Here is a 57,671-nt window from a genome sequence, read left to right as displayed (position 1 = left end):
CAAACGACCCGACCGGGTGCCGCTGTCGTTCGCGCAGCAGCGGCTGTGGTTCCTGCATCAGTACGAGGGCACCGGATCCGCGTACCACGTCCCGTTGGTGTGGCACGTGTCCGGCGACATCGAATCGTCCGCATTGGCACTGGCGCTACAAGATGTGGTCACCCGGCATGAGGTCCTTCGGACGATTCTGCCCGAAGTAGACGGTGAGCCACACCAGCGGGTGATCGACGTGGACGCCCTCGGACCGTTGCTGACCACCTCGCGGATCGACGCGGGCGACGACGTGGACGCACGTGTTCGTGAGATCGCGGACCGCGCCTTCGACCTGCGAACCGACATCCCGCTGCGTGCCGCGCTGCTGACGACCGGTGACAGCGAGGGAATCCTCGTCATCGTGGCACACCACATCGCCAGCGATGGATGGTCGATGGGACCGCTGCTGAACGACCTGTCCGAGGCCTACGAGGCCCGGCGGCGCGGTGACGTCCCGGCATGGCAGCCGCTGCCCGTGCAGTACGCCGATTTCGGGCTCTGGCAACGCGACATGCTCGGCGATGAAAGCGATCCGGACAGCCGCCTGGCCGAACAGATCGAGTACTGGCGGCAGAAGCTGCACGGGATCCCGGACAAGGTCGACCTGCCGGTGGACCGTCCCCGCCCCGCGGTGGCGAGCTATCGCGGGGCCACCGTCGACTTCATGATCCCGGCTGAGCTCCACGACCGGGTCATGCGCCTCGCGGCTTCGCAGGACTGCACGCTCGTCATGGTCCTGCAGGCTGCTTTCGCTGTCGTGCTCACGGTTTCCGGCGCGGGCGAGGACGTGCCGATCGGCACGCTCGTTACCGGGCGGACCGACGAGGCACTCGATGAACTGGTCGGTTTCTTCGTCAATACCGTCGTGCTCAGGACGGACACGTCCGGCGACCCGACCTTCCGTGAACTGCTGGACCGCGTGCGCACGACGAGCCTGGAAGCGTACGCACACCAGGACATCCCGTTCGAGCGACTCGTCGAGGTCCTCAACCCGCAGCGGTCGATGAGCTATCACCCGCTGTTCCAGGTGCTGATCGCGCTGGACGACGGCTTCCATGCCGAACGGCTGCGGCTGAGCGGCGTCCGCTGTGAAGCGCGGCCGGATCCGGTCGACACCGCCAAGTTCGACCTCTCGGTGGACTTCGAGGCCCGACGCGACGACAACGGCAAGCCCGCAGGGCTGTGGACTGTCCTTGAGTACGCCACCGACCTGTTCGACCGCGGCGCTGTGGCGGCGATCGGTGACCGGCTGGTGCGGCTGCTTGAGATCGTGACGAACGATCCGGAACACCGCGTGGCGCGAGCCGACCTGCTCGCCGCGGACGAACGCCGTCGCCAGCTGGTGGAGTGGAACGGGCGGGAAGTCGCCGAAGAGCCCCTGAACGTTCCCGCACAGGTGCGCCGCGTGGCCGAAGAGCGGCCGGACATGATTGCCGTGTCCGATGTTCGTGGGGACGTCACGTATCGAGACCTTGCCGGGCAGGCCAATCACGTTTCCCGGATGCTGGCCGCGGCCGGTGCCGGTCCTGACGATGCCGTGGCGATCCTGTCCGATCGCAGCCCGTGGTACGTGGCGGCCGTGCTGGGCGTGCTCGGCGCTGGAAGCGGCTACATGCCGCTGGACGCGGGCACTCCGATACCGAGGGCCGCGCAGATGTTGCAGGCCAGCGGGGTACGGCAGCTCATCGCCGCGCCGGATCTGCTGGACCGTGCGAAGCAGATCGCGGCCGAGGGTGACGTCGAAGTGCTCAGCTTGCACAGCACGAAGGATTTCGACCGGCCGACGACGGGTGCCGAGGAGCACCGGGACCAGCTGGCGTACGTGGTGTTCACGTCCGGATCCACCGGCCGCCCCAAGGGCGTTCTCGTGCCACACCGCGGTCTGGCCAACCATCTGCACGCGGTGATCGACCTGTACGGGCTGGACGAACGCGACACGATGGCCTTCAACGCGCCGCTGACGTTCGACGTGTCGATCTGGCAGACCCTCACGATGCTCGCGGCCGGCGGCCGGGTCCACATCATCGACGAGGACAAGTCCCGCGACCCGGTGGCGATGCTCGACAGTGTGGCGCACAACGGCATCACGATTCTGCAGATCGTCCCGACCCTGCTGCGCGCGATTCTCGACCTGCTCGACACCGAACGTCATCGGACCGACCAGCTCAAGGGCCTGCGATGGATGCTCGTCCACGGCGAGGAGCTCCCGCCCGAGCTGCTCACCCGCTGGCTGGCGAAGATGCCGGGTGTCCCGCTGGTCAATGTGTACGGTCCGGCGGAGTGTTCCGACGACGTGTCGATCTCAGTGATCCGCCGCGAGGACGTCGCGCGCGGCGGACACGCACCGATCGGCGATCCGCTGGTGAACACCCAGGTCTACGTCCTGGACAACTGGCTGCGCGTGGTTCCGACGGGGGTGGCGGGCGAACTGTACGTCGCGGGCGCGGGACTCGCGCGAGGATACGCGGATCGGCCGGACCTGACCGCCGAACGATTCGTGGCGAATCCTTTTGGTGGCCCGGGTGAGCGGATGTACCGGACCGGTGACCTGGGCCGCTGGAACACCGGTGGTGAGCTGGAGTTCCTGGGCAGGGCGGACAACCAGGTCAAGATCCGGGGCTTCCGGATCGAACCGGGGGAGATCGAGCAGGTCGTCGCAACGGCGCCCGGCGTCGGTCAGGTCGTGGTGATCGTGCGGGAGGACCGGCCCGGTGACAAGCGACTGGTGGCGTACTACGTCGCCACGGAGCCGATTGACGAGGCGCAACTGCGGGCCGTCGCGGCGAAGAGCCTGCCGGGGTACATGGTTCCGTCCGCTTTCGTGCGGCTCGATGCGTTTGCATTGACAGCCAACGAGAAAGTCGATCGCTCGGCGTTGCCTGCGCCGGAGTTCACCGTGCGGGTGGGACGTACGCCCAGAACACCACGCGAGGAACAGTTGTGCGGGTTGTTCGCCGAGGTGCTCGGTGTGGACAGTGTCGGCATCGACGACGGTTTCTTCGAACTGGGTGGGCATTCCCTGCTGGCGACCAAGCTGCTGAGCAAGATCCGGTCGGTGCTGGGCGCCGAGGCGTCGATGCGTGACCTGTTCGACACACCGACCGTCGCCGAACTGCTGGTGTCCCTTGACGCTTCCGCACGTCCAGCCCGGCCGTTGCTGCGTCGCAGGACATCCGAAGGAGAACTCGTATGATTCCGTTGTCGTTCGCACAACGTGGACTGTGGTTTCTCCACCAGGTGGACCGCGACGACTCCGCGTACCATATACCCTTGGTGTGGCACATTTCCGGTGACCTCGCCGGCCAAGCCCTGGCGGACGCGACCTGTGACCTGGTTGTCCGGCACGAGAGCCTGCGGACGGTCTTCCCCGAGACCGATGGGCAACCGCACCAGAAGGTGATCCGTGCGGCCGATTTGGGTCCCGTGCTGACGACCTCACACGTCGACGCCGCCGAGATGCACAGCAGGGTTCAGGACATCGTGATGCGGCCGTTCGATCTTCGCACGGATATCCCGATCCGAGCCGAGCTGCTGACCTCCGACGCCGGTGACCAGGTCCTGGTCCTCGTGGTGCATCACATCGCCGGTGACGGCTGGTCGGAGGAGGTCCTGTGCCGTGACCTGAGCCGTGCGTACGCGGCCAGGGCCGGCGGCACCGTGCCTGACTGGCCAGAACTGCCGGTGCAGTACGCGGACTACACGTTGTGGCAGCGAGAGCTGTTGGGCGAAGAGTCCGATCCGGACAGTGTGATCTCCCGGCAGCTCGCGTACTGGCGCACACAGCTGGCCGACCTGCCCAGCGATCTGGGGCTGCCCACGGACCACACGGCAGCGGCCGGTGCGGCTGACACCAGCGACTGCGTGACCTTCTCCCTCGACGCCGAGGTCCATCGCCGGCTGTCGGAGCTGGCCCAGCGCAGCGGGGCCACGATGTTCATGATCGTCCAAGCCGCGCTCGCGGCGCTCGCGACCCGCCTCGGCGGCGGAACAGATCTACCGCTGGGCACCGTGGTATCCGGCCGTACCGACGAAGCCCTCGACGATCTGGCGGGGTACTTCACCAACACACTGGTACTGCGTACCAGCACGGCCGGTGATCCGACATTCGCCGAACTCGTCCGGCGGGCACGCGAGGTGACGCTCGCCGGGTTCGCCCATCAGGACGTCCCGTTCGAGAAGGTCGTCGAAGCGGTCAACCCGGCTCGGACACGGATGGGATCACCCCTGTTCCAGATCGTGTTCTCGTACTCGGAGGAGGCACCGGCGGAGCTCGAACTGGCCGGTGCCAAAGTCGTCCCCAAGGCGTACGCGACCGGGATGGCCAAGTTCGACCTGGACTTCGACCTCCAGGAACGCCAGTCCGCCGGGATTGCCGGCCGACTGGACTACCGCACCACCCTGTTCGACCGCACGACGATCGACACCATGGCGGCCGCGTTGGTGCGGCTGCTGACCGCGGCGGCGAACAACCCGGAGGCGACACTCTCCGAGCTGGACATCCTGGACGACACCGAACTGCGTCGCATCGTGGTGGAGTGGAACGACACCGCTACGGGAACACCGGTCACAGGCAGCATTCAAGAGCGCTTTGCCGAACAGGCGACGCGTACGCCCGACGCCGTCGCTTTGCGTGCGCAGGGGTCCGAGCTGAGCTATCGCGAGCTGGACGACAGGTCCAACCGGATGGCCCATCGGTTGCTGGGCCTCGGCGTTGCGCGTGAGCAACCCGTGGCTGTCCTCATGCGACGGTCAGCTGACCTGATCGTGGTGCTGCTCGCGATCATCAAGGCCGGTGGCGCTTATCTTCCCTTGCACGATACGGATCCACTGCCACGCAAGCAGTTCGCTGTCGATGACGCGGGCGCACGGATCCTGCTCACCGACGAGGCGACGTCGGATCGGCCTCGCTGCGACACCGTGCTGGTCGTCGACGCGGACCCGGAACTGGCTGCCCAGCCGACGACAGCGCCTGATGTCGCCGGGTATCCGGATCAACTGGCCTATGTCATGTACACCTCTGGCTCCACAGGCCGCCCCAAGGGGGTGACCATCACGCATCGGGCGATCCTCGATCTCGTCCGCGACCGGAGCTGGGACGGCGACGCGCATCAGCGGGTGCTCATGGTGGCGCCGTACGCGTTCGATGTGTCGACGTACGAGATCTGGGTGCCCTTGTTGCGCGGGGGCCGGACCGTGGTGGCGCCGGAGTCGAAGCTCGAGATCGACACGCTGGCACGGCTGATCGCTGATGAGGGCATCACCGCGGTCTCCTTGTCAGCCGGGCTCTTTCACGTGGTCGCCGAGGAGGCGCCGGCGTGCCTTGGCCCGTTGCGCCTGGTCATGACCGGTGGCGATGTGGTGGCGTCGAGCGCGGTGGACCGCGTGCTGACGCACAATCCGGGAATCACCGTGCGATATGCCTACGGTCCGACCGAGACGACTGTCCAAGTGACACAGTCCGACATCACCACGCCCTACGGCGGATCGGTGCGTGTGCCGGTCGGTGCGCCGATGGACAACGTCAAGGTTTACGTCCTGGACGCCAGGTTGCAGGTGCTTCCGGCCGGGGTGGCCGGCGAACTCTATGTCTCCGGCCGCTTGGCCCGCGGGTACCTGGGGCGTGCCGCGTTGTCGGCGGAACGGTTCGTGCCGAATCCGTTCGGCGATCCCGGCGAGCGGATGTACCGGACAGGTGACCTCGCCCGATGGACCCCGGACGGTCGGTTGGAGTTCGTGGGCCGGGCCGACGCGCAGGTCAAGGTCCGTGGCTTCCGGGTCGAACTCGGTGAGATCGAGACCGCCTTGGCGCGGCATGCCGGCGTCGCCCGCGCGGCAGTGCTGGCGCGGGCAGACCGCACTGGCGTCAAGCAGTTGGTCGGTTACGTGCAACCGGACCCCGGCCTGCACCTGGAACCAGCAGATCTGCGGACGTTCATCGCTGCCGCAGTTCCGGCCTACATGGTCCCCTCGCAGATCGTGGTTCTCGACCAGTTCCCCCTGACACGCAACGGGAAGCTGGACCGTGCGGCGCTGCCCTCGCCTGAGTCCACAGTGGATGTTGGAAGACGCCCGCGAAACCCGCGTGAGGAGATCCTGTGCGGCTTGTTCGCCGGGCTGCTCGGCTGCGACGAGGTCAGCATCGATGACGACTTCTTCGCGCGGGGCGGGCATTCCCTGCTCGCCACGCGGTTGATCAGCCGGGTGCGCTCGGCGCTCGGCGTGGAACTGACCATTCGCAGCCTGTTCGAGACGCCGACCGTCGCCGGTCTGGCGCAGCAGCTGAAGGAAACCGACCGTCCAGTGCTTCGGGCACGGGACTTGCCGGACCGTGTTCCGTTGTCCTTCGCGCAGCAGCGGTTGTGGTTCCTGTCCGAATTCGAGGGGCCGAGCGCGAGCTACAACATTCCCATCGCGGTACGGCTTTCCGGCGAGCTCGACGTTCAGGCGCTGCGCAGCGCGATGGCCGATGTGGTCGAGCGGCAGGAGGCGTTGCGAACCGTCTTCCCGGCGATGGACGGTGTTCCGGGACAGCAGCTCGTCGACGTGGACGCGGCGATGGCACAGTGGGGCGAAGTCGCCTGCGAGCCCAGCGGGCTGTCTGATGCGCTGGCACAGGAAGCGAGGTACGCCTTCGACCTCGCCAACGAAGTTCCCCTATGGATGCGGCTGTTCTCCGTGGCGCCTGACGAGTACGTGCTCCTGGTGCTCGTGCACCACATCGCGGGCGATGAGTGGTCGTTCGGCGTGCTGTGGCGTGATCTCGCGAAGGCCTACACAGCAAGGCTTTCCGGACGCGCGCCCGAGTGGACGCCGCTACCGGTTCGCTATTCGGATTACACGATCTGGCAGCGGGAGATGCTGGACGGCAACGCCGAACCACTGCGGTTCTGGCAGTCTGCCCTGGCCGGCCTGCCCGATCAGCTCGAACTGCCCACCGACCGGCGGCGACCGGCGGTGGCCTCCGGCCGAGCTGCCGAGGTTGCCTTCCGGATCCCGCCGGAGGAGCACAGGCGACTGGCAGATTTGGCCCTGGAGCTGAATTCCACGCTGTTCATGGTGGTGCAGGCGGGCTGGGCGGCGCTGTTGACCCGGCTGGGTGCGGGAACCGACATCCCCATCGGCACCCCGGTTTCCGGGCGCACCGAGCACGCGGTGGAGGACATCGTCGGGTTCTTCGTGAACACCCTTGTGTTGCGGACCGACACGTCGATGGATCCGACGTTCCGCGAGCTGGTCGAACGCGTCCGGGACACCGACCTCGCGGCGTTCGCCAACCAGGATGCGCCTTTCGAGCGTGTCGTCGAGCAGCTCAATCCGGTGCGTTCGACGTCAAGGCATCCACTGTTCCAGGTGATGCTTTCGTTCCACACCGACGACCGGGACATCCCGCGATTTCCTGGCCTGGAGGTCACCTACGAGGACTTGGAGACCGGCGACGCCAAGTTCGACCTGCTGCTGGACCTGACCGAACAGCGGTCGGCATCCGGTGCTCCCGACGGGATCCTGGGGACGCTGGAGTACGCCGTCGATCTGTTCGACGAGCCGACGGCAGAACTGATGGCTCGGCGGCTGGTCCAGATGCTGGCGCAGGTCGTGGCCGATCCGGACCGCACGATCGGTGCGGTGCCGATCCTGTCGCCGGACGAGGAACACCGGCTGCTCACCGAGTGGAGCGGTTGCGCGGGCGGGATGTCCGGCAGGACGTTCGTGGGGATGTTCACCGAACAGGCCCAGCGGACCAGTGACGCCGTCGCTGTGGTGGCGCCGGACCGGGAATTGACCTACGCGGAACTCGATGTCTGGTCCGACCGCCTGGCACAGCGGCTCATCAATGACGGAGCTGGGCCGGAGCGGTTGATCGCGGTCCTTCTGCCCCGCAGTGCCGCACTGATCGCGGCGATTCTCGCGGTGATGAAGACGGGCGCGGCGTTCCTGCCGATCGACCCCCATCTGCCCGCTGAACGAATCGAGTTCATGCTGGGCCGTGCGTCAGCGTTGGCGGTGTTGACGACACCGGAGCTGGCCGGCTCTCTGGATGTGCCTGTGGTCCTCGTCGGCGAGCAGTCCGCGGCGCCATTCGTGCGGAAGGCTGCTTTTCCCGGTGCGGCAGCCGCATATGTTGTCTACACGTCTGGATCCACTGGCCGGCCCAAGGGCGTGGTGGTCTCGCATGACGCCTTCGCCGACTTCGTAGTGCGGTTCCGCGAAACGCTCTCGCTGACCGCGGCCGACCGGGTACTGGCGATCACCACCGCGGCGTTCGACATGTCCTTCACCGAACTGCTCAGCCCATTGGCGGACGGCGCCACGGTCGTGCTAGCCGACCGTGAGACAGTCGTCGACCCCCGGGAACTGGCCAACCTGTTGCGTACCACCTCAGCCACTGTGCTGCAGGCAACGCCGACTTCGCTGCAGTCGGTGGTCGCCGAGGCACCCGAGGCGCTGGCAGGTGTACGGGTCTTTGTCGGTGCCGAACCGTTGTCCGCCGATCTCGCTGCCAGCCTGTGCGCGAACGCGCTGTCGGTGACCAACCTCTATGGACCCACAGAAGCACTGGTGTGGTCGACCGCGGCCGCCATAACGGCCGGCGACGGTGAACAGCCCACTATCGGGCGGCCCCTGCCTGGTGTTCAAGCCCTTGTACTTGACACGCGACTGCGACCGGTCCCAGTCGGAGTTCCAGGGGAGCTGTACATCTCGCGGGAGGGATTGGCGCGCGGATACGCGGGTCGCCCCGGCCTCACGGCCGAGCGTTTTGTGGCAAACCCCTTCGGGGCCCCGGGAACGCGGATGTATCGAACGGGTGACCTGGTCCGCTGGAGCCGCACAGGTGAACTGGATTTCATCGGCCGGGCCGACACCCAGGTGAAGATCCGTGGTTTCCGGGTGGAACTCGGTGAGATCGAACAAGTTCTGACTGCCGTGCCGGACGTGCGCAGGGTGACCGTGTTGCTGCGAGAGGACCGTCCAGGAGACAAGCGGTTGGTTGCCTACTACACCACGGACGGCCAGGTGGATGTCGACGCGTTGCGGGACGCGGCGATGCGGAGCCTGCCGGGCTACATGGTGCCGTCGGCGTTCGTCCACCTTGACTTGTTCCCTGCGACACCCAACGGAAAGCTCGACCGCGCGGCGCTGCCCGCCGCGGAGGTCACCGGTGGCAGGGGACGGCGCCCGCGATCGGTTCGCGAAGAGGTGCTGTGCGGCCTGTTCGCCGAGGTGCTCGGGATCGACCAGGTCGGTGTGGACGACGGGTTCTTCGAACTCGGCGGACACTCGTTGCTCGCGACGACATTGCTGAGCCGGATCCGGTCCGCGCTCGGCGTCACCGTTTCAGTCCGGGACCTGTTCGCCACGCCGACGGTGGCTGGGCTGGCCGCTGGACTGGGTACCGCGACTGTGCGGACATTCGATCCCGTTCTCGCACTGCGGTCGGGCGGAACACGGGCCCCGCTGTTCTGCGTACCGCCTGCGAACGGTATGAGCTGGTGCTATTCGGCACTTGTTCGTTATCTGCCCAACGACCTGCCGATCTACGGTCTGCAGGCCATCGGGCTCGGCTCGGCCGGCTCGTTGCCCGCCGGCATCGATGAGATCGCCGACGACTATCGGGCGCGGATCAGCCGCGTCCAGCCGGCTGGGCCGTACACGCTGCTGGGGTGGTCGTTCGGCGGCAACGTCGCCTATGAGATCGCCGCCCGGCTGCGACGATCGGGCCACCAGGTCGACCGGTTGATCATGCTCGACTCGTTCCCGGGCAAGAGCGCCGCCGATCGTCCGGAGTGGACGCAACGGGACTTCCTCGAGCTGGCCTGTGACGGGATCGGCGCGTTCGACGCCGAACCCGGCGCCGGCCCGCTGCCCATGTCGCGTGTGCGGGAACTGCTGCATGAGCACGGAAGTCTGCTCGCCGAGCTCGATGCGGCCGAGCTGGCGTCGGTCGTGCGAGTGACCGAGAACAACGTACGGCTGCTTGAAATGTCCACTCCGACAGTGTTCGACGGTGACGTGCATTTCGTCGAGGCGACCGGGGACGAGAAACCTGATGGACGCTTCGCCGATCGGTGGACGCCCTACGTGGGTGGCCGGATGGTGACTGCCGAGGTCCCCGCCCGGCACCTGGACATGCTGGGGCGACAGTCGATTGCGGTACTAGGGCCGTTGGTGGCTCGGCTACTGGCGGTGAACGAGTGATGGGAGGCGATGTGGCGGTTCAGCGATCCGCTGGGGAGACCGTGCCGGTGCCTGTGTGCAAGCTCGGCGGTGAGGATGCGTCCAGCATCGCCGCGTCCGCGCACGGGTTGACGCGGGTCGAACAGGGCCTCGTCGACCACCCGGGCTGGGTGGCGGCGGCTCGCTCGCAATGGGAGGAGCTGCCCGGCGGCATCCGCCGGAGCATCCGGGACTTCCGCCGTGACTCCGGCCGCAGTGGTGCGCTCGTGGTGCGTGGGATGCCCATCGAGTCGGTGACACTGGCTGCGACTCCACAGGCCGAGGGCTCGGTCCAACGGCATGCCACGCTGGCCGCGGCCGGGCTGCTGCTCGTCGCATGCGGCCTGGGGGAGCCCGGTGCGTTCCAGGCGGAGAAATCCGGTGCACTGGTGCAGGACGTCGTACCTGTTCGTGGCCATGAGGAATTCCAGGGCAACGCCGGTTCCGCGACGCTGACCTTCCACAGCGAGAACGCGTTTCATGAGCATCGGCCTGACTACGTGCTGTTGCTGTGCCTGCGTTCGGACCACGAGGCCGTAGCGGGACTGCGGTTGTCCTGCATTCGCACGATCTTGCCGCGGCTGTCCAGCCGGACCAGGGAAGCCTTGTTCCGTGCCGAGTTCGCGACACATGCCCCACCGTCGTTCGGCGCGACGCAAGCCGGCGCTCCCGAACATGCTGTGCTCACGGGCGCGCCGGACGATCCCGATTTCCGGGTGGATTTCGCCGCGACCCAAGGACTGTCGGCCGATGCCGCGCAGGCACTGGCCGAGTTGAGCGACGCTGTCGACGAAGCCGCGCACACCCTCGTGCTCTCACCGGGCGACTTGGCGATCGTTGACAATCGCGTGACAGTGCACGGCAGAACCGCGTTCCGGCCGCGCTACGACGGAAAGGACCGTTGGCTGCAGCGGTCGTTCTCGTTCATAGACCTCCGGCGATCCCGCGACCATCGACCCAGCGACGGATATGTCCTTGTCAAGTAACACAGTGCCGGGCAAGCAGAAGACCCGGCTCGGCCGGACTTTTCACCGGTTGCTGGCCGCGACTGCGATCTCCACCCTCGGCGACGGTATGTACCTGGCGGCATTGCCCTTGCTCGCCGTGTCCGTCACCGACAGTCCACTGGTTCTCGGATTTGTCGGGGCCGCGGGGGAGATCCCGTGGTTGTTGTTCGGCTTGCACGCGGGTGCGCTGGTCGACCGGTGGGACCGACGGAAAGTCATGTGGTGGGTGGATGCTGGACGATGCGCGGTCGTCGCGCTGTTGTGCGTCCTCGTCATCACCTCGCAGGTGACCGCGGCCTGGATCGTGCTGACCGCGTTCATCCTTGGCTGCGGCCAGGTTTTCTTCGATGTCGCGGCCCAGTCGGTGATCCCGGATGTGGTCTCCCGTGACGAACGGACGCTCACGATCGCCAATGGCCGCATGTCCGCGGCGCAGACCAACGGCGAGGACTTCGTCGGGCCGCCGTTGGGATCGGCGCTGTTCAGCATCGCCCAGGTGATTCCCTTTCTTGGCAACGCGGTGTCCTTCGCGGTCAGTTCCGTGCTGGTCGGCCGGTTGAAGGACGGAATCCCGCCGCGTAAACCCGGGAGACCGGAAACGACGCTGCGCGCCGAGATCGGTGAAGGCCTGCGCTGGATGATCCGCAACCGGATCCTGCGCGTGCTGGCCATCACGGCGTGCTTGGGCAACGTGGTCTTCGCCGCCAAGGCGGCCATGCTGGTCCTGCTCGCCAAGGAAGTACTCGGTCTGGCCGACCTCGGATACGGGTTGCTGCTGACGGCGGCGGCCGTGGGCGCGTTCGGCGGCAGCGCGATCGCGCCCTTCCTGACCGGCTGGCTGGGCCCAGGCAGGGTCCGGTGCTTCGGCGCGATGGCTGAGGGTCTGGCGATCCTGGCCATGGGACTGACCCGGGATCCGTGGATCGCGGGCGCGTTGATGATCATCACTGGTGGTCTGATGGCCATCCAGAACATCGTCGCAGGCACACTGCGCCAGCGAATCACTCCGGCCAGGCTGTTCGGCCGAGTTCTGTCCTCCGGCAGGCTCGTGGCCTACTCCGGCGCGCCCGTCGGCGCATTGCTCGGCAGCCTGATCGCAGCTTCCTACGGGGTACAGGCCCCCTACATCATCGGCGGCGCCTTCCTGGTGGTCGTCGGTCTGTTGTCCCTTCCGGCGCTGGGCACCCGCGCAGTCGCCGAACTGACCAAGAGTGAGGTGGCGGATGACGAACCCGTTCGAGAATGAGGATGGCACGTACCTGGTGCTGGTCAACGACGAAGGGCAGCACTCGTTGTGGCCCGAGTTCGCACCGGTTCCCGCGGGCTGGACGACGGCGCACGGTCCAGCCGCACGTCCGGCGTGCCTGGAGTACGTCGAACAGCATTGGACCGACATGCGTCCGAAATCCCTCATCGCGCACATGGAAGGGTGAACCGGTCCGCCCACGCACTGTCGCATGTGGAAGCATCAGCAAGTGCGACCAGAGTTGACTGCCGAGATGGTCGTGGACGGGCTCCTTCCGTCTGCGCCGGCAATGTCCCCGGACGGTCGATGGGTGGTGTACGTCCTCACCGCGATGGGGCAGGCCGGCGACCACCCGTCGAGCCGGCTGTGGTGCACCTCCGTCGATGGCGGCACAGCGCCGTGGCGCCTGGATGTCCCACCTGCACACGTGTCGTCCCCGCAGTGGTCGGCCGATTCCGGATCGGTCTACTTTCTGTCTGATCAAGCCTCGCCGGGCACCGCGCAGCTGCATGTGATCGGGCGCGCTGCGGGTCGCGCACGAGCCCTGACCAGCTGGGCCAGCGGAATCCTCGCCTACCGGCCATTGGTCGATACCGCGCTGGTCGCGATCGTGGCCACCGACGAGCCGACTGAAGAAGAGCGCCGGCGGCAGCGTGCTCGCGACGATGCCAAGGTGCGTGGTCGCGCCAATCCAGCACGCCTGCGACTCCTGGACCAGCGGACAGGGCAGATCCGCACCCCGGCAGGACTGCACGACCGACACGTGACTGACGTGGTCCAGCGTCCTGACGGTGGACCGTTGGCGGTGCTGACCTGGTCGACGCCCGAGCTGGATCCCGGTCTGCTCGAACCCGCCCTGCACTTGGTGGACCCGCACTCATGGCAGGTCAGCGACGTCGGCCCGGTTCCGGCCGACGCGCATTCCCTGGTCTGGTGGCGTGACGCCGACTGGCACCTGACCTATCTGGCGCTCACTCCACCGCACCTGCAAGCGGGAACCGCCGTGTTCGACCTCGTCCTGCCCGATACCGGACCTGCCCGGCCGCACGTCAATCTGACTGAGGGCTTGGCCGCGTGCCCAGCCGAGCTGGTCCAGGTCGATCAGGGCACTCCGCTTGTCCTGCTTGCCGACGGACTCGACACCGCGATTCACCGCCTCGTACCTGACAGCCTCACACTGACTGAGCTTTCCCGCACCGGCGGCCTGATGACGCACCTCAGCACGAATCGCGACGGTGCGGTCGTCGCGGCGATCGTGAGCGGAGCCACCCAGCCGCACGACATACACGCGGGCCAGGCTTGCGGGCCGCTGCTTCGCCGCACCGACACACGGCCTGAACTGCGTGACATCCGCTGGGGAACACAGGAACGCTTGGCCTACCAAGCATTCGACGGGTTGGCACTCGATGGGTTGCTTGTTCTGCCGCCAGGCCGGTCCCGGCGCGACGGTCCTTTCCCGATGGTGACGATCGTGCATGGCGGCCCGTACCACCGGTATGCCGACGAGTTCATGCTGAACTGGTCACCGTCAGGACAGTGGCTGGCACACGCCGGGTACGCGGTGTTCCTGCCGAATCCGCGTGGTGGGCAGGGGCATGGACACGAGTTCGCGGCCGCGGTTGCCGGTGCGGTGGGCCAGGAGGAGTGGCTCGACATCCTGACCGGGATCGACCTGCTGATCGAGGAAGGCGTCGCCGACCCCGGCCGGTTGGGCATCGCAGGGTGGAGCCACGGTGGTTTCATGGCGGCTTGGGCGATCGGGCAGACCGACCGGTTCTCCGCCGCGCTGATGGGGGCGGGGATCAGCGACTGGGGAATGCTGGCCGCCACCGGTGAATGGGGTGTCCTGGAAGCCGCACTGGGGGGAAGTGTCGGCTGGGAGGGCATCGGTCCGTACCTGCACGACAAACTCAGCCCGGTTTCCTACGCGTCTTCGATCCGCACCCCAGTGCTGATCGTCCATGGAGCCGACGACACCAACGTTCCACTGTCCCAATCGGAGTACTTCCACCGGGCACTGCGCAAGTTCGGCGTCGAGCACGAGTTCGTCGTGTACCCAAGGGAAAACCATCGGTTCAGGGAACGAAACCATCAAGTCGACCTGCTGCGCCGCATCCGTGCTTGGTTCGACCGCTGGCTCGTGGCATCCACGCACTCGTCCTGAGCAGGCTGGCGATGGTCAAGGTCGGGGTGTGTACCGGCGTGATGGCGTTGTCGGCCGCAGGTTTCACCCGGGGACGGCCTGCCACGACCCACACGATCGCCAAAGCCGCTCTCGCCGCTCAAGGCGCAACTCTCGTCAATGCGCGTGTGGTCGACGACGGTGACCTCGTCACGTGCGGCGGTATCACCTCCGGCCTGGACGCCGCGCTGTGGCTGGTCGAACGCTACTGCGGCGCACACAGGTGAGCATCGAAGTGGAGACCATGCTGGAATACGAACGCCGAGGCACCGTCTGGCGAGCCTAGTAGCGCGCACAGAGCGTGTGGAAGACGACCCGACCGGGAGTGGGTGGCGCCGGAGATTGTCTGCGAGGATGGGCCGGAGGGAGGCGATGGTGCGGACGCTGATGAGTGGCGAAGCGTTGATCGACTATGCGCAGATTTACGTCTATGCGGAGGACCGGCCGGACTTGCCCGAGCCGCATGAGTGTTTCGCTGGTCAGGTGAATGGGTTGTGCGGTGCGGCGGCGCCGGGATTCCTCTTTTTGGTCACCGGACTGCGCACGGGTGACGTTGGTTTCGTTGTGGAGTTGCACGACGAGTCCCCGCCGTTGGATGACGGCTGGGAGGAGATCGTCGAGGTTTCCTTTCGTCCGGAGGGCCGGACAGCACTCGTCGCTTGGGGCGAGGAGTGGTCAGCACCGCTTGATCTGGCAGAGGTCGACTATCGGGTCCGCTATTGCGGCGCCGGGATGGATGAGGCGCGCGACCAGACCCGGATGGATGACGATGCCGAGCTTGACCGTTACCTCCTCCAATTCTGGCCGGCGCCGGCGCTACCGGACCGGATAATCAAACAGACCAGCGCGAACGCCGCCTACTGGCACGCGACCATCAAGGACTACCCCGTCCACTTCGGGTCCTGACGGAACCCGGTCAGGGATTTGTCGTCATCAGGTCGATATCGATTTCGGAGGTACAGGCCTTGTGCATTGCCATAACGGCCTCGTAGACGACCCGTGCCTTCGCCATGTTGTGGCCCAGTGCTTCGGCGAATTCGGGCACGGTGAACTGGTTTGGTGCGAAGGTGGGCTCGCCCTTGCGAGGGAGGTCATGGTGCACCCGCCGCGCCGGTTCCTGCGCGAGGGCCTGATTCCGGCCTGTCTCGTGTGGACAGGATCAGCACGGACCTGCCTCGCCCGGCGATCATCTCTTCTCTGAAACCGGTTTCACAACCGCTTTCATAGCTCGGAGCGTCTCGCGAAGTGCATGTGTTGTAAGGACTTCTACCCACATTCGGTGCGTTCAGCGGTACTCAAGTGCGACTTTTTCGCGGTTCACCAGGCGTGTCAACGCTACTACGTTCCGGGTTGGAAACCGGTTTCATCATCTGGAGGAGGGGATATGCGCAGACTTGTCACCGCGACCGTCGTGGCCATGATGTTTTCGGCAGGTGCGGTCGCCGCGTCGGCGAGCGTGCAAGCCACACCCGCGCCAGGGGACGCGTGCACGTCGGCCGACCTCGGCAAGAGGTTCCACTGGATCGACACTGCCGAGATCACGCCCACGCTCACGCACTACACCGCGGTCAACGTGACTGAGGGAACGACCGGATTACGCGAGTACGAGCTGACACAGCAGACTGTGGTCACGACGGAGGTCAACAAGAGCGCGGACATCAGCACCGGCGCGGAGGCGCTGCTCAAGCTGGTCTCGATCAGGGTCGGGTTCAGCACCAAGACGACGAAGGCGACCACGGCGACCGAGCGGCTGAAGATCGTCTGGAACTTCAACCAGGCCGGGTACTACGGCCTGTACAAGGGAACCCGCGTGGTCCAGGGCACCCATGTATCGCTGAACTGCTCGGCGGTGTCCCGGGCGGGCCAGCCCGCACGCACCGAGTGGGTGCGCAGGCCGGGCGGCACCTACACAACCTTCTCGTTCATCGAGGAAGGGTCGATCAGCTGCGGTGACACCGTCCCGCCTGGCACGCTCCGCGCCTTGGCCAGGGCACAGCTGGGCTGTGAGGGTGCGAAGCCCAAGCCGCGGATCGCTCCGGCGGGTACCGGCGCGGAGCCCGACGTGGGAGTGCAAGGTCTGCCAGCGGGTTTCGTGTGCGAACCGGGCTACTACCGGATCAGCACGGGCAACCAGGACGCGCTGAGCGGTTCGAGCCGGGAGGTCATGCTGCTGCCTTGGACCAATGGGACGCATCAGCACTGGCGGGTGTGCCACAGCCCGTTGACGGCTGAGTTCCCGGAATACGCCTTCTTGGCGAGGAAGACGGATCGGTGCCTTGAGGTGCCGAACAGGCAGACGGCCGACGGGGCGGTGCTGCAGGTGGACGGGTGCAACGGCGGAGTCAACGACAAGCACCACCGGTTCTACGTCTACAAGGACGTGGCGCCGTCCAACGCGATCGGCATCCAGAACATGCACTCGATGTCGATGATCGCGCCGGTGAACGGCGAACCCGGGACCGAAGTCCGGCTGGCCCAGTACGCCGCGGGACAGGAGAACGGATCGGGCACCTTCCAGCTGGAGAAACTGCCCTAGCACCGCAGGGCGTCGATGAGCCGCTGGGTGGCGTCAGGCGGAAGTCTGCCGCCACCCAGCGGCATCGGCCGGACGTGGCACGGCGTCTTTGATCTCGGTGAAACCGTTCGCGGCACTGTGGCGTCGAACCAGGCGGCATGTCGGTCGGTTGCTGAGGGATGGGGGCGCCATATGTCGTCGATCAGACGTGGTGGCAGGCGGTTGTTGATCGTGCTCACGGCTGGGTTCGCGGCGGCGTGCACGGGTGATCACGCGCCGGTACCAGTGGCTGGCGGAGCATCGGCCGGGGAAAGCTCCCCGGCGGGGACGTCGTCACCGGCGGCGCGTTACGACGGCCCGGAACTGCCGGGCTTGGCCAGGCAACCCGCCTGGTCGCTGGCGGGTGACCACGCGGGTTGGAAGATCTTTGCGTTGGGTGACGCCGCCGCGTTGGTCTACCGGCCGGACGCGAGCTCGACGCCGACTGGACCGTCCTCAGTGGACAAGCCGGGTGGCGATGGTCCGGACGTGATCGAGTTTCGTGACAGCAAGTCCGGTGAGGTTCGGAAGTCGGTTCGGACGACGGTCAAGGAAGCACGGCAGGGAATCTACAACGGTAAACCGGTCCTGTACGTGTACTACCAGAAGGTGACGCCGTCCGACGGTCTGTCCGCGGAGAAACGGACAGATGTGCGCGAGGCGTACGACGCGAATGGCACCAAGGTCATGTCGGTGGCCAAGCCGGTCGACGAACAGACGTTCGCCGTTGCCGACGGCTGGGTCGTGTCGTCCAAGAAGGGCGACCCGGCTTTGACGATCAGTGACGTGCAGGACAAGGTACGGCACCGGGTCGATTGCGGCGGCGACAGTCTCTGCGCGGTCCAGACCCCGTATGTCGTGTTCGGCAGTACGAAACTGCCGGCGGTAGTGGGCAACCTCGGGTTTCAGGCGCAACCGATCGTCGGCTCCAGCGGAGTGCACGCGCTGCGGGTGGTCGCCACGAACCTGGAGACCGGGCAACAGGCGTGGTCGACGGCCACGATGGACAAGCCGTCCGGTGCGGCGGCGGAAACGAAGGTCACGGGGGCGCACGCGACCCCGATTCGCATGATCGGTGGCAAGCTTCTGCTGGCGTGGTACACCGAACGCTCCGACGGGTTCGGTGAGCGGGGCGAGATCCTCGCCCTGCACGATCCGGCGACCGGCAAGCTGTTGATCACCGGCCCGGAACTCGGCAACGGCTACGGCTCCATGGTGATCGACGATGGTGAACAGACCGCTGTGGTGACCGACGCGGCCCATGACGCGCGCAGCCTGGCGTGGGAACTCGGCACCGGACGCACGCTGTGGCGCCAGGAGAAGAGTGAACGAGGCCTGCAGCCGCAGGTCATCGCCGGGGACGTGCTCTACGGTCTGGTCGAACCACAGCCAGGGACTTCCACCAGAAGCCTGATCGCGGTCGACCTCAAGACCAAGACCGTGCGCGAGAACAACCTGAAGGGCACACCTGTTCCGGTATCGGCCGGGAAGGGCTACGTCGCGGTGTCCGGGCCAAGCGGACTTTTCGCCTTCCCAACCGCGTCGTAGCGGGCCGGGCCAGTCCTCTGTGGTCACCCACATCGCCGCGAACTCCGCGCTGTGGGTGACCAGTTCACCAACGAGGGTACTGAGTTCGCAGTCGTCCGGATGCCGGCCCGCCACCTGTTTCCGGTGGCCCGGAGCGGTGGGGTTCCGGCGGTCCATCGCGCAGCGTGTCGCGGACGTGGGCGGTACGGCGATGATCACAGGCGCTAGAGGCGTCGGGATGACAGTAACGCTGCAATGGGTGCCTGCATCAGTGGACCCACCTGACCTGCTTGCCCTTGCCAAGTAGGTCCAGACGCTCGGACTGCTCTTTGCACCGAGCGGAATCTGTGCGATGAAAGGGAGATGACGAACACATCAGAGGATGCGTATCGGCACATCATCACCGAGTCCGTCGCCTTCCTGTATCCCGCCGCGTTGCGGGCGGCCGTGCTGCTGGAGGTAGCCGAACATCTGGCCGACGAGCCGCGAGACGTGGCCGAACTGGCCAAGCTGACCGGGGCGAACGGCCCGTACCTGCGGCGCCTGCTGCGTTTTCTGGCCTCCCACGGCACCTTCCTTGAGGACGAGGACGGCCGGTTCCACCTGACGCCCCAAGCGGATCTGCTGCGGGCCGACGCTCCCCGGTCGATGCGGGCCGGGGTGCTCCTGGTGACCGAGGACGGCTGGTGGCAGTCCGCCGCCGGCCTCACCGAGGCGGTCCGCAGCGGCGAACCGGCGTTCGAACGCCGCTTCGGCCAGCCCATCTTCGCCTATCTGGCCGAGCATCCGGAGCACGGCCCGCTGTTCAACGCGGGCATGGCGGCCTACTCGGCCGGCGACATCGGCTACATCATCGACGGCTACGACTTCCCGAACGACGGGGTCATGGTGGATGTCGGCGGTGGGCGGGGAGGCCTGCTGCTCGCGGCGCTGCGTGCCCGTCCCGGCCTGTGCGGCATCCTTCTCGACCACGAGAAAGTATTGGCGGGCAACCTACTCCCCGAGCTCGGCGCGGACGACCGGTGGACACTGCACCCGGGCGATTTCTTCTCCTCGGTGCCCGCCGGCGACTTCTACACGGTCAAGAACGTCCTGCATGACTGGGACGACGACCAGTGCGTGCAAATCCTGGAGAACTGCCGTCGCGCGATGAACCCAGGCGCCCGCGTGCTCGTCGTCGAAGCGGTTATCCCACCCGGCAACGACCCGCACTTCGGCAAGACACTCGACATCATGATGCTGACGCTCCTCCCGGGCCAGGAACGCACCCAGCTGGAGTTCGAGCGGATCTTCGAACGGGCCGGATTCCGGATCACGCAGGTGATCCCCACTCCTGGCAACCTGTCCCTGATCGAGGCGGTGCCGGCCTGACCGGCAACGTCCAGCACGGCCGGTTCTGACGGGGCGGGGACGCAGCAATGCGTCCCCGCTACCCGACTCATGCGCTGAGAAGGCGCTCATCCCGTCATCGTTCGAGCGTGCGCGCGCACCCGCCAGGCGAGTGGAAGTGCGATCAGCGCCACTGCCTGGATCGCGAGCAACGCCGCAACGATGCCCCAACGGTCTGCCACCAGGCCGGCTCCCAGGGCGACGAGCGCGTAGAGCGCGCTGCCGAGCAGTGACGCAAGCGAACCCATCGTTGCGCGTTCCCGGTCGGTGAACTCGCGTTGCAGCAACGTCTGCTGGGCGATTGTCGACGTGCCGTAGGCCGGTGACCCGAGCAGCACGGGCGAAAATATCGTCGGCTTGACCAGCGCCACGACGTTGGCCACGGTGTCGAACAGCTCACCGAACAGCAGAGTGCGGGCCGCGCCCATCCGGCCGATCACCCAGCCACTGACGCGGAAGCCGACGAAGGCCACGCCATGGCCGAAGGTGCGCCACAGGCCCAGCGCCCAGAGCGGCCACAGCCCTGCCACGAAGGCAGGCGACAACTGGGCCGCGCTTTCGCTGCTGTAGCGAAGCGCCGACACCAGCGTCATCCGGCGGAGCGCGGGATTGCGGCGGATGCCGCGCAGGGCCGATCCGAGATGCACCAGCATGTTCGATTCCAATGGGCCGCGCACCCGTGGTTCCCGGATCCGTAAGGCGACGAGCACGCACAGCACCTGTGGCACGACCGACAGCGCGACCACCGCATGCAGCGACCACGCGCTGGCGAGCACGCCACCTATGGGTGCCGCCAGTGCGAGCGCGATCTGGAACATCGAGTTCACCCGGCCCGAGTGCCGGGGGAACTCCTGCTCCCGGCCGGCTTCGAGCAACGTGTCGTAGAGCAGAGACTCGTTGTTGCCGCTCCACAGTGCGCTCGCCAATCCTTCCAGCACAACAGCTGCCAGCAGGAGGCCGTAGCCGGAAGCGCCGGCGTACCCGAGATGGGCGGCCATCATGACGACGGCACCGGCGATCATCGTGCCGCGTCGGCTGAGCCGGTCGGAGAGCACCCCGGTAGGGACTTCGAACGCTGCCGACGACAGCATCTTCACCGCCAGGAGGCTGGCGGCAGCGGTGTACGAGCCGGTGACGTGTGCGAAGTAGACGACCATGATGGGCCCGTACATGCGGAAGTCGCCGAAGAAGTTGAACCAGCTCAGCAGGCGGACATTCCGGTTGACAGTCTGATCAGCGCAGTTCGGAGCTGACTTCGACCGTCGAGGTTTCCTGCCGAACCGAGCAGCGACCAGGACACGTACACAGAGCAGTGAAAAATGACGAGCGGACACAGCAGAACTCCCGGAAAGGCGGACGGAGACGTGTCACCTCGCCCCGGCGACCGGGATGTGTGCTGACTTTGCTGCTACACGCGCGGCGTTACAAGCCTGCGACCGCGGTCACCAAGGGACGAACGGAAGCTCCGGTCATCGTTGTGGACATCAGTGCTCCTCAATTCCCCAGGCGGACGGGATTCCGCAACAATGTCAACTCTACTGCTGTGACCAAACAGGTTTGCCGAGGTGCCGGTCACGACAAGTCGGTCTGGAGCTCTTGGTGGCGAAACTGCACTGCGGTGCCGTTTCGCCGCCGTGCGCCGCTGGTTATCGGGTGGATCACCACCGCGGTTGCGGCCGTCATGACCGTCGTGGAGCTGGCGGCGCCGGGCACTGTGGTCCGCACCGATCTGGACACAGGCGGTATCACCCAGCTGCGCCGGTGCCCGAACTGGCCGCGCTGATCGCTGAGTCGGAATCCACTGAGCTCATCGAGCACGGCGACCCCATCCCGCTGTCGCCGGTCGTCGGCCGAACGGCACATCGGATCGTCCAGGAGTCGCTGACCAACATCCGCAAACACGCGCCCGGCGCCGATGTCCTGGTGCACGTGCGCTACAGCGCCGACGGTGTGCAGCTGATTCGCCGACGACATCGAGGTCGTCGACGAGGCCTACGACGGCGCCGCCGCGCCGACCATTACATCCTGCGCGCGCTCCGCGACGGCGCGGTGGGCTTTCTGCTCAAGTCCACCCCGCCCGAAGATCTGATCAGTCTGGTCCGCGTCGCAGCCAACGGCCACACCGTGCTCTCACCGGCCGCGTCCCGCCGCTTGGTGGCCACCGCCACCGACCGGCACACCACAAGCAACCACACGCAAGCCCTGCTCGCCCGGTTGACCCGGCGGGAAACCGAGATCCTCGCGTGCCTCGGCGACGGCCTGGCCAACGCCCAGATCGCCGCACGCATGCACCTGACCGAAGGCACCGTCAAGAACTACCTCACCCAGATCCTGGCCAAGCTGCATTGCGCCAACCGCACCCAGGCCGGACTACTCGCACACGAAGCCGGACTACGCCATCGCTGAGACCTCCTAACGTCTGCCGTGGGACCGCCAATCGTGAGTGGGCGGCGTCGACGTCATCATGCGCAGCGCCTGACCAGCGGGTTCTCTCCGTCCACGGGATGCTTCCCATAGCCGACTCCCTTGGTCAGCTCTCTGTATCAACGATCTCGGTGAAGCTCGGGCGTGGCGAGACCGCCTGTCGCGTGACCGGAATTTTCCGGTTTTCCGGCCGGTGTTCCGTGCGAGATGATCCGGCTGGTCACACCCCGAAACCGGTGTTCGTTGGTCACAGAGCGAGGTATCCGATGAAGGTCCGCTACAGCCCGGTTGTCGCCGGGGTATTCCTGACACTGGGGATCATCTGTCTGGTACTGGGTCTGTGGCTGCTCGGGCTGGGTCAGTTCGCGCCCGGGCTGATCATCGGTGCCATGCTCACCCTGATCGGCGTGCTGTACCTGGTGCGGCCGTACTTCGAGGTGGACACGACCTCGATCACCGTGCCGGCGCTACTCGGTCCGAAACAACGGAGCTTCACCTTCGAGACCCTCGAGATCGACGGCGGCCGGCTGGTGGCCGTCAGCCGTGACGGCGCCCGCAAGAAGGTGCCGGTGTACCGCTGGACCTCGCACCCCGCCGATTGGAAGGCCCTGGTGGCGGCGAAGTCCTGACTCCCGGCTTGTCGAAACGCACACCCCTTCATCACGCCGCTTGACCTGCACGGATGACATTTTCGGCAAGCGCAGCGTCAGTGCCCCGGCGAACCGGTGACGCCGGGAACGGCCGGGCAGCCCGGAACCACGCATCTTGTCCATTGCTTCGTCCTCCGATTTCCAGCTCGGCCGTTCGGCCTGGCTGTTGACGGCGGCGAAGCTATCGGGAACAGGACGCGGATGCGTCGCCCCATGGGGAGCAGATCGGGTAGCTCGCTTGGGGGACACGACGTCGTGTGGCGCCTGCCCGGTGAACTCGGTCATGGCATGCGAGTACCGGGCGTCACCTGGTTTCCTGCTGGGTGGCCGCGCTGACGATCAGTTCGGCCACCTTGTCCGGGCGGGTCCGGGTGAAGTAGTGCCCGCCGCCCTCGATGTCACGCAGGAGGGGGTGTTGGACGTACAGTTCCCACTCGCGGTACCTGGTCTGGTAGCCGGTGGTCAGTTTGTCGTCCGAGGCCATCACGACCGTGCACGGTGTGGTCAATGGCCGCCAGTCGCCGGACTCCCGTCCTGCGAGCAGGAACTCGTTGGCGCAGAGAGCATCGTGCCGGAACGCCCGGGTCACCAGGTCCTCATAGCCGCTGCCGATGCCGTCCAGGTCGGCGTTTCCGGTCCACTCGGCCAGATACTGCCGGATGCCGTCGAAAGTCAATGTCTCGGTTTCGCGGAGCGTTTCCTTGATCTCCTCGGTTGTGCCGACCAGCATGGCCGCGAGGAACAGGTGGCGTACAACGTGTTCGCGTTCGGTGAGCAGCCGCGCGATCTCGAGGGCCAGGGGAGAGCCGTTGCAGTGCCCCCATAGTACGACCGGGCCGGTCACCGTGCGAGCGATCTCCGCGGCGATCTCCTCAGCGGTTTCGGTGAGGTTTCGCAGATCATCCATAGTGGATCCGGGAGTGTGGCCCGGTAGTTCCGCTGCGGCCACCGCCAATCTGCTGTCCAGCCGCGCAATGGCGTCCGAGACTGGCTTGAAGTGCACAGCGTTGCCGCCAGCGTAGGGCAGGAGCACCACAGTCGCGACCGGATCGGCTATCTCGTCGGTCAGTGGGACGAGCACCCTACTGTCCTGTGTAGACGTTCCTTGCTCCGCTACCGCTGTCAGCTGGGCCAACCGTGAACACCGCATCACGTCCCGCAGCGTGACCAGGTCGCTCAATGCCACCGCCACTCGCATGGCGGCGAGCGAAGTGCCGCCGATCTCGTAGAGATCTTGGTCGAGCCCGATCTCCTCCGCGCGTACGCCGAGTGCGTCGGCCCACGCCGCACGCACGCGGCCGCCGATCTCGGACTGCGCCGGCACTGCGAGCAGCTTGCTCACCTCGGCGGGTGTCGAGTGCACGTACAGTTCGCGCAGCGACACCGCGGGCAGCCCGGCACGCCGCAACGCCCCGGAGAGCCGTACTGCGAGCAGTGAGTTGCCGCCGGAGGAGAAGAAGTCGTCGTGCGGGCCGACGTGCTCGCCGAGAATCTCCCGCCAAACGCGCAGCACCGGGTCGCTCGGCGGCGCCGCCGTCGTCCTGGGCATCCTGGCGGCCGTCTTCAGCCTGGCCACATCGACCTTGCCGTTGACGGTCAACGGCAGTTCCGCCACCAGCGTGAACGTGGCCGGCACCATGTGGTCCGGCAGATACCTCGCCACCCGCCGTCGAATGTCCGCTATGGACGCTGAAGGGCTGTTCGGCACCAAGTACGCGTCCAATCGGACATCCGCGGCATCGCCGTCGTCGGCGAGCACGACCACCGCGGCGATCACGTTCTCGTCCGTCAGCATGACCGACCGGATCTCGTCCAGTTCGATGCGGAACCCGCGTACCTTGACCTGACTGTCGATCCGGCCCAGATGGTCGAGACTCCCCTCCTGATGCAGCCTGCCCAGATCGCCGCTGCGGTAGACCCGTTCTCCGGTGACCGAGTCGTGCACGAAGCGGCTGGCGGTCAGTTCCGCGGAGTTGAGGTAGTGGCTGGCGACACCGGCGCCGCCGACATAGATTTCGCCTGGCACACCGAACGGCTGAACCCGGCCCCTGGCGTCCCGCACGGACACCGACCAGCCGGGCAGCGCACGGCCGACCGACCGTGAACCCGTGCTGGCGTCCACTGGCGTCACCGTCCGGCTGGTCACGTGCACAGTGGTCTCGGTGATGCCGAACATGTTGACCACCCGGCACCGAGTGTGCGGATGCCTGCGGAACCAGTCCCGCAGGACACGCGTGTCCAGCGACTCGCCGCCGAAGACCACCAGGCGCACCGCGAGACCGGCAGGGCTGCGCGAATCGACATCCTTGAACGCGGCGAACGCCGACGGCGTCTGGCTCAGCACAGTGACCCGTTGGCGCACCAGCAGGTTGTGGAACTCCTCCGGGTCGCGTGCGGAGAAGTACGGTACGACGATCAGGCGTCCACCGGTCAGCAGCGCGCCCCAGATCTCCCAGACGGAGAAGTCGAAAGCGCTGGAGTGAAACAGTGTCCAGGTGTCCGACGGGCCGAGCTTCATCTCGTCGGTGGTTGCGGCGAGCAACATGCCGACGTTGCGGTGCGGCACAGCGACGCCCTTGGGGCGCCCGGTCGATCCGGACGTGTAGATCACGTACGCGAGATCGTCCGCATCAGCCGTGACAGGTTCGCCGGGCTCGCTGGTGTCCACAGTAGACAACATGTCCGGGTGTAGCACGGTCACTCCGTCCACCGCGGGGAACTCCGTCGAGGTGGAGATCACCAGCCGGACGCCGGCGTCAGTCACCGTGTAGGCCAGCCGTTCCGCTGGATACCCGGCGTCCATCGGGACGTAGGCGGCACCGGTCTTGAGCACGCCAAGCAGGACGATCACCAGGCCGGCGTCACGGCCGAGGCACACGCCCACCCGGTCTCCGGGCGCCACACCGCGGCTGCGCAGTGCATTGGCCACTGCATCGGACTGCTGGTCCAGCTCGGCATAGGTCAGGATTCGGTCCGAATCCGACAGTGCCGGAGCGTCCGGCTGCGCGGCCGCCAGGGATCGGAACACTTCGTGAATGGGCCTGACCGTGACGTCCTGCTTGGCCGGCGTGCGTCCGGCGGCGACGATCGTGGCGGCCTCGGCGGAGTCCACCAGCTCGATGTCACCGACGACACCGGCGACCGGCGTGCGGCCCAGCACGTCCACGACGCGGCCGATGTGCCGGGCGAACTGGTCTGCGATCACCGGATGTACCGCACCCTCGTCGTAGTGCAGGACACCGCTCAGCGTGCCGTCGCCACTGCACTCCCACACCAGCATGACCGGAAAGATCGGCGCCAGGGCAGGCTGGTACGTGTCGCCGGTCCGGCTCGTGGTCACCACCAGCCCGACTGCGGCCGTACTGGAGAGGGCGTCGCCTGCGCCGACCGCGGCTTTGATCAGGTCGACGACCGGCAGGGAATCCTCGACCTGGAGCGCGACAGATCTTTTCCTCGACGCGGTCGCCGGATCGGCGGTGATCAAAGCGAACTCTGGCCTCTCGGTCGCGCCGTAGCGGGCGAGCACGACCGCGGTCGACGCGACCAGCAGCGGCACCGCGTCCGCCGTGGCCGCGGTGGTGGTCACGGCGACGGTGCCGGTCCGGCCTGCCCTGGCCGGATTGCCCAGACCCCAGGGCACGGCCGGCAGCCGATCGTCCACATCGGACTCAGGTTCGGCCGGATCCACCGGATGTGCCGGGTCGAGCAGCGCGGTGGCCAGCTGGTCGAGCGCACGCCGATCCACGAACCGGCGGTGCGCCACGATCACCAGATCGGCAGCACCATCGGCATAGCCAAGCGCGACGATCCGAGCGACGACCGACGTGCCGTTGACCGCACGGCGCGCCTCTCGGGCGCGGCGGGCGCCCGCGATGGCGTCCGCCGACTGGACGTTCAGTGTTTCGCCGAAGAGTTGCGCGCGGCCCAGCACGGGGTACCGCTTGGCGAGGGTGTCGAGGTTCGTGCGCAGTGTCGTGACGTCGAGGCCGCTGGGTAGCGGCCGGATCAGGCTGTGGCAGGCGCGGGCCTGCTCAGCGGCGGGTTCAGCGCTGAAAACGGGCATCAGTCACTCCTTGCAGGGTGAGATCAGCGGGCCGAGAAACCGGCGTCGACAGTGATCACCGTGCCGGTGACCTTGCGGGACTCGTCCCCGGCGAGCCAGATCGCCGCCTCGGCGACGTCGACGGGGTCGACGAGCGAGTCCGTCGCCACCGATTCCAGGTAGACGGCCTGCTGCTCCTCGTAACTGATGCCGAGCGCGTCGGCGACAACCGCGGTCATCTGACCGTCCACGGCCGGGTCGTCGTGCACCGGTCCCGGGCACAGCGCGTTGACCCGGATCCGCATGGGCGCGTAGTCCAGCGCGGCCGCCTTCGTCAGGCCGACGACTCCGTGTTTGGACGCGACGTATGCGGCGAAGTGGCGGTAGCCGACGAGACCAGCCGTCGACGACACGTTGACGATGCTGCCGGACCGTTGGGCGACCATGACCGGAGCGACCGCCTTGATCAGGCGCCACGGTCCGGAGAGGTTCACGTCCAGGACGACCTGCCACTCCTGCTCGGTGAAGTCATGGGCGGCCTTGCCCGCCGGCGCCCCGACTCCGGCATTGTTGATCAGTGCGTCGATCCGCCCGAACCGGTCCACCGCAGCCTCGATGGCCGGTCGCACGGCGGCCTGCGAACGCACGTCCGCCGCGGCGACGAGCACGGACGCGCCGTTCTTGCGGCACAACTGCGCGGTCAGCTCCAGCTGATCGGCGCAACCGAGCGGATAGGGGATCTCCGGCAGGTCATCGGCGATGTCGATGAGGACGAGGTCCGCGCCCTCCTCAGCGGCTCGCACGGCGCAGGCGCGGCCGATACCCCTGGCCGCACCCGTGATCACGACAGTCTTGTCGTGCAGTCGCATTCGTGGTGCCTTTCGCGAGTCGAGCTCAGCCGGCGGCGATGGTCGTGGAGATCAGGTCCAGCAACGGCCGGGGATCGACGGCCGGATACATATGCCCGCCAGGCAGCCCGACCAGCGAGAATTCCGCGGAGGTGACCTTTTGCCAGCCGTCCACGTCATGCCGGGAAACGAATGTGTCGCCGGTGGCGAAAATCGCCGTCACCGGAACGTCGAGCGGTTCGGTGTTCCCCGACGTGTACGTCTCGTCCATCTCGAAGTCGGCGCGCAGACTCGGTAGCAGCAGTTCACGTAATTCCGGGAAATCGAACGCCTCATGCCGGAAGCCGGTCGTCTTCTCGACATGCGCCAGGAACTCGTCGTCGGTGAGCCCGGCCACGTCGCTGACTCGGCCTGCGCAGGGCGGCCGGGCTGCGCTGACGAACAGGTGCACCACCTTGTTGTGCCCGGCGCCGACGATCCGCCTGGTGAGCTCGTAAGCCAGTGCCGCACCCAGAAAACAATGCCCGAACAGGGCGACCGGCCCGGCGCCTGCGGCCCTCAGGGCGTCCGGGAGCAGGCCGTCAGCGGCTGCGTGCAGGTCACGGTACGGCTGCTCGTCCAGCCGTCGCTCGCGGCCAGGCAGCTGCAACGGCGCCGCCGTGACTCCCACGAGTCCCATGCCATTCCACGGGTGAAAGAAACTCGCACCACCTCCGGCGAACGGAAGACAAAGAAGCGGCACACTGCTGTGCTCGATACGCATATCCGCAGTGACTCCTGGCGATGAATCGGATCGGCGTGAGCCGGGCCGGTCTGACCAATCGAGAGCATGGCGTGATCCACTCCGGCGACATCGGGCATTTTCTTGCCGTCCAGGCGGATCCGCCGTTGGTCAAACTACGGTCGATCGGCGGGGCTAACCACGTACTGTCGATCAGTGGCTATCGCGATCACGGGAGGAGTTCAATGAGCCTGGCCAGCCGCTGCTGGGTAGGCGTGCCGGAAACCGCGTGGAGCGTGTGCAGACGCTGACGTGACTGTGAACTCACCATCACCGCGAAGTCGAAGTCGAGGCGGCCGACGCGTTCGTCCAGCACACTCACCGTCGAGCTGTACGACGCGGAAACCTGGTGTTCCTCCCACAGAAGGGAGAACTCCGCGCTTTTCGCACGGAGATCCGTGACAAGCGCCACCGCGTCCGCGTCGTAGTTGCGCTGGGCGACGATGATGCGCAGATATGCGACGTAGGAGCGGCCGATGGCCTCCTGTCGCTCCGGAGAGTCCATAATGGATCGCCATCGGCCGGAGACGAACCAGGACCAGAACATGTTCCCCTCCCAGCCAGGCAGGCCGGCGAAGCGGCCGAACAGGCTGACGTGCAACTCGTTCTGTGCCATGACGGTGGCCAGTTCGTCCGCGACGAACGCCGGTGAGGTCGCGGCCAGCGTCCGCATGACCGAGAGCAGCTTGGGATCGATGAAGTCGTCCGGTTTCCGCACCGCGGGAGCGACGTGCCCCGCCAGTTCGTACAGGTACGCGCTCTCCTTCGAGTCCAGCCGCAAGGCCTTGGCCAGACCGGCAAGGATGGCGGTCGAGGGCTGTGGGCCACGGCCTTGCTCCAGCCGTTCGTAGTAGTTCGTGGACATGTTCGCCATGCGCGCCACCTCGTCCCGGCGCAGTCCCGGTGTCCGGCGGCGTGTACCGCCGCGCAGCCCGGCCATCGCCGGTGACAACGCCTCACGCCGCCGTCGCAGGAAATCGGCGAGCTCATACCGCATGGTCGTTTCACTGCCCGGGTTACCGTGCACGCACCGTGGCCAATCTCGTCGACACGATCTCGCACCGTAGCGAACGGTGCGGGAGTGTGACGTCCCGAAGCAGGCGCTTGGCAGGTCTACGCCTCGTTCCGTCGGGTGACTGGTCGGACCCTCATGGTCCTCGTTTTCGCCGCTGACGCTGTGCCGGCCACGAACACCATTCCAGTCAGCGCGAGCAGGAAGGCCGTTGCGAGTAACCCGGCGCGTCTCAACGATTGACGCATGTCTCTCCTCTTCGAGAAGGGGGCTGTGTTGCCGGGGCAAGTATCGGCAGCCGCCTTCATCGAATCGGCATCGTCGCGTTCATCGCGCCGGGCTGTCCTGGCCGAAATCCCGGTTACCCGGTTCGTTCGTGGTTGAGGGCACCAGAGTGGAACACCGCGAGTTCGACGCCGTCGAACCCGGCCTCCCGGACGATCCCGGTCAATGCGGGCCCGATCTCCGGCCGGCGGAGCAGGTCCGGGTCGAGTTCGACCCTGCCGGTGCCACCGAGGTCGCGTACTCGCAGGTCCCGGCTCGGTGTGCCGTTACCCGCGAGCCAGGCTCGGACGGCGACCTCAGCGCGTTCAACCCTGGCCTCTCCGGGCTCGAACAGCACCGCCCGCTCATCGCGGCCGGGGCCGTCGACATCGTCCAGACGGCCGGGGGCTGGGGTATCACCCACTTCCTGCGGGTTGCCGCCTTCGCGCTGGCCCACGACCTGCCCGTCAGCCCCATCGGCACCTCACCGATCGGTCTGCTGCACGCGGCGACCTCGGTGCCCAACCACCTGGTCAGCGAACTTCAGGACCTCGTGCCACCGTTGGGCGTCTGCGTCGACCACCACGTCGAGGACAGCGCGTACGTCCTCGGTGACCGTCCAGGCCTGGGCATCAGCCTGGACGAGGAGACGATCGCCGCCGCCGGTCACCGGCTGCCTGACCCGAGATCCGGCGGTTCCCACATCCGGCCCGACCACGCCGGGCGCCGCCTGGTCCCGAACCGCTGAGCCCACCCGTCCGAACCGTATGTCCTGGGCACCCTGAGGAGATCGACATGGACCGCTTGTCGCGCTATGGCATGGTGATCCGGCTACGGCCGGAGCGCCGTGAGGAGTACCTGCGGCTGCACGCCGCAGTCTGGCCCTCGGTCGAGCGGATGCTGCTCGAGGCCAACATCCGCAACTTCACCATCTTCCTGCACGACGACCTGCTCTTCGGCTACTACGAATACATCGGCGACGACCACGCCGCCGACCAGGCCCGCATCGCCGCCGATCCCGAATCGCAGCGCTGGTGGGCCCTGACCGACCCCTGTCAGGAGTCTCTGACCGCACCCGGTTCAGGCTGGACGCCGATGCCGGAGATCTGGCACCTCCAAGCCGGCTGAAGTCAGCACAGGCATCCTGTTCAAGCTGCGGCGTTCTCCGTCATGCGTTGATTGGAATTCGCCGACGGTCCATTTTGGCTATGATGGCGATCGTTACCTGGTCCGATCGGAGCATCGTTCGTCGGATTACGGACTTTCCTGGGAATGAGCGGGGTGTTTTCCCGGCGGAGTGGGACAGTGAACCCTTTTGCCGGGAAATGCGGTCCGTCAGGCTTGTCGGTGTTCCGTAGATCGAACTCCGATGGACCTGGGAGTGATCATGGCTGATACCGCTGCGACCATTTCCGGCGGGCCGACCGATATCGTGTGGGACATTACGTACGCCTGCCCGCTCCGATGTACGCACTGCTATTCCGAATCGGGCAGGCGTGCGGCACGGCAGTTGTCGCACGACGACATGCTCCGGGTCACCGACGCGCTGCTGTCGCTCGGGCCGTCGACGATCGTGCTGGCGGGCGGGGAACCGCTCATCGTCAAGGGACTCGGCGAGATCATCGACCGGATCACCGCCGCGGGTGCCGAGGTTCTGCTGTACACCAGCGGATGGTCGCTCCCTCTCCCGTCGATTGGCGAAGTGGTCGCCAAATGCGCGGCGGTAAGCGTCAGCCTGGATGGTGCCACCGCCGAGGTGCACGACGCGATTCGTGGCCGTGACGGTTCGTTTGACCGGGCAGTTCGGTCATTGATGATTTTGGACGACGCCGTGCGCGAACGCCGCCGCAATGGCGGAAAGACGTTCGAGTTCGGGCTGGACGCCACGATCGTGCGCAGCAGTTTCGACCAGCTCGATTTGTTCTGCGAGGACCTCGCGCCGCGGTTCGCGGAACTGAGCTATCTGGCCTTCGGACCCGCGATGCCGATCGGTCTCGGCAGCCGCGGCGGTTTCGTAGAGCACGAGTTGCTCAGCGACGACCAGGTCGACCAGCTGACCGGCTCCGCGATGCTCGCCCGCCTCAAGTCGCTGGCGCCGCCGTCGGTCCAGGTCTCCGTGATGGACAACCGTCTGCTGCGCTACCACCCGGACCTGCTTGCCCAAGGCCGGATCCCCGCGATGCAGGTCGAGCCCGACGGGCTCGTGCGAGCGATGGCGATCTACGAGGGCACGGTCGGCAGCCTGCTCACCGAGCCGCCGATGCAGTTGTGGCGGCGTTCGGTCGAGCGGTGGAGCGACCCGTTCGTGGTCGACACCCTCACCCCGGTGCACACGATGAGGCAGTGGGCCGCCGCCACCCGGCGCCTGGACTACCACTTCGGCACCGACGAGGACCGGGCCCGCATCGACCGGCGGCCGGTCTTCCTTCCCCTGATGCCGTCCCGGTGAGCGACTACCGGGCGAACAGCGACACGCCCGGAGGGAGGTGACATGCGATGACGTACGACATCAACGATCTGCAGCTCCTGGAGGAGGCCGAGGCCGACCTCGAGCTGTTCCCGTGCAGGTGCAGCTGCTGATTCATCGCCTGCGGTTCCCGGTCCGCCGTCCCGGGAGGGGCGGCGGACCGGACGGCGTCACCCAAAGGAGAGGCCCGATGTCCACGATCATGCGAGTACCTGCCGTGTCCGTCGCCAAGGCGCTGGCGACTGTGGTCGTGGCCGGGTCGGCGCTGGTGCTTCCGCTTCTGTCCGCCCGAGTGGTCGACGTAATCCTCGACGGCGGTGAACCCGGCGCCGCGCTGTTGGCCTTCGCCGCGGTGCTGGTTCTGGCGATGCTCGCTGAGATGGGCGGCGAAGTGACCGGCGTCCTCGCTGAGACCACAGTGCTCTCGCGGCTGCGGCACCGCCTGATGGGCCACGTTTTCCGTTTGGGAGTACCGGGTTCGCGCCAGTACCCCGTGGGTGACCTGGTCGCGCGCTTCACCGCCAACGCCGCTTTCACGGCCAAAGCCGTGCCCTATCGAATCGAGGCGGCAGTCGGGATCACGGCAGCTGTGGGCGGTTGGCTCGCGCTGTCTGTGATCGACTGGCGGGCGGGCGCGGCCTTCGCACTGGGCACTGTGCCACTTCTGGTGCTCATCAGGCGCCGGCTGCACACGTCCACGAGTCGTTTCGCCGAATATCTCGAGCAGCTGGCCGCGATCTCGGCACGGCTGACGGACGCGCTCGCGGGCAGCCGGACCATCCGTGCCTCAGGCACGCTGGACCGTGAGGTGCGCCGGGTGCTGGAGCCGTTGCCGGCGCTCGCCGCTTCCGGACGGGCCACATGGGACGTTCGCCGGGCCGTGTCCTGGCAGGTCGGCTTGGCCCAGCACGGACTCACCGTCCTGGTGCTCGTCGTCGTGGGACTGGGTGTCGCGGCCGGCCGGACGTCGCCGGGCGACTTCCTTGCCGCGGCGCTGTATCTCACGGTCGCGCTGGGATTCGTTCAACAGCTCGACACCTTGCTCTTCCTTGCCGACGCGCGTGCCGGTGCCAGGCGGGTCCACGATGTACTCCTTGAGCGACCACGGTTTCAGGCTGGCGGTGACGTAGTGACCGACGGGCCGGGTGCGCTGGCATTCCGGGGGATTCGCGTCTGCGCCAACGGCAGGACTGTGCTGGACGGGATCGACTTGGACGTACCGGCCGGCACAGTGCTGGGTGTCGTGGGCCGTTCGGGAAGCGGAAAGAGCACGCTCGGCCTGCTGGCGGGCCGGCTCATCGATCCCGATGAGGGCGAGGTGCTGCTGGACGGAGTGCCTCTGCACACCCTCGCGCCGGAGCAGGTGCGCGCCGCCGTCGGTTATGCCTTCGACAAGCCGGTTCTTCTCGGCGGCACCATTCGTGACGCGATCAGCTTCGGCCGATCGTTGCCAGACCGGCACGCGGTGGAGCGCGCTTGCCGGCTGGCCCAGGCCGAGGACTTCGTGCGCAGGCTGCCTCGTGGCCTCGACACGCCACTGGCCGAGGCGCCGTTGTCAGGTGGGGAACTGCAGCGGCTGGGGCTGGCCCGCGCGATGGTCGAGCCGGGACGGGTGCTGGTGCTCGACGACGCGACGTCCAGTTTGGACACAGCCACCGAGGCCAGACTGGCGGTGGCCTTCACCGGGGCGTTGTCCGGTCGCACCCGGCTGCTTATCGCCCATCGTGCGATCACCGCGGCACGGACGGATGCGGTTGCCTGGCTTGACCATGGCCGAGTCCGGGCTGTCGCGCCCCATTCGCAGCTGTGGGAGACGGAGCCTGACTACCGGGCCATCTTCGGAGCGGAGAAGCTGTCGTGACCGCGCGGATATGGCGCACCGGTCCCGGATACCGCCTGCTGATCTCGGTTCTGCGCGGGCGGCGCCGTGCCCTGGCGTGGATCCTGCTGTGGTCGGTGCTGGAATCGTTGCCACCGTTGCTGTCCGGGTTGCTCGTGTCGTTCGCCATCGACGGCTTCCTCAACGGTGACGTCGGCGGCGCACTCGGCTCTCTGGGACTGTTCCTGGCTGCCGCGTTGGTGGGCGCACTGGCCACGAGGCAGATGTTTCCGTGGCTCGCGGACGTGGTGGAGTCGGTCCGCGACTCGTTTGTGGTCGCCACCGTCGAAGGCGTCCTCGCCGAGGCCGTCCGGTCCACGGGCCCGCCGGACGCGGCCGGTGTCGCACGGCTGACCGAGCACGTGCAGTCGGTGCGTGAGGTGCTCTTCGCCCTGTTGCGGATCGTCCGGCAGATCGCCTTCGCGGTGGTGGCCGCGCTGATCGGGCTGTGTCTGCTCGCCCCGATCGTCGCGCTGGTCACGATGATGGCGGTGGGGTTGGCGATCGCTGTCTTCGTCACACGCATGGCCAGGCTGGCCGCGACCCAGAAAGCGGTCCTGCTGGCCGAGGAAGCGGTCGCCCAGCGCGCCGGTGCGGTTTTCGGCGGCATCCGGGACGTGGTCGCGTGCGCGGGGGAGCGCCAGGCCATGGCCGACGTCGGCAGGGCAGTGGACGATCACGTGCAGCTGACCCGGACATTGGCCAGGACGACCGCGTTCCGGATGGTGCTCATCTTCGTCGGTTGCGGGCTCCCGCTGGTGGCTTTGCTGGCAGCGGCGCCGTGGTTGTTGCGCAACGGCCACCTCAGCGTCGGCGAGCTCGTCGGCGCGGTGACCTACCTGACCACCGGGCTCGAGCCGGCGCTGCGCAGGATGCTGGAGGTGCTCGCGACCTGGGGCCTGGAGATGGCAGTGAGCGTCGTCCGGCTGGGAGAAGGTTTCGCCGCGGGCGGCAGCGCACGGACCGGAAGACCCGTCCCGGCCCAGGGAACTCTTACCGCCCAGGGACTTACGTTCGGCTACGGCCCGCACGCCGCACCGGTGTTCCGCGATCTCGGGCTCCGGCTGGCCGAAGGCGAGCATCTCGCCGTGGTCGGCCCGAGCGGAACCGGCAAGTCGACACTGGTGAACCTGCTCGCAGGGCTGTTGCCGCCGGGACGCGGCGAGATCACGCTCGGCGGGACGCCGCTCGGCGACATCACGGACGCCGACCTGAGGCGGACGATCGTCCTCATTCCCCAGGAAGCCTATGTCTTCGCCGGAACCCTGCGCGAGAACATCTGCTATCTCGCCCCGGATGCCCGCGAATGCGAGATCTCGGCAGCCGTGGCCGCCGTGGGTTTGGGCGCGGTCGTCGCCCGGCTGGGCGGCCTCGATGCCGCGATTGGCGCAGGGGGTGCCGAGCTGTCCCACGGCGAGGCGCAACTCGTCGCCCTGGCCAGGGTTTACCTGTCGCAGGCCAGGATCGTGATCCTCGACGAGGCGACGTCCGGGCTCGACCCCGATGCGGAGGCGACGGCGGACGCCGCGTTCGCCGGCAGCGGGGTGACGCTCATCGTGGTCGCCCACCGGATCAGCTCCGCCCGTCGCGCAGGCCGCGTACTTCTGCTCGACGGCGACACAGCGGTGACCGGCACCCACGACGAGTTGCTCCAGCGCTCCACCACCTACGCGGATCTGGCCGGCCACTGGCGGCTCCCTGTGAGGCCAGGATGAACGCCGACGACGTGTTGTTGACCGACTGTGCCGCCGCGGCATTGGCGCGCTGCGACCTGCCGGGCTGGCAGCTCAAACCTGGTGACTTCTGGTGCTATGTGGAGCCCGCGGCCGGACGATCCCAGGTGCAGGGCTGGAAACTGCATGTCTCGGCGACGCCGCTGTCCGCGCCGGTGGTTCTCGCGCGGTCTGCCGAGGTCCTGCTGCGTCACGGGTGCCCGTTCAAGTTCGCCATCGGCCTGAGCCAGGTGGAGGAACTCGGGCACCGCCTGTGCGACCGGGCCGGTGGCGGCAAGTTCATCACCGCCTATCCCGGCCGCGGCCTCGACGACCTCCGCGTGCTGGCCGAGGAACTGCACCGGGCGACCGAAGGCTTGCCTGGCCCCGGCGTACTTTCGGATCGGCGGTATCAGCCGGGCAGCCTCGTGTACTACCGGTACGGCGGGTTCACCGGCGTACGAATGCTCAGCAACGACGGTGTCTACGAAGCGATGCTGGTGCATCCCGATGGTGGTCTCGTGCTGGACCGGCGCAAGGCCTGGTACTCCCCGCCTGCATGGGTGCCGCGGGATCCGTTCGCGCCCGCGGTTTCCAAGCGGGCGCCCAAGCCGGTGCTGCTGGCCGAGCGTTACCTCGTGCGCGAAGTGATCCGGCATTCCTTCAACGGCGGCGTATTCCGTGCGGTCGACCAGGAAACCGGCACCGAGGTCATCGTCAAGCAGGCGCGCCCGCACACCGGGGCCGCGCTGACCGGTGAGGACGTCCGTGACCGGCGGCGGCACGAGATGGCCATGCTCGAGCTGTTCGACGGATCCGGGGCCACACCTCGGCCGTTGGGCGTCTTCGAACAACAGGGCGAGGTGTTCCTGGTCCAGGAGTCGTTGCCGGGAACCGTTCTGCGGCAGTGGGTACGTGACAACCCCGACGACATCGCCTGGCGGCAGATCGCGCTCGAGCTGGTCGGCCTACTGGACCTTGTGCACGGCCAAGGCCTGGTGGCACGGGATTTCACCCCGAACAACATCATGGTCATGCCGGACGGCGGCCCTCGGCTGATCGATCTCGAACTGCTCGCCGAGCCGGGCACCTGTGTGGTCCGGTCGTACACGCCCGCATACGGTGCACCGGAACAGATCCAGGGCAGCTCACCCGGCCCGGCGCCGCAGCAGTCCGCCGACCTGTTCGGCCTCGGTGCCACCTTGTTCTACCTGGCCAGCGGCGCGGATCCCTTGCTCTGTGCGGATGAACCGCGGACGCGTGAGACGGGGGAGCGGGTCGGGAGCTGGCTCGGCCGTGTGGGGCAGGAAAACGAGGCCGCTCGTCGGCTGGCACCGATCATCATCGCGTTGATGCACGAGGATCCGGATCGGCGCCCGCACCTCGGGGCCGTCCGCGCGTATCTCGCCCACGAGGACCTGAAACCCTTGCCGGTCAACGTGACGGCATGCGCGGAGATCGGCGGTGACGAACTGGACCGGCTGATTGCCGACGGCTTCGGTTATCTGCTCGACATGATGCGCCCGGGCGACACCCCGCGGCTGTGGCCGTCCGGGGACTTCGGAACCACGACCGACCCGCTCAACGTGCAGCACGGCGCCGCCGGTGTGTTGTGCGTGCTGACCCGCGGCTGTCAGGCGGATGTCGAGCTGACTGGTGCCGTCGCCGCGACGGCGGGGTGGATCGCCCAACGCGTGCACCATGAGCCCCGCATCCTTCCCGGTCTCCACTTCGGCCGGTCAGGAACCGCTTGGGCCCTGCTGGAGGCCGCGACACTCCTCGGCGACGAGGACCTTGAGCGCACCGCGACCGACCTCGCCATGCAGGTGCCCGTCCGCTGGCCGAATCCGGATGTCTGCCACGGCGTGGCCGGAGCAGGGCTTGCCCAGCTCCGCTTCTGGGAAGCAACCGGCGATGAGGAGTTCCTGGCCAGGGCACGCGCGGCGGCCGACACCCTGGTCGCCGCGGCGCGGCGCCGGGACGACGGCACGATCCGCTGGCCGATCCCGAGGGACTTCGAATCCACCATGGCGGGCGTGTCGCACTACGGTTTCGCCCACGGAATCGCCGGAGTGGGCACCTTCCTGCTCGCCATGGCCATTCTGACCGCCGAGGACGGCTACCTCGACCTGGCTACCGCCGCCGCGGACACGCTCAGCGCGGCGGCCGAACGTGACCGCGGCGCGGCCTACTGGCCGAGCGGAGACGGCGGCGGTGCGCGTAAGACCAACTGGTGCAGTGGATCCTCCGGTGTGGGGACGTTCCTGGCACGGATGTGGCAGCACAGCCGAGACGACCGGTACGGCCGACTGGCCGCCGAGGCCGGAGTCGCGGTCCGGCGTACCCGATGGCACGCCGGACTTTCCCAGTGCCACGGCCTTTCCGGTGACGGCGACTTCCTACTGGACCTGGCCGGGCTCACCGGGAACGACCAGTACCGCGACTGGGCCGCCGAGCTCGCGGTGAGCCTGCGGGTACGGGCGGCGCTGCGGGACGGACGCCTGGTGGTGCCGGACGAGACCGGCGCCGCCGTGTACGCGGACTTCGGGACCGGGCTCAGTGGCGCGCTGTCATTCCTGCTGCGGCTGCGTAGTGGCGGTCGACGCCCATGGCTGCCGCATTTGCTGACAACTGCTTGTCCTGATCGGGCGCCGCGACAGGCGGCACAGCCGTCAGGGAGCGCTTAGGCCGATGAGCCGTGCCCGCGGCCACGCCGAGACCGCCTTTGTGGGCCAGCACGATGGCCTCGGGCCTGCCGGTGACGTGCAGTTTGGCGAAGATGGTGGAGACATGATTGCTGATCGTCTTGACGGCGACCCTGAGCTGGTGGGAGATGGCGGAATTGGACAGACCCGTCGCCATCAGTTCCAGCACCTGCAGTTCCCGTTCGGTCAGACGGGCGAACGTGGCGTTGCCCAGCGCCGGGGCCGGCCGGGTCAGCAGCCCGGCGAGGCGTTCGCTGACTCGCGAGCCGAAGACCGCACTGCCGGTCGCGACACAGCGGACCGCCTGGACGATCTCGGTGCTGTCCGCGTCCTTGAACAGGTATCCACGCGCGCCCGCCTGTACGGCGGAGTAGCAGGAGAGGTCCTGGTCCTGCCAGGTGAACGCGAGCACGGCCACCGTGGGCACGGCCGCCCGCACCTCCTCGATCACGGCGAAGCCACGCTGCTGCGGGTCCAGCACCAGCACGTCCGGCTGGTGGGCCATTGCCTCCCGCACGACGTCGGATCCGTCGCCAGCTTCGCAGACCACCACGATGCCGGGCTCGGCTTCGAGAACCAGACGCAGGCCGTACCGCAGAACAGGTTGATCATCACACAGCATCACCGACAACGACATGTCATCCCCCGTAAGGCTCAGTCGACGAGCTATCGCGTGGCTCGGCCCAGCGCCGCAGAGCTCCCCAGGCCCAGGCTCGGCACACATCGACCCATACTGGAGATGGGGGCTGGACCCAGCGCTGGACTGGCGGCTGGAGCGCGCACTGACCCGGATACTGTCCGTGGTGTGCGGTCACCCTACGGAGCCTTCCGGACACCGTGCCGGGGCGCTAGATTTGTCCCGGTCCCCTCAGGAGGAGGCGGGACATGCCGGGGTATCAAGGGGGCGGCCACCTGCGTATCGAGGTGCTCGGTCGCCTGCGGGTACTCCGCGGGGGCACCGCCGTCGATCTTGGTACCCCGCAGCAGCGGGCTGTGCTCGCCGTGCTCATCCTGCACGCCAACCGGCCACTCGGCCGGGAGAAGTTCATCAACGCGGTCTGGGGCCTGCAGGCGCCCGAATACGCGGTCAACCTGCTGCAGAAGCACGTTTCCCGGCTGCGCAAGTCGTTGGCGCCGCCCGCGGGTGACCCGGCTGGACCGGACCTGGTGACCTGGACCGACGCGGGCTACGTGTTCACCGTGCGGCCCGGCGAGCTGGACCTCGACGATTTCGAACGTGAGGTCGACCAGGCCGCCGCGGCCCGGGCCGCAGGCGACCTGCCCAAAGCGGCCCAGGCACTGCGCACCGCGTCGGAACTATGGCGCGGACCGCTGTGTGATGGCCTCACTGGCCCGTTTCTGGAGGCGTACCGGGATCGGCTGGCCGAACGGCGCGTCGGCGTGCTGGAGGAGCAGATCGAACTGGAGCTGTCCATCGGCGACGGTGCGGACCTGGTCGGGCAGCTGCGCGACCTGGTCGCCGAACACCCGCTGCGGGAACGGCTTCGCGGGCTTCTCATGCTCGCCCTGTACCGCTCGCAGCGCCAGGCCGATGCACTGGCCGCGTACCACGACACCCGCCAATATCTGCTTGAGGAGCTGGGCATCGAGCCTGCCGCCCGGCTCCGGCAGCTCTATCAGCGGATGCTGTCGGCCGACCCGGCGCTCATGCCCGGGACCGGCGAGCCGGTCACGGCGCCGCCTGATCCGGTGTCCGTCGCGGTGCCGGTCCGGTCGATCCCGGCTCAGCTCCCGCACCGGGTCGCGCACTTCGTCGGCCGCGAGGACCAGCTGGCTCAACTACGTCGGCTCAGGCCCGGCGACAGCGGTTCCCCGGCGCTCGTCGTGATCACCGGTACGGCAGGGGTGGGCAAGACAACCCTCGCGGTGCACTGGGCCCACCAGGTGCGTGACCAGTTTCCCGACGGTCAGCTCTACGTGAACCTGCGCGGGTTCGACGCGGCCGGGACCCGCGTGGAGCCGAGCGACGCGCTCATGGCGTTCCTCAACGCGCTCGGTGTTCCGACGATCCAGATCCCGCCGCAGGTGGATGCGCGGGCGGCGTTGTTCCGCAGCGTGCTGAGCGACCGCCGGGTGCTGGTGGTGCTGGACAACGCCGGGACCGCCGAGCAGGTACGCCCGCTGCTGCCCGCGTCCGACGGTTGCCTGACGATTGTGACCAGCCGTAACTGGCTCAACGGCCTGGTGGCTGTCGATGGTGCCGAACGGCTGAACCTCGATCTGTTCAACACCGACGAGGCCCGCCAGATGCTGTCCCGCCGCCTCGGCGACCACCGGCTGAGCGCTGAGCCGGACGCGGTCGAGGAGATGCTGGCCTCCTGCGCCGGACTTCCCCTTGCCCTGACCATCGTCGCCGCTCGTGCCGCCTTCTACTCGGCCTTCCCGCTCGCCGTGCTGGCCGGTCAGCTTCCTGCGCACCAGGCCGGTCTCGACGCGTTCCGCGGCGACGACCAGTCCACGGACCTGAGGGCAGTCATCTCCTGGTCGTACCGTGTGCTGGAGCCCGGTCCGGCCCGGCTGTTCCGGTTGATGGGTGGTCATCCAGGACCCGACATCACGATCGCGGCAGCCGCCAGCCTGCTGGGTGAGAACCTCGCCACGGCCGGTGCGGCGTTGACCGCGCTGGCCACTGCCCATCTGGTCGACGAGCGCACTCCCGGCCGATACAGCTTCCACGACCTGCTGCGTGCGTTCGCCATCGAGGAAGCAGAAGTCGTCGAGTCCGATTCGGACCGTCAGGCGGCGCTGCAGCGGGTGCTGTACCACTATCTGCGGACCGCGCAGTACGCCGATCTGCTCATCAGCCCGGACCGTGAGCCGCTCGCCACGGTGCCGCCGGTCGAGGGCGCCGTGGTGGCCGGACCCGCCGACGAGGTGGCGGCCCTGTCGTGGTTCGCTGCGGAGTTGCCGGTGCTGCTGGCGAGCGTCGACCTGCCACACCGGACGCGGCTGGACGCCGTCACCAGCCGGTTGGTCTGGGGGCTGGGGACCTTCCTTGACCGCCGGGGCCACTGGCACGAACGCCGGTACGACGAGGGCTATACCGGCTACCGGGAACTGCTGGAGCACTCCGGCCGGTCGGGAGACCAGAGCGGGCAGGCACACGTCCATTTCCACCTGACCTGGGTGCTGGAGCGGCAGGGCAAGCACCGGGAGGCGCTGGCGCACGCCCAGCAGGCCGCGACGTTGTTCACCGAGTCGGGCAGCAAGGGCGGGCTCGCGGACTGCCTCAACGCGATCGGCTGGTGTTACGCCCAGCTGGGGGACACCGAGCACGCGATCGCCAACTGCTCGCAGGCACTGGTTCTGCACCGGCAGGCCGGCCACCGGGCGGGCGAGGCGCACACTTTGGACAGTCTCGGCTACGCCCACCAACGGCTCGGCAAGCACGACAAGGCAGTGCTCTACTACGGTCGTGCCGTGGAGCTGTGGAGCGAGCTGGGTGTCCCGTTCTACGAGGCGGACACGTTGACCAGGGTCGGGGATGCCCACCACGCCAACGGAGATCTCGGCTTGGCGCGGGACGCGTGGCGGCGGGCCCTGCTCGTGTTCGAAGGTTTCGGCCACCCAGGTGCCGATGAGATCAGGTCCAAACTCGACGATGTGAAAGGCGGAGATTCCTAAGATGCCCGATGTTCCGATCAGCCAGCAGGACATCGACAGCCTCGCCCATAAGCTGGGCAGGCTGGAGCCGGAGCTCACCGAGAGCGAGAAAGCGTTGCTGGCGTTCATGTTCAGCGTCGCGGCCGACGCGATCCGGCGTTCGGAGAGCGATACCGTGGCCAGCCCGCTCGTCTCGCTGACCGAGCAGCAGGACGCCCCGGTCGTGGTGTCGGTGCAGACGTCACCGTCCTCGATCCGCGACCAGTTCGCCAGTGCCTTCACCCCGGCGCGGCCGGGCGTCAAGCCCGTTCCCGGAAGCATCGGGCCCGGCTCGCGTCCCGCCGAGTGACCGGGATCGCCTCGCCCACGATGCTTTCCACGCCCGAACAGCGTCGTGCGTACCCCGTCACGCTTGTCTCGATGCCGTTCATGGAGGCTTACCGGCCCTCGATCCAGATCGGCTTGCTGAAGGCCATCGGCACGGCCAACGGATTTCCCGTCCGCACGCTGCACGCCAATGTGGACTTCGCGGTCCGCGTCGGGATCGACCGGTACCAACTGCTGTCCGAGCACCGCGGGCAGCAGTTGGGCGACTGGCTGTTCTCGCTGGCCGCCTTCGGTGACCTGGCGCCCGATCCCGGCTCGGACTGGGTGGACGACTTCGCCGGAGAGCTGACGGGGGCCGGGCGGTCCCGCACTGAGATGCGCGATCTGCTGTTGCGGACCAGGCTGGAGGAGGTTCCCTCCTATCTGGACTCGATGCTGGCCGTGCTGGTCCGCCACGAGCCCAAGGCCGTCGGTTTCACCTGCACGTTCCAGCAGAACACGGCATCGTTCGCGCTGGCCCGCCGGATCAAGCAGCACGACCCGGGCATCGTGACGATCTTCGGTGGCGCGAACTTCGACAGCGACATGGGCGTGGAGCACGTCCGCGCGGTGGACGCCGTGGACGTGGCCGTCATCGGGGAAGGGGACGTGGCTTTCCCGATGCTGCTGGACTCGCTGGCCACCGGTGGCGACGTCGGCTCGGTGCCCGGTGTCGCGCGCCGGGTCGGCGAGACCGTCCAGACCACGCCGCAGGTGCCGCTGCTGGAAAAGCTCGACGACCTGCCCGTGCCGGACTACGACGAGTACTTCGAGCGGGCTGAGCATCTCGGCCTGCTGCACGACAGTGATCGAGGTGATATCTGGATTCCGTTCGAATCGGCACGCGGATGCTGGTGGGGCGCCAAGCACCACTGCACGTTCTGCGGGCTGAACGGGACGTCGATGCGGTTTCGCGCGAAGTCCGCCCAGCGCGTGTTCGACGAGCTCGCGCACCTGACCCGGCGCTACCGCGGCTTCCGCTTCGCCGCCGTGGACAACATCCTCGAGCTGGACTACCTCAAGACGCTGCTGCCGATGCTGATCGACCGCGACACGGACTACGAACTCTTCTACGAGGTCAAGGCGAACCTGACCCGCGCCCAGCTCAGACTGCTGGCACAGGCGGGCGTACGGCGGCTGCAGCCGGGGCTGGAATCGTTGAACTCGCATGTGCTCCGGCTCATGCGTAAGGGAGTCACGGCCGCGCAGAACGTCAGTCTGCTGCGCTGGGCCCGTTACTACGGCATCCAGGTCGAATGGAACCTGCTGTGGGGATTTCCGGGGGAGACCGAGCAGGACTACGCCGAGCAAGTGGCCGCGGTGCCGCACCTGGTCCACCTGCAGCCGCCCACGGGCGCGAGCCGGATCTGGCTCGAGCGGTTCAGCCCGCTGTTCACCGATCCTGGCCTGATGAGCCGGCGTCACACCGGACCCGAACCCAGTTACCGAGCGGTCTACCCGAACGGCGTCGACCTCGATCGGGTGGCTTACTTCTTCGAGTACGCGCTGACCGACCCGTTGCCCGACACCGTGTACGACCGCCTGGCCGACGCCGCCAAGGACTGGGCGGATGCCTGGACCGGCTCGGAGATCCCCAGCCTGACGTACTCGTCGGCGCCGGGCTTTCTGCAGATCCACGACACGAGACCGGGACGGCAAGGCACCTACTGCTTCGAGGACACCCTCGCCGAGATCTATGTCGCATGTGGTGAACGGCCGATGTCGGCGCGGGCGGTCCGCGACAAGCTCCAGCTGACCATGGCAGTGGACACGATCCAGGACGTGTTCGGCGAGTTCGCCCAGCGAGGCCTGATGTTCCTCGACGGGCCGAGGGCGCTGGCCCTTGCGCTACCGGCCACCCCTGACCGCTGATTTTCGTTGTCCTGTAACCGATGACATCCGCAAGCGAAGCAGTGTCCTTTCTGATCTCCGACGCTCACGTGCTCACCTCAGGTGGAATGCGTTCAGAATCGTCTGATCGACTGAGTTTCCGTCGGCGTCGCGGGCGGATGCTTTGAGGGATACCGATTTCGCGCCCGCTGGGTGGGTGAGGATCGTGAACCGCTTGCCGTTCACGGTCAGCACAGGCACAGGTTTCCAGGTTGTCCCGTTGTCGTGCGAGACCTGCACGGCAGGTTTCCCTGCTGTTGCGTCGGCGTTGTGCTCCACAGTTATCGGGACCACTGTTGGGATGGCGCGAGGCGCCTGGTTGTACGCGTTGAGTGCGGGTGTGAACCGGACTGTCAGCAGGGGCAGTGGTTTCGGGACGGAGGCCGGTGTGGTGTCCGATGTGAATGTCCAGTCCGCGGTGACAGTGCCGGACAGGCTCAGTGGGTTGCGGGATTCGCTGTGTACGGAGTAAGTCCGAAGCCCTGGTGGGACGTTGAATGCCACGAACCCGCCGTACGGTGTTGTGCTGAGTGGTTTGCCGTCCAGGTAGAGCGTGGTGCTGCCGGTGCCGTCGGCCGTGCCGAACAGGTCGCCGGCGGTGCCGTACCGGTTGGGTGACTGGTCGGTGGCCAGTCCGACGTTGACCACGAGCAGGTTGTCGATCCTGAACGAGCGGCTCCGCCCCTCGGTGGGCAGGGCGGGCCCGAACACGCCGAAGTTCCATTTCTCGCTGGTGTCCTCGGTGAAAACACGGGGAGTGGCCCGGAAAGCGTGAGTGTCCCGCCTCGCGGAATCGAGTTGGGTGAAGTTCCCCTCCCACGGGACGCCGGGTGTGTAGAACTCGTTCAGCGTGTACGGCAGTTGTTTGACGACCACCGATTCCCGGTCGCCGTACTTGCCTGGCGCTGTGGTGGCGTGTTCTGAGCGCACCTTCACCAGTTGGCTGTCGTGGACCCGGTGCATCGGCTCCGCGGGTACGCGCCGGTCCGTAGTCTGGCGCAAATTGTAAAGATACGTGGTGGTGGTGAAGCCACTCTTGCCGTCCGGTTCTGCCATCCGGGATTCAGCGATGTACGTGAACTGTCCTGGTGGCGCGGAGGTTCGCGACGGCAGCACGGACAGGGCGCCGTGGTACTTGATCGTGTATTCGTCGGAGATCGCCTGTCCTGAAGGCATGCCCCGGTCGGTCCGGATGGTCATCACGCCAGGTCTCGCTCCTGGGTTGTCCACAGTGAACCCCGCGGGCCTGGCGGTTCGAGTGTCCACAGTGAACGAGGAATCCCTGGCGACCACGTACTCGGGCTCGCTGGCAAGGGCCGTTCCAGCGGGTGTTCGTACCGCCGCATGGAAGTAGTGGACTCCTTTGGCAAGTCTCGCGACGACTGTGCCGGACGCGTTGTGCTTCGCGACTGATTTTGCCCGGTCGAGGTCGGTGAACGTGTAGCTGTAGTCAGGCGTCGGATTGCCGTCCAGGCCGATGAACCGGACGGTGACGTCGTAGCTCTCGAGCTCGCGGTTGACCGCAATCGGTGTGCGAATGTCACCCGTCAGGACGACACCGCTGTAGAGCCCGTCCGGTGCGGTGATCCTGGTGTCGATCGTCACCGTGACCTGTGCCTGGCCGCCCGCTGGGATGGTGACAGTGCTCGGTGAGAAGGTGAACATGCCTGCGGGGGCAGGGTTTCCAGCCGGGTCGCGGATCTCGATGGTCGGCGACGCGGTGATCGGCACCGTGCCGGAGTTGTGGTACGTCAAGGTTTTCGTGATCGGCACGTCGTCGTGGTGTGGCCATCGCGCCACGCCTGCGCTGATACTTGCCGGTACCGCCTGGAGGGTCTGGCTGACCGCGCGTGCGACGTCGAGCCGTCCCGCGCCCTGCTCGAACACCGACAGCGTGGGATGCGGCTTCGCGCTGCCCATCAGCGTGGCCTTGATCCGCTCGGGTCCCCAGTCCGGGTGCTGCCCGGCCAGGATCGCCGCGGCCCCAGCGACATGCGGTGTGGCCATCGAGGTTCCGGACTTACGGACGTGGGTGTCGTCGACGGGCTCGCCCGTGGTTCCGTGCCGGGTCTTGGCGGCGGCGATGCCCACGCCCGGCGCGGTCATGTCCGGTTTGATGGCGTCGTCCCCGAACCGCGGGCCGCGAGTGGAGAACTCGGCGAGCTGGTCGTTGTGGTCCACCGCCCCGACGGTCAGCGCTGAATCCGCCGCGCCCGGAGGGGCTGGTGGCTGGATGGGGTTATTGCCCGCCGCGATCACGAACAACGTCCCCGTCTCGGCGGTGAGCCGGTCGACTGCCTGGGACAACGGATCAGTGCCGTCACTGGGGGAGAAGAAGGAGAGGCTCATGTTGACCACGTCCGCGCCCTGCGCAGTGGCCCACTGCATCCCGGCGATGACCTGCGACTCCGTGCCGAAACCCGCGTCGTCGACCACCTTCCCGTTCAACAGCTTGGTGTCCGGTGCGACACCCGGGTACTTGGGGTGATCGCCGGTGATGATCGAGGCGACATGGGTGCCATGCCCGAAGTAGTCGTCCGGTCCGGTGGTGGCGGTGGAGAAGTTCTCGGCCTTGAGAACCGCGCCGGCCAGATCCGGGTGCGAAGCGTCGATTCCCGTGTCGAGCACGGCCACGGTCGTGCCTGTGCCCGTGTGGCCGGAACGCCAGGCTTCGGGGGCGCCGACCTGCGGGATGCTCTTGTCCAGCGCGGCCCGGACCGGGCCGTCGAGCCAGATCTTGCTGTCCGGCGGCAACTGGGAAAGGCCGATCGCTTTGTCCATGCGGACCGCGGTGCCGTGAATGCTGGGCAGGTCCAGGACTTTGGTCGCGGCGATGTCCGGTCCGCTGACGATCAGCGGGATGTCTGTGCGTTGGGTGTCGTCGTAGCCGCCTGCCACCAGTTTGGTGACGTTGAACAGCCGTGGGTCGATCCGGTTGGCCTGGAGTAACGGCACAGCGTCGTCCGGCACGACGTGGATGTCGCCGTACACGTCCTTGCTCTGGCGGAACCCGATCCGTTCGCGACCCCTGGCGGGCAGCACGCGCGCGCCGCGCGGCCCGCCAAGAACCACCTTGTCGCCCGTGAGCAACGTGATTGTGCTGGTGGGAACCGTTTCCGCGGGAGCGGCGACGGTCACTCCCACCGGAACAGCAAGACCCCAGGCCACCAGGCCGGTGATCACGCCCAATGCTGATCTTTTGCGGCTCATACCCTGAAGATCCCTGAGCGCGTTGACCCGTTGCGTTGAATCATCACGATTTTGTCTGGAGATTCTGCCGGCGGTAGTCGAGGACCGCGTTCACCGCCCTGAGAGTGTGTGCCGCCTTGCGCATCTCGGGCGGAAGAACGTCTTCCGTTCAACGTATTCTTTGTATACATTGCATGCGATGGACGTTTACGAGGAGGTCCGCGGCTTGATCGTGCTCGGCACGTATCCCGCCGGGCGGCCGGTCACCGAGCTGGAGCTGTGCGAACGGCTTGGTGTGAGCCGTACGCCGGTGCGGGAGGCGTTGCGGCGACTGGAAAGCGACGGTTTGGTGCGGGCCGCGCGGCGTGGTGTGACGGTAGTCGAGTTGGATGCCAAGGCGCTGCGGAACGCCTACCTCGTGCGCGCTTCTTTGGAGGCGTTGACCGCGGAGCTGGCCGCATGCCGGCAGCGGGAGGGCGAGCTGTCTCCGGCGAGCCTTGCCCGGCTGGTCGAGCATGCTGATCTGGCTGATCAGGCTACGCGGCAGGGGGATCTGGTCGCGGGTGTCCGGCACAACCGGGCGTTCCACCAGTACATCGGCACGCTGGCAGACAATCCGGCGGCGTTGGAGGTGCTGGAGCGGATCTGGGACCAGATCACGGTCTCCACGCGGGCATCGTTGACCGCGCCGGCGCGGCCGGTCCGGGTGGACGAGGAGCACCGGCGGGTGATCGACGCCATCACGCGCGGCGATCCGCAGAAGGCCGCCGCGCACGCGCGTGAGCACGTCCTGGCCACGATGTCCGTTCTCACCGACCAAGGAGAAGAAACGTGAGCAGGCAGCACGATTATCAGGTCACGGTGCGCTGGAGCGGCGACACCGGGGCCGGCTACCGCGGCTACGTGCGGGATCACGACGTCGTCGTCGAGGGCAAGCCGGTGCTGAAAGGCAGCGCCGACCCGGCGTTCCGCGGCACGCCCGAGCGGTGGAACCCGGAAGAGCTGCTGGTCGCTTCCCTGTCGGAGTGCCACATGCTCACGTTCCTGTCGCTGTGCGCGCGGGCCGGTGTGGTGGTGACCGACTATGTGGACGCTGCCAGTGGTGTCATGCGGGAGGAGCCGGGCAACAGCGGCCGGTTCACCGAGGTCGTACTGCGACCGGAGGTGACCTTCGCCGACCCTGCCAAGGCCGAGCAGGCCGAGACACTGCACAAGCAGGCGCACGACACATGTTTCATCGCCAACTCGGTGAACTTCCCCGTCCGGCACGAGCCGGTCACGACCAGTCCGTGAGCACGGCGCAGGCGGACGAGCACGCTCGGCGAAATCCTGTTCTGGGACGGGCTCAATGTCAGTGGCCGAGTGTGAAGCCGATGGCCGCGCCGCCGCCGGGGCGTGGCTCGGCGAAGACCTCGCTGCCGTGGGCTTGGGCGATGGAACGCACCACGGCCAGTCCGAGGCCGGAGCCGGGTAGACCGCGTGCCGCCTCCGCCGAACGAGACCGTCACGAGCTGGAACCGCTCATCGCCGGAGGTGAACCCCCGGCATCGGCAGGTCGAGCGGTGGCTTGTCGCCCGGCGCAAGGCGAGGGGGCGGTCACGGTGCTGACTGACAGTGCCCGCAGGCGGTGTGTCGCGCGTCTGGCCGTGCTCGCCCTGCTCGCGTGCTGCGTACTCGCAGGCACAATCCCAGCAGCCGTCGAGTTGTCCCGGCAGGGTCTCGACTCGTGGACGAGCATCGAGCCGTTCCTCGACCACCGCGATGCGGATCGCCCTGGCGTGACAGGCCCGGACCAGCTTTCGGCGATTCTGTCGTGAGAGCAAGGCCGCTTACGACGCGGTCGCAACCTAGTTCCGTGTTCTGCGTCTTGTGTTGGGTAGGGGCTCACCACAAGATCGGGGGATCGGTATGGACTACAAGCGCGGCGCCAGAAGCTATGTCGGTACAAGGATATTGGCCGCTGTACTCATCAGCGCTCCCATCGCGCTGACCGGATGCACCAGTTCGACTGACCAGCCGCCGGCAACCACACAGCCGCCAGCAACCACACAACAGCCGGCAGGTACCACGCAAACGGCGTTGCAGGCTGCCGCGTCAACCAGTAGCACACCCGCAGCCACTGTCGCGCCGTCGAATCCGGCGAGTGCGAGCGCCACCAAGCCGGACTTCCCGCCTGCGGTCACCCGGCTTGACCATGGTGGCACGTATTGGGGCGTGTACGTCGTGGTGGTCCGCACAGGACAGACGCAACAGATCTCGCCAGAAGACCAAAAGCGTCTCGATACGGCGCGGAAGTCCTTGACAGACATAGGATACAAGCCGGACAGCGGAGCGTTCGACGTCGGTTGCGAGCAGGGCCTCGTCGAAGCGCTCCGGCTCGATCCCCAGCGCCAGTACGCCGCGACCCGGATCTTCTTCACGACAGAGACCCGGGCCCAGCAGTTCGTCAAGGCATATCAGCCGGGTGTCGTGGGTACGGCGAAAGTCACCCTGTACTGCATGGACTGACGGCCTGGTGCGGTAACGCCCATCCAGGTGATCAGGTTCTTCTTGACCGTGGCGTCAGCTGGATGGGCAGTGGGTCCTGGGGGTGGATCTGGGGGATCCGCAATTGGCGTTCCGGGGCCGGTACGAAGCCGCTGACGTGTCGACCATGGGTAACGTCGGGCAGTTCGACATCGTCAACGCTGCTTTTCTGCTCAACTACGCCGCGGACAGGGACGAGTCGGACGCCATGTGCCGTGTGGTGGCCGACCACCTCAAGCCCGGCGGCAGGTTCCACTTCACGTTGCCGAACTCCGGCTACGACTTCCACAACAACCCGATTGTCGCCGACGACCAGTACGGCGCGACACTCCACTTGCCGGACGAGATGATGAAGAGCGGGCAGCGACCGTCCGACGGCCTTGCGTTCACATTCGTCCTCCAGTTCGGCGAGCCGGTAACGCTCTCGAACCGATACTGGACGAACGAGTCCTACCGGGACGCGTTGGAAAAGGCGGGAATACACGGAATCAGTTTCACGCCCTGGAAACCGAGCCCTGAAGGTGTGCAGAAGTTCGGCGAGGGTTTCTGGCGTCACTGGATCGAGAACCCGCTTTGTGTCGTCGGTACGGGGTACGTCCCGGAGTGACCGCCACACTCCAGGACGCCCCCGTTTGCCTGACTAGCGCCAGAAAGTGCCGCTGATGGCGGCCCGGACGCGGGACGCCTTGGTGTCCTGCGTCGTACTCCGGGCCCCGGCGGTCGAACTGTCGGCCGGGACGGCGGGACGCGGTTCGTCCGTGCACTCCGATCTCGACGGGGGCAGCACACGGTTGATCAGGTAGTTGTCGACCTTCTCGGTGACGCACCGGTTCGTGCCGTAGTGCCCGTGCTTGCCGCTGTCGCGGACGGAGATCAGCTGGTCGCCGAGCTTCGCGGCCATCGCGGTCCCGCCGTCGGCCTGGATCACCAGGCCTGTGGGATAACCGGCCCGCTTCAACGGGACCAGCTTCTCCGGCGGGGTGAAGGAGCGGAACGTGCAGTTGCTCGGTGCCGCGCCGATTATGCCGCTGCCGTTGCCGTCCGCGTAGGGGTAGCGCTCACGGAACGTCCGCATGTCCTTGGTAGTAGGTGGTGAGGTCAGTCGGCCAGTCGGCTTCGCACGTGACCGTGTCGTACACGCCGTCGTCGACCTTGACGATGCCCTGAGCGTGGAGCAGACCGACTGCGGTGCTCGCGTCCGCCGACACCGCGGTGCCCGCCGACGCCGCCTTGCGGACCTCGGCGACCACCTCGGCGGTCACGTCCCAGACGGAACGCGGTTGCGTGGCCATGGCCATGAACTGGTCCAGGACGGTGCGGTCGAAGGTCCTCGGCCAGTAGGTGGGCCAGTTCTCCGGCCGTTCACGGGTGAACGGGACCGATCGGGTGGCCAGTTGTGCGGCCAGCGCTTCGGTGGTGGCCAGCACCTCGGACTGGGTCTTGCCCAGGTGGTAGGTGTTGTCGCGCTGCCCGGCCCAGGTGGCCCACTGCTCGACGTTGAACCGGGCGGCCACCGACTGCTGCCTGCCTTGTTCCCGCCAGAGCCAGTCGGGGTGCACCGCCGAGTCCAGCACGCTGAGATCCAGCCGCCGGGGGAACAGGCTGCCGTACACCGCTCCCAGGTAGGTGCCGTAGGAGTACCCCACGTAGTTGATCTTCTCTTCGCCCAGGGCGGCGCGGATGACGTCCATGTCCCTGGCGGTGTTGGCTGTGTTGATGAACGGGCGGATGCCACCACCGGCACGACGGCACGCGTCCTCGTGTGCGCGGGCGTACTCGGTGTACGCGGCGAACTCCGCGTCGGTGGGCCGGGTCGTACGCGGCCGCGTGTCGGGGATCCGTTCGCACTTGAGCGCGCTGGACCGGCCGACGCCGCGTGGGTCGAAACCGATCACGTCGAAGTGCTTCGCCAGTTGCGACCCGCGGGCCTGCAGCGGCATGGACAGCCCGCCCCCACCGGGACCACCGGGGTTGAGGAGCACGACCCCCTTGCGCAGCGCGGGATCTCCCGCCTTGATCCGGCTGATCCCGATGCTGAGGCTGCCGTCACCCGGCTTGCGGTAGTTCAGCGGAACCACCACGGTGGCGCACTCCGCCTGCGACCACTGACCCTCCCAGGGATCGATGACGATGCCCTCGTCCGGTTGTTCGGACGGGTCCAGTGGCGTCCGTTCCGGGCACGGGCTCCACTCGGGCTGTTGGTCAGTGAACCCGGCGATCCCGTCCGGAGCGGCAGCGGCGGCAGGGGGCACCCCGGCCACCAACCCGCCGCCCAGGACGGCCACCAGCCCGGCGGTGAGCCACCTTCGTCTGTCCCTACTCGACATTCTCACTCCCTTGTGTCGAAAACTGTTGGGGTAAGGGGATTTCACGAACTCAGCGCGGCCGTCGGCGGGGTTCTGGCCGCCCGGATCGCGGGGTAGAACCCGGCCACCGCGCCGATCACGAGCGTCGACGCGACAGCGGCGGCGATCGTCACCGCGGGCAAGGCGAACGGCCAGTCGTTGACGAGGGCCATCACACCCGTCACGGCGGTGCCGAGGCCGCACCCGAACACGCCGCCGAGCGCCGAGAGCAAGAGGGCCTCGCCGAGGAACTGCACGAGGATGTGCCACCGTGTGGCGCCGAGCGCTCTTCGCAGACCGATCTCGCGCCGGCGTTCGAGCACCGAGATGACCATCGTGTTCGCCACGCCGATCCCGCCGACGAGCAGCGCGATCGACCCGAGGCCGACCAACAGGCCGGTGAAGGCCTGGTTCGCGGCGTTGCGGGCGGCGAGCGCGTCGGACGGCCGCGAGACCTCGACTTCACCCGGCGACTGCGGGGCGATGGTCGGGCCGAGGAGCGAGCGGACCCGGTCCACCGCCGCGTCGGCTGACCGCTCGTAGACCGTCGTCGGACTCCCGTCGAAACCGAACAGCGTCTTCGCCACCGGAGCGCCGATCAGGGCCGCGCGGTCGAGGGCGGGTACGAGGGGGACAGGATCGAGGATGCCGACGACCGTGAAGTAGTTGCCCCCCAACCAGATCTGCGTCCCAGGGGAGACGACGCCGAGGCGTTCGGCGGCGGCGTGCCCGAGGACGACCGTGGGGAAGCCGGAGGTCGCGGGGTTCAGCCAGGTGCCGCTGCGCACGCTGCCCGACACGACGCCCAGGAGCGCCTCGTCCGCGACCGTGGTCGTGATCCCGCCCGTCTCGTCGGGATCCGACAGTGGGCTGCGGAATACCGGGACGGACAGCGCGCAGGTGCCGCTCACCGACTCGACACCGTCGATCCTGCCGATCTTCCCGACCGTGTCGGGAGGCAACGTCGTGGCCTTGCCCAGCAGACTCTTGCCCGGCGTCGCCGTCAGGAGGTTGGTGCCGAGCCGGTCGAGTTCGTCGTTCAGCCGCGCTTGGCTCGACGACGAGATCCCGACGACGGCGATCATCGCGGCGATGCCGATCGCGATGCCAAGAGCGGACAGGATCGCGCGCATCGGTCGCGCTCGAAGCCCGGTCGTGCCAAGCCGGAGCACGTCCCGGCCGAGGAGCCGCGAGCGGGCCCCCGGCGGTGCGAGTGCCGTGCTCACACCGCCACCCCCGGCTCCACGAAGTCGTCGACCACACGGCCGTCCCTGATCGCGATTCGCCTGGGCAACGTCTCGGCCAGCTCCACGTCGTGGGTGATGACGACGACGGTCGTCCCCTGCCGGTTGAGCTCGTGGAGCAGTTCGACGATCGCGGTGCCCGAGGCAGAGTCGAGGTTGCCGGTCGGCTCGTCGGCCAGAAGCAGCGGCGGGTCACCGACGACGGCACGCGCGATCGCGACCCGCTGGCGTTCGCCGCCCGACATCTGGTTCGGCCGGTGGCCGAGGCGGTGCGAGAGGCCGACGCGTCCCAGGGCCGCGACCGCCCGGCGGCGGCGTTCGGCGCGCGGGACCCCCGTGTAGAGCAGACCGTCCGCCACGTTGTCCACGGCGGTCACGCCTTCTGCGAGGTGGAACTGCTGGAAGACGAATCCGATCCGGTGCGCCCGGAGCGCCGACAGGGCGCTGTCGTCGAGGTCGTCGACCGTCAGTCCGTCGATACGCGCGACGCCCGAGGTCGGGCGGTCGAGCGTGCCGATGATGTTGAGCAGCGTCGACTTGCCGGAACCACTCGGCCCGACGATGGCGACGAGCTCGCCCCGCTCGACGGTGAGCGTGACCCCCGCGCACGCGAGCACCGGCGGCTCACCGTAGGAGCGCTGGACGTCTTCGAGCGAGATGATCGTGCTCACCGTTTCGGCACCACCACTCGCTGACCGGCCGCCAGGCCGTCACCGGAGACCTCCACCCGGCTGCCGGCGAACAATCCGGTCTTCACGGCGACCTTCCGCGTCGTGCCGTCGGCCTGGACGACCTCCACCCCGAACTCGTCCGGGCTGATCGCGAGCAGCGCACCGACCGGGACTGACAGGACGTTCTCCCGTCGCGCGCTCGGAACACTGATGGTCACCGAGGCCTCCTGGAGCGACCCGGCCACGGCCGGGTCGTCGAGCGTGATGACGACGGGGATGACCGTCTCCTTCTGTTCCCCCGCACCGGGTTTCTCGGTCGGCGTGCCGACCGAGGAGAACGTCCCGGTGGTCCGGATGCCGCCGGGCAGGTTCAGGCCGACCTTCGCCCCGACGACCGCGAGCTGCTGGTTGGCGAGCTTGAGCGTCGCGTCGACGATCCGGGTCGTGGTCGTCGTGGCGAACAGTTCGCCCCCCGGGCCCGTCTGGTCGCCCACCCGCGCCTTGACCGTGCCGATCCGGAGGTCACCGCTGGAGAACAGCACCGAACCGAGCGGCAGGCGACCGGTGACGGCGAGGCCGTTCGCCTTCTGCCACCGCCGGATCGCGTCGGTGGTGAACCAGGAGAACTCCTGGTCGGGCTGCTTGGTGAAGAAGCCGAGGTCGCGCAGGCTCTTTTCCAGCTGCTGCACGTCGGGTCCCTTGTCCATTCCGGACCCGAACTCGCGCCACGCGGGCATTGCACCGCGCAGCAGGAAGACGGGGACGTCGTCGACGGCGTAGAGCTTGCCGCCAAGCGTCACAACCGAGCCGGGCGTCGGCACCTCGGTGACGACACCGCCGCGCCCGGCCTGGATCGTGCGCGCGTCGGCGAACCGCAGGGTGCCGGACGTGCTCGTGCTGCTCTCGAGGTCACCCTGCACGACCTCGTCGGTGGCCCCAAGGAAGGTCCGCGCGGTGTCGTCACCGCGGTCGCCCGAGCCGGCCGTGGCGACGATCCCGACCCCCGATCCGACAGCGGCGACGGCTGCGGCGAGACCGACCACGAGACGGCGCCGTGAGAGCCGGGGCTGCTGCGGCGTCTCGACCTCGGGTGGGTGCTCCGCCACCTCGGGCATCACTTGACCCCCGTGCGGCCGCGGATGCCGTTGGGCGCGCAGGTCGTCAGCGCCTGCTCAGGCGCGTTCTCCGGGACCTCCAACGGTGCGCTCGCCGTGGGGTCCTTCACCTCGACTCCGTGCTCGCGGAGGCACTTGGCGATCTTCAGGTGGTCGGCCAGCATCTCCTCGTCCGACTTGCCCTTCTCACCGCCTTCCTGCGGAGGCGGGTTGCCGACCTTGTCCCGGCACTTGGTCGCCGCCTCGTTGAACGCGGTCATGTCGCCACCGTTCTGGATCTTCAGGCCGCCGTCGGACTCGGGATCGGGCATGTTCACGCCCTGCTCGCGCATGCATTTGGACAATGCGAGCTGGAATTCCTCGAATGACGCGTACGACTGCTTTCCCGCCTGCGCGGACGAATTGGTCGTCGGCTTCGAGTCAGTGCCGGCGGCTGCGCACGCGCCCAGCAGCGAGACGAGCAGGGGGACGGCCGCGACGGCGGCGAGGGCCGAAGTCCAGTGCTTGGCCATGTGGACGCTCCTTCGGTATCGGACCGCGACGGTCGTGCCGCGGACACCGAGCAGTCGACCAACCGGCTCGTTCCCAGGACGTTCAAGAAAACGTTTATGAGTCCGCAACAAGCGGTGTGATTGCCTGACCGCATGCGCGTCCTGATCGTCGAAGACGAGCCGTACCTCGCCGACGCGATCCGCGTCGGCCTGCGCCGCGAGACCATCGCTGCCGACGTGGTCCACGACGGCACGGCGGCTCTCGAGTCGATCGCCGTCAACGACTACGACGTCGTCGTGCTCGACCGCGACCTGCCGGGTGTCCACGGCGATGAGGTCTGCGCGCGAATCGCGGCCGACTACCCGCTGGTACGGGTGCTCATGCTCACGGCGGCCCGCACGCTCGGCGAGCGCGTCGCGGGCTTCGAACTCGGCGCCGACGACTACCTGATGAAACCGTTCGAGTTCCCGGAGCTCGTCGCCAGGCTGCGAGCGCTCGAACGACGCACACAGCCCGCACGGCCACCTGTGCTGGAGTCGCACGGCGTCAAGCTGGACGCGTTCCGCCGCGAGGTCTACCGCGAAGGCAGGCTGGTCCGGCTGAGCAGGAAGGAGTTCGCCGTGCTCCAGGTGCTGATGAACGCCGAAGGCGGGGTGATGAGCGCGGAAGCGCTGCTGGAGAAGGCGTGGGACGCGAACGCCGACCCGTTCACGAACACGACGCGGGTCACCATCTCGAACCTCCGCAAGCGCCTGGGCGAGCCGTGGGTCAGCCAGACAGTCCCCGGCGCCGGCTACCGGTTCGGGGCTTGAGGTGCGGCCACGGGGATCCGGGGACCGCAGGCTGCCGATCCGCGTCCGGCTGACGTTGAGCTACGCGGGCATGGTCACCGGCTGTGGAGCGGCCTTCACCGCGATCGTCTACCTCTTCATGCGCTACGTGCCGAGCTACCTGATCATCAAGGACGTTCGGTCGCCGGTCTCCGTGGAGGCCGGCAGGACCAGCCAGTCCGAGGGGGTGGCGATCAGCAGCCCCACCGACTTCCTCCAGGTGCTCCTGGTGGTCTCGCTGGTGGCGCTGGCGATCCTGGCGGTCCTCAGCGGGATCGTCGGCTGGATCGTCGCGGGCCGGATCATCAAACCGCTGGCGGCCATCAACGCCGCCGCCACCCGCGCCGCGACCGGCGCCCTCGACCACCGGGTCGGGCTGCAGGGCCCGAGGGACGAGATCCGCGACCTCTCCGACACCTTCGACCGCATGCTGGGGTCCCTGGAA

General features: G+C 67.5%; 43 protein-coding genes and 2 pseudogenes (2 of these 45 only partly in view). 30 read left to right on the top strand and 15 right to left on the bottom strand.

Annotated features, from left to right (window positions below):
* The 8 genes from JOF56_RS43675 to JOF56_RS43640 all read left to right on the top strand — a co-directional run.
* Positions 1-3,226, top strand: partial view of a non-ribosomal peptide synthetase gene (locus JOF56_RS43675; RefSeq protein ID WP_209645437.1) — the 3' end only. The gene continues 4,979 nt to the left of window position 1, outside the view; the window shows 3,226 of its 8,205 coding nt (coding positions 4,980-8,205); its start codon lies off the left edge, out of view; the stop codon is at positions 3,224-3,226.
* Entirely contained in the window at positions 3,223-10,227 is a 7,005-nt protein-coding gene (locus JOF56_RS43670) for a non-ribosomal peptide synthetase (RefSeq protein ID WP_209645436.1), read from the top strand. The genes JOF56_RS43675 and JOF56_RS43670 overlap by 4 nt, the downstream gene beginning before the upstream one ends.
* Positions 10,228-10,238: 11 nt before the next feature.
* Complete coding sequence (locus tag JOF56_RS43665; protein WP_307855522.1) at positions 10,239-11,231, top strand: TauD/TfdA family dioxygenase; 993 nt, start codon at positions 10,239-10,241, stop codon at positions 11,229-11,231.
* The gene (locus JOF56_RS43660) at positions 11,221-12,498 is read left to right on the top strand and encodes an MFS transporter (protein WP_209645434.1); all 1,278 of its coding nucleotides are present in this window, start codon (positions 11,221-11,223) and stop codon (positions 12,496-12,498) included. The genes JOF56_RS43665 and JOF56_RS43660 overlap by 11 nt, the downstream gene beginning before the upstream one ends.
* On the top strand, positions 12,476-12,685 hold the full coding sequence (locus tag JOF56_RS43655) for an MbtH family protein (protein WP_209645433.1): 210 nt from the start codon (positions 12,476-12,478) through the stop codon (positions 12,683-12,685). Before JOF56_RS43660 ends, JOF56_RS43655 begins: the two co-directional genes overlap by 23 nt.
* A gap of 42 nt (positions 12,686-12,727) precedes the next feature.
* The gene (locus JOF56_RS43650; protein ID WP_307855521.1) at positions 12,728-14,662 is read left to right on the top strand and encodes a S9 family peptidase; all 1,935 of its coding nucleotides are present in this window, start codon (positions 12,728-12,730) and stop codon (positions 14,660-14,662) included.
* On the top strand, positions 14,620-14,907 hold the full coding sequence (locus JOF56_RS43645) for a DJ-1/PfpI family protein (RefSeq protein ID WP_245378640.1): 288 nt from the start codon (positions 14,620-14,622) through the stop codon (positions 14,905-14,907). Before JOF56_RS43650 ends, JOF56_RS43645 begins: the two co-directional genes overlap by 43 nt.
* A gap of 148 nt (positions 14,908-15,055) precedes the next feature.
* Entirely contained in the window at positions 15,056-15,586 is a 531-nt protein-coding gene (locus tag JOF56_RS43640; RefSeq protein ID WP_209645431.1) for a hypothetical protein, read from the top strand.
* A gap of 10 nt (positions 15,587-15,596) precedes the next feature.
* On the opposite strand, the gene JOF56_RS43635 is transcribed toward JOF56_RS43640, so the two are convergent.
* A complete protein-coding gene (locus JOF56_RS43635) occupies positions 15,597-15,782 on the bottom strand; it encodes a hypothetical protein (RefSeq protein WP_209645430.1) in 186 nt (61 codons plus the stop codon).
* Positions 15,783-16,064: 282 nt separating this feature from the next.
* Here JOF56_RS43635 and JOF56_RS43630 point away from each other — a divergent pair, with 282 nt between their 5' ends.
* The 3 genes from JOF56_RS43630 to JOF56_RS43620 all read left to right on the top strand — a co-directional run bounded on the left by JOF56_RS43630 (position 16,065) and on the right by JOF56_RS43620 (position 20,132).
* The gene (locus JOF56_RS43630) at positions 16,065-17,216 is read left to right on the top strand and encodes an RICIN domain-containing protein (protein ID WP_209645429.1); all 1,152 of its coding nucleotides are present in this window, start codon (positions 16,065-16,067) and stop codon (positions 17,214-17,216) included.
* Between the two features lie 171 nt (positions 17,217-17,387).
* Positions 17,388-18,782 (top strand): outer membrane protein assembly factor BamB family protein, encoded by a 1,395-nt coding sequence (locus tag JOF56_RS43625; protein ID WP_209645428.1) that lies wholly within the window; start codon positions 17,388-17,390, stop codon positions 18,780-18,782.
* A 342-nt stretch (positions 18,783-19,124) separates the two neighbouring features.
* Entirely contained in the window at positions 19,125-20,132 is a 1,008-nt protein-coding gene (locus JOF56_RS43620) for a methyltransferase (RefSeq protein ID WP_209645427.1), read from the top strand.
* An 86-nt stretch (positions 20,133-20,218) separates the two neighbouring features.
* Here JOF56_RS43620 and JOF56_RS43615 read toward each other — a convergent pair whose 3' ends face one another.
* Positions 20,219-21,484 (bottom strand): MFS transporter, encoded by a 1,266-nt coding sequence (locus JOF56_RS43615; RefSeq protein ID WP_307855520.1) that lies wholly within the window; start codon positions 21,482-21,484, stop codon positions 20,219-20,221.
* A gap of 284 nt (positions 21,485-21,768) precedes the next feature.
* On the opposite strand from JOF56_RS43615, the gene JOF56_RS58730 reads away from it, so the two are divergent.
* The 3 genes from JOF56_RS58730 to JOF56_RS43605 all read left to right on the top strand — a co-directional run bounded on the left by JOF56_RS58730 (position 21,769) and on the right by JOF56_RS43605 (position 23,203).
* A complete protein-coding gene (locus JOF56_RS58730) occupies positions 21,769-21,933 on the top strand; it encodes a hypothetical protein (RefSeq protein WP_245378639.1) in 165 nt (54 codons plus the stop codon).
* A complete protein-coding gene (locus JOF56_RS58725; RefSeq protein WP_307855519.1) occupies positions 21,912-22,556 on the top strand; it encodes a helix-turn-helix transcriptional regulator in 645 nt (214 codons plus the stop codon). The genes JOF56_RS58730 and JOF56_RS58725 overlap by 22 nt, the downstream gene beginning before the upstream one ends.
* Positions 22,557-22,840: 284 nt before the next feature.
* The gene (locus JOF56_RS43605) at positions 22,841-23,203 is read left to right on the top strand and encodes a hypothetical protein (RefSeq protein ID WP_209645424.1); all 363 of its coding nucleotides are present in this window, start codon (positions 22,841-22,843) and stop codon (positions 23,201-23,203) included.
* Between the two features lie 325 nt (positions 23,204-23,528).
* On the opposite strand, the gene JOF56_RS43600 is transcribed toward JOF56_RS43605, so the two are convergent.
* From JOF56_RS43600 to JOF56_RS43585, 4 genes are all read right to left on the bottom strand, one after another.
* Entirely contained in the window at positions 23,529-27,287 is a 3,759-nt protein-coding gene (locus JOF56_RS43600) for an amino acid adenylation domain-containing protein (protein ID WP_209645423.1), read from the bottom strand.
* A gap of 23 nt (positions 27,288-27,310) precedes the next feature.
* The gene (locus tag JOF56_RS43595) at positions 27,311-28,135 is read right to left on the bottom strand and encodes an SDR family oxidoreductase (RefSeq protein WP_209645422.1); all 825 of its coding nucleotides are present in this window, start codon (positions 28,133-28,135) and stop codon (positions 27,311-27,313) included.
* Positions 28,136-28,160: 25 nt separating this feature from the next.
* Complete coding sequence (locus JOF56_RS43590) at positions 28,161-28,877, bottom strand: thioesterase II family protein (protein ID WP_209645421.1); 717 nt, start codon at positions 28,875-28,877, stop codon at positions 28,161-28,163.
* 187 nt (positions 28,878-29,064) lie between these two features.
* Complete coding sequence (locus JOF56_RS43585) at positions 29,065-29,892, bottom strand: helix-turn-helix transcriptional regulator (protein ID WP_209645420.1); 828 nt, start codon at positions 29,890-29,892, stop codon at positions 29,065-29,067.
* A gap of 391 nt (positions 29,893-30,283) precedes the next feature.
* Between JOF56_RS43585 and JOF56_RS58720 the strand changes: the two genes are divergently transcribed.
* From JOF56_RS58720 to lanL, 6 genes and pseudogenes are all read left to right on the top strand, one after another.
* Complete coding sequence (locus JOF56_RS58720) at positions 30,284-30,919, top strand: enolase C-terminal domain-like protein (RefSeq protein ID WP_307855518.1); 636 nt, start codon at positions 30,284-30,286, stop codon at positions 30,917-30,919.
* 47 nt (positions 30,920-30,966) lie between these two features.
* Complete coding sequence (locus JOF56_RS43575; protein ID WP_209645419.1) at positions 30,967-31,299, top strand: L-rhamnose mutarotase; 333 nt, start codon at positions 30,967-30,969, stop codon at positions 31,297-31,299.
* A 259-nt stretch (positions 31,300-31,558) separates the two neighbouring features.
* Positions 31,559-32,620 carry a radical SAM protein gene (locus JOF56_RS43570; RefSeq protein WP_209645418.1) on the top strand — a complete coding sequence of 354 codons (1,062 nt, stop codon included), beginning with the start codon at positions 31,559-31,561 and terminating at the stop codon, positions 32,618-32,620.
* A 208-nt stretch (positions 32,621-32,828) separates the two neighbouring features.
* Positions 32,829-34,499, top strand: a complete 1,671-nt coding sequence (locus JOF56_RS43565; protein WP_209645417.1) for an ABC transporter ATP-binding protein — start codon at positions 32,829-32,831, stop codon at positions 34,497-34,499.
* Entirely contained in the window at positions 34,496-36,232 is a 1,737-nt protein-coding gene (locus tag JOF56_RS43560) for an ATP-binding cassette domain-containing protein (protein ID WP_209645416.1), read from the top strand. The genes JOF56_RS43565 and JOF56_RS43560 overlap by 4 nt, the downstream gene beginning before the upstream one ends.
* Positions 36,229-38,784 (top strand): annotated as a pseudogene (lanL, locus tag JOF56_RS58715) (class IV lanthionine synthetase LanL); the annotation flags it as partial. The gene JOF56_RS43560 and the pseudogene lanL, both read left to right, overlap by 4 nt.
* Position 38,785: 1 nt before the next feature.
* Here the strand turns inward: lanL and JOF56_RS43555 are convergent.
* Positions 38,786-39,571 (bottom strand): LuxR C-terminal-related transcriptional regulator, encoded by a 786-nt coding sequence (locus tag JOF56_RS43555; protein WP_209645415.1) that lies wholly within the window; start codon positions 39,569-39,571, stop codon positions 38,786-38,788.
* 248 nt (positions 39,572-39,819) lie between these two features.
* On the opposite strand from JOF56_RS43555, the gene JOF56_RS43550 reads away from it, so the two are divergent.
* The 3 genes from JOF56_RS43550 to JOF56_RS43540 are packed head-to-tail and all read left to right on the top strand — an operon-like array spanning position 39,820 to position 44,796.
* Complete coding sequence (locus tag JOF56_RS43550) at positions 39,820-42,579, top strand: AfsR/SARP family transcriptional regulator (RefSeq protein WP_209645414.1); 2,760 nt, start codon at positions 39,820-39,822, stop codon at positions 42,577-42,579.
* Position 42,580: 1 nt separating this feature from the next.
* Entirely contained in the window at positions 42,581-42,907 is a 327-nt protein-coding gene (locus tag JOF56_RS43545) for a hypothetical protein (protein ID WP_209645413.1), read from the top strand.
* A 20-nt stretch (positions 42,908-42,927) separates the two neighbouring features.
* A complete protein-coding gene (locus JOF56_RS43540; protein ID WP_209648838.1) occupies positions 42,928-44,796 on the top strand; it encodes a RiPP maturation radical SAM C-methyltransferase in 1,869 nt (622 codons plus the stop codon).
* Between the two features lie 72 nt (positions 44,797-44,868).
* Here the strand turns inward: JOF56_RS43540 and JOF56_RS43535 are convergent, their stop codons facing one another.
* On the bottom strand, positions 44,869-48,024 hold the full coding sequence (locus JOF56_RS43535; protein ID WP_209645412.1) for a S8 family serine peptidase: 3,156 nt from the start codon (positions 48,022-48,024) through the stop codon (positions 44,869-44,871).
* A gap of 178 nt (positions 48,025-48,202) precedes the next feature.
* Between JOF56_RS43535 and JOF56_RS43530 the strand changes: the two genes are divergently transcribed.
* On the top strand, positions 48,203-48,838 hold the full coding sequence (locus tag JOF56_RS43530; RefSeq protein ID WP_209645411.1) for a GntR family transcriptional regulator: 636 nt from the start codon (positions 48,203-48,205) through the stop codon (positions 48,836-48,838).
* On the top strand, positions 48,835-49,296 hold the full coding sequence (locus JOF56_RS43525) for an OsmC family protein (RefSeq protein ID WP_209645410.1): 462 nt from the start codon (positions 48,835-48,837) through the stop codon (positions 49,294-49,296). Before JOF56_RS43530 ends, JOF56_RS43525 begins: the two co-directional genes overlap by 4 nt.
* Before the next feature lie 58 nt (positions 49,297-49,354).
* On the opposite strand, the pseudogene JOF56_RS60895 reads toward JOF56_RS43525, so the two are convergent.
* Positions 49,355-49,480, bottom strand: a pseudogene (locus tag JOF56_RS60895) (ATP-binding protein); the annotation flags it as partial.
* A gap of 124 nt (positions 49,481-49,604) precedes the next feature.
* On the opposite strand from JOF56_RS60895, the gene JOF56_RS43520 reads away from it, so the two are divergent.
* The 3 genes from JOF56_RS43520 to JOF56_RS43510 all read left to right on the top strand — a co-directional run bounded on the left by JOF56_RS43520 (position 49,605) and on the right by JOF56_RS43510 (position 51,136).
* The gene (locus tag JOF56_RS43520) at positions 49,605-49,820 is read left to right on the top strand and encodes a hypothetical protein (RefSeq protein WP_209645409.1); all 216 of its coding nucleotides are present in this window, start codon (positions 49,605-49,607) and stop codon (positions 49,818-49,820) included.
* Positions 49,821-50,301: 481 nt separating this feature from the next.
* Positions 50,302-50,511 (top strand): hypothetical protein, encoded by a 210-nt coding sequence (locus tag JOF56_RS43515; RefSeq protein WP_209645408.1) that lies wholly within the window; start codon positions 50,302-50,304, stop codon positions 50,509-50,511.
* Between the two features lie 82 nt (positions 50,512-50,593).
* Positions 50,594-51,136 (top strand): class I SAM-dependent methyltransferase, encoded by a 543-nt coding sequence (locus tag JOF56_RS43510; RefSeq protein WP_209645407.1) that lies wholly within the window; start codon positions 50,594-50,596, stop codon positions 51,134-51,136.
* A gap of 33 nt (positions 51,137-51,169) precedes the next feature.
* Here the strand turns inward: JOF56_RS43510 and JOF56_RS43505 are convergent, their stop codons facing one another.
* Genes JOF56_RS43505 through JOF56_RS43480 form a run of 6 tightly spaced genes read right to left on the bottom strand, consistent with a single transcriptional unit; the run spans position 51,170 to position 56,416 of the window.
* Positions 51,170-51,604 (bottom strand): alpha/beta hydrolase, encoded by a 435-nt coding sequence (locus JOF56_RS43505; protein WP_209645406.1) that lies wholly within the window; start codon positions 51,602-51,604, stop codon positions 51,170-51,172.
* Positions 51,588-52,856 carry an alpha/beta fold hydrolase gene (locus tag JOF56_RS43500; protein ID WP_209645405.1) on the bottom strand — a complete coding sequence of 423 codons (1,269 nt, stop codon included), beginning with the start codon at positions 52,854-52,856 and terminating at the stop codon, positions 51,588-51,590. Before JOF56_RS43500 ends, JOF56_RS43505 begins: the two co-directional genes overlap by 17 nt.
* Positions 52,857-52,897: 41 nt before the next feature.
* Positions 52,898-54,100: an ABC transporter permease gene (locus JOF56_RS43495; RefSeq protein ID WP_307855517.1), complete on the bottom strand. Its 1,203-nt coding sequence runs from the start codon at positions 54,098-54,100 to the stop codon at positions 52,898-52,900.
* Positions 54,097-54,789 (bottom strand): ABC transporter ATP-binding protein, encoded by a 693-nt coding sequence (locus tag JOF56_RS43490; RefSeq protein ID WP_209645404.1) that lies wholly within the window; start codon positions 54,787-54,789, stop codon positions 54,097-54,099. Before JOF56_RS43490 ends, JOF56_RS43495 begins: the two co-directional genes overlap by 4 nt.
* Positions 54,786-55,904, bottom strand: a complete 1,119-nt coding sequence (locus tag JOF56_RS60405) for a peptidoglycan-binding protein (RefSeq protein WP_209645403.1) — start codon at positions 55,902-55,904, stop codon at positions 54,786-54,788. The genes JOF56_RS43490 and JOF56_RS60405 overlap by 4 nt, the downstream gene beginning before the upstream one ends.
* On the bottom strand, positions 55,904-56,416 hold the full coding sequence (locus JOF56_RS43480; protein ID WP_209645402.1) for a hypothetical protein: 513 nt from the start codon (positions 56,414-56,416) through the stop codon (positions 55,904-55,906). The genes JOF56_RS60405 and JOF56_RS43480 overlap by 1 nt, the downstream gene beginning before the upstream one ends.
* A gap of 132 nt (positions 56,417-56,548) precedes the next feature.
* Between JOF56_RS43480 and JOF56_RS43475 the strand changes: the two genes are divergently transcribed.
* Entirely contained in the window at positions 56,549-57,208 is a 660-nt protein-coding gene (locus tag JOF56_RS43475) for a response regulator transcription factor (protein WP_209645401.1), read from the top strand.
* A gap of 1 nt (position 57,209) precedes the next feature.
* Positions 57,210-57,671 carry the 5' portion of a sensor histidine kinase gene (locus JOF56_RS43470; RefSeq protein ID WP_209645400.1) on the top strand. The gene runs 687 nt beyond the window's last position, so only the first 462 of its 1,149 coding nucleotides appear in the window; it begins with the start codon at positions 57,210-57,212; its stop codon lies off the right edge, out of view.

Origin of the sequence: Kibdelosporangium banguiense, from assembly GCF_017876405.1 — a bacterium.
Taxonomy (GTDB): Bacteria; Actinomycetota; Actinomycetes; order Mycobacteriales; family Pseudonocardiaceae; genus Kibdelosporangium; species Kibdelosporangium banguiense.
This window is presented reverse-complemented; position numbering and strand designations above follow the sequence as displayed.

What these genes read in the sequence shown, in the direction of transcription:
- JOF56_RS43670 (WP_209645436.1), top strand. Translation starts at nt 3,223, where the DNA reads ATGATTCCGTTGTCGTTCGCACAACGTGGACTGTGGTTTCTCCACCAG.
- JOF56_RS43655 (WP_209645433.1), top strand. Translation starts at nt 12,476, where the DNA reads ATGACGAACCCGTTCGAGAATGAGGATGGCACGTACCTGGTGCTGGTC.
- JOF56_RS43630 (WP_209645429.1), top strand. Translation starts at nt 16,065, where the DNA reads ATGCGCAGACTTGTCACCGCGACCGTCGTGGCCATGATGTTTTCGGCA.
- JOF56_RS43625 (WP_209645428.1), top strand. Translation starts at nt 17,388, where the DNA reads ATGTCGTCGATCAGACGTGGTGGCAGGCGGTTGTTGATCGTGCTCACG.
- JOF56_RS43620 (WP_209645427.1), top strand. Translation starts at nt 19,125, where the DNA reads ATGACGAACACATCAGAGGATGCGTATCGGCACATCATCACCGAGTCC.
- JOF56_RS43605 (WP_209645424.1), top strand. Translation starts at nt 22,841, where the DNA reads ATGAAGGTCCGCTACAGCCCGGTTGTCGCCGGGGTATTCCTGACACTG.
- JOF56_RS43600 (WP_209645423.1), bottom strand. Translation starts at nt 27,287, where the DNA reads ATGCCCGTTTTCAGCGCTGAACCCGCCGCTGAGCAGGCCCGCGCCTGC.
- JOF56_RS43595 (WP_209645422.1), bottom strand. Translation starts at nt 28,135, where the DNA reads ATGCGACTGCACGACAAGACTGTCGTGATCACGGGTGCGGCCAGGGGT.
- JOF56_RS43590 (WP_209645421.1), bottom strand. Translation starts at nt 28,877, where the DNA reads ATGCGTATCGAGCACAGCAGTGTGCCGCTTCTTTGTCTTCCGTTCGCC.
- JOF56_RS43585 (WP_209645420.1), bottom strand. Translation starts at nt 29,892, where the DNA reads ATGCGGTATGAGCTCGCCGATTTCCTGCGACGGCGGCGTGAGGCGTTG.
- JOF56_RS43575 (WP_209645419.1), top strand. Translation starts at nt 30,967, where the DNA reads ATGGACCGCTTGTCGCGCTATGGCATGGTGATCCGGCTACGGCCGGAG.
- JOF56_RS43570 (WP_209645418.1), top strand. Translation starts at nt 31,559, where the DNA reads ATGGCTGATACCGCTGCGACCATTTCCGGCGGGCCGACCGATATCGTG.
- JOF56_RS43565 (WP_209645417.1), top strand. Translation starts at nt 32,829, where the DNA reads ATGTCCACGATCATGCGAGTACCTGCCGTGTCCGTCGCCAAGGCGCTG.
- JOF56_RS43555 (WP_209645415.1), bottom strand. Translation starts at nt 39,571, where the DNA reads ATGTCGTTGTCGGTGATGCTGTGTGATGATCAACCTGTTCTGCGGTAC.
- JOF56_RS43550 (WP_209645414.1), top strand. Translation starts at nt 39,820, where the DNA reads ATGCCGGGGTATCAAGGGGGCGGCCACCTGCGTATCGAGGTGCTCGGT.
- JOF56_RS43545 (WP_209645413.1), top strand. Translation starts at nt 42,581, where the DNA reads ATGCCCGATGTTCCGATCAGCCAGCAGGACATCGACAGCCTCGCCCAT.
- JOF56_RS43540 (WP_209648838.1), top strand. Translation starts at nt 42,928, where the DNA reads ATGCTTTCCACGCCCGAACAGCGTCGTGCGTACCCCGTCACGCTTGTC.
- JOF56_RS43535 (WP_209645412.1), bottom strand. Translation starts at nt 48,024, where the DNA reads ATGAGCCGCAAAAGATCAGCATTGGGCGTGATCACCGGCCTGGTGGCC.
- JOF56_RS43530 (WP_209645411.1), top strand. Translation starts at nt 48,203, where the DNA reads ATGGACGTTTACGAGGAGGTCCGCGGCTTGATCGTGCTCGGCACGTAT.
- JOF56_RS43505 (WP_209645406.1), bottom strand. Translation starts at nt 51,604, where the DNA reads ATGCGGACGTTCCGTGAGCGCTACCCCTACGCGGACGGCAACGGCAGC.
- JOF56_RS43500 (WP_209645405.1), bottom strand. Translation starts at nt 52,856, where the DNA reads ATGTCGAGTAGGGACAGACGAAGGTGGCTCACCGCCGGGCTGGTGGCC.
- JOF56_RS60405 (WP_209645403.1), bottom strand. Translation starts at nt 55,904, where the DNA reads ATGCCCGAGGTGGCGGAGCACCCACCCGAGGTCGAGACGCCGCAGCAG.
- JOF56_RS43480 (WP_209645402.1), bottom strand. Translation starts at nt 56,416, where the DNA reads ATGGCCAAGCACTGGACTTCGGCCCTCGCCGCCGTCGCGGCCGTCCCC.
- JOF56_RS43475 (WP_209645401.1), top strand. Translation starts at nt 56,549, where the DNA reads ATGCGCGTCCTGATCGTCGAAGACGAGCCGTACCTCGCCGACGCGATC.